The sequence below is a fragment of the Bacillus sp. HU-1818 genome (genome assembly GCF_022695965.1).
Lineage (GTDB): Bacteria > Bacillota > Bacilli > Bacillales > Bacillaceae > Bacillus > Bacillus atrophaeus.
The window spans coordinates 346029-402030 of sequence record NZ_JAAPBE010000003.1; the positions used below are offsets into that span (position 1 = coordinate 346029).

At 40.1% G+C, this 56002-nt stretch carries 61 protein-coding genes, 13 pseudogenes and 1 other annotated feature (2 of these 75 only partly in view); of the genes and pseudogenes, 48 read left to right on the forward strand and 26 right to left on the reverse strand.

Going from position 1 to position 56002, the window contains the following annotated elements:
- Positions 1-78, reverse strand: the start of a protein-coding gene (gene fdhF, locus GXP75_RS12165; RefSeq protein ID WP_242556899.1) for a formate dehydrogenase subunit alpha. The gene continues 2865 nt to the left of window position 1, outside the view; only the first 78 of its 2943 coding nucleotides appear in the window; its start codon is at positions 76-78; its stop codon lies off the left edge, out of view.
- Between the two features lie 303 nt (positions 79-381).
- On the opposite strand from fdhF, the gene GXP75_RS12170 reads away from it, so the two are divergent.
- From GXP75_RS12170 to GXP75_RS12200, 8 genes are all read left to right on the forward strand, one after another.
- Positions 382-750, forward strand: coding sequence for a Na-translocating system protein MpsC family protein (locus tag GXP75_RS12170; RefSeq protein ID WP_061572713.1), 369 nt, complete (start codon positions 382-384; stop codon positions 748-750).
- Positions 751-1015: 265 nt separating this feature from the next.
- Positions 1016-1816 carry a formate/nitrite transporter family protein gene (locus tag GXP75_RS12175; RefSeq protein ID WP_242556900.1) on the forward strand — a complete coding sequence of 267 codons (801 nt, stop codon included), beginning with the start codon at positions 1016-1018 and terminating at the stop codon, positions 1814-1816.
- A 159-nt stretch (positions 1817-1975) separates the two neighbouring features.
- Positions 1976-2101 (forward strand): hypothetical protein, encoded by a 126-nt coding sequence (locus GXP75_RS21425; protein ID WP_277990737.1) that lies wholly within the window; start codon positions 1976-1978, stop codon positions 2099-2101.
- 148 nt (positions 2102-2249) lie between these two features.
- On the forward strand, positions 2250-2399 hold the full coding sequence (locus GXP75_RS12180) for a YrzI family small protein (RefSeq protein WP_003325347.1): 150 nt from the start codon (positions 2250-2252) through the stop codon (positions 2397-2399).
- Between the two features lie 174 nt (positions 2400-2573).
- Positions 2574-2729 (forward strand): hypothetical protein, encoded by a 156-nt coding sequence (locus GXP75_RS12185; RefSeq protein ID WP_242556901.1) that lies wholly within the window; start codon positions 2574-2576, stop codon positions 2727-2729.
- A gap of 213 nt (positions 2730-2942) precedes the next feature.
- A complete protein-coding gene (locus tag GXP75_RS12190; protein WP_061572716.1) occupies positions 2943-3518 on the forward strand; it encodes a class I SAM-dependent methyltransferase in 576 nt (191 codons plus the stop codon).
- Between the two features lie 258 nt (positions 3519-3776).
- Positions 3777-4346, forward strand: a complete 570-nt coding sequence (gene fatR, locus GXP75_RS12195; protein WP_242556902.1) for a transcriptional regulator FatR — start codon at positions 3777-3779, stop codon at positions 4344-4346.
- A 37-nt stretch (positions 4347-4383) separates the two neighbouring features.
- On the forward strand, positions 4384-7551 hold the full coding sequence (locus GXP75_RS12200) for a bifunctional cytochrome P450/NADPH--P450 reductase (RefSeq protein WP_242556903.1): 3168 nt from the start codon (positions 4384-4386) through the stop codon (positions 7549-7551).
- Positions 7552-7744: 193 nt separating this feature from the next.
- Here GXP75_RS12200 and GXP75_RS12205 read toward each other — a convergent pair whose 3' ends face one another.
- Together GXP75_RS12205 and GXP75_RS12210 are read right to left on the reverse strand one after the other, a co-directional pair.
- Entirely contained in the window at positions 7745-8371 is a 627-nt protein-coding gene (locus GXP75_RS12205; protein ID WP_242556904.1) for a 3'-5' exonuclease, read from the reverse strand.
- A gap of 176 nt (positions 8372-8547) precedes the next feature.
- Complete coding sequence (locus tag GXP75_RS12210) at positions 8548-9744, reverse strand: MFS transporter (RefSeq protein WP_242556905.1); 1197 nt, start codon at positions 9742-9744, stop codon at positions 8548-8550.
- A gap of 119 nt (positions 9745-9863) precedes the next feature.
- Between GXP75_RS12210 and GXP75_RS12215 the strand changes: the two genes are divergently transcribed.
- Positions 9864-10763: a LysR family transcriptional regulator gene (locus tag GXP75_RS12215; RefSeq protein WP_242556906.1), complete on the forward strand. Its 900-nt coding sequence runs from the start codon at positions 9864-9866 to the stop codon at positions 10761-10763.
- A 34-nt stretch (positions 10764-10797) separates the two neighbouring features.
- Here the strand turns inward: GXP75_RS12215 and GXP75_RS12220 are convergent, their stop codons facing one another.
- Positions 10798-11106: a YrhK family protein gene (locus GXP75_RS12220; RefSeq protein ID WP_242556907.1), complete on the reverse strand. Its 309-nt coding sequence runs from the start codon at positions 11104-11106 to the stop codon at positions 10798-10800.
- A 260-nt stretch (positions 11107-11366) separates the two neighbouring features.
- Positions 11367-11609: a binding site (T-box leader), on the forward strand.
- Between the two features lie 77 nt (positions 11610-11686).
- Between GXP75_RS12220 and GXP75_RS12225 the strand changes: the two genes are divergently transcribed.
- Positions 11687-12916 (forward strand): MFS transporter, encoded by a 1230-nt coding sequence (locus GXP75_RS12225; protein ID WP_242556908.1) that lies wholly within the window; start codon positions 11687-11689, stop codon positions 12914-12916.
- Positions 12917-13249: 333 nt separating this feature from the next.
- Entirely contained in the window at positions 13250-14017 is a 768-nt protein-coding gene (locus GXP75_RS12230) for a metal-binding protein ZinT (protein ID WP_242556909.1), read from the forward strand.
- A gap of 244 nt (positions 14018-14261) precedes the next feature.
- Here GXP75_RS12230 and GXP75_RS12235 read toward each other — a convergent pair.
- Positions 14262-14729: pseudogene (locus GXP75_RS12235) on the reverse strand (ImmA/IrrE family metallo-endopeptidase); the annotation flags it as partial.
- 65 nt (positions 14730-14794) lie between these two features.
- Between GXP75_RS12235 and GXP75_RS12240 the strand changes: the two are divergent.
- Positions 14795-15238: a hypothetical protein gene (locus GXP75_RS12240; RefSeq protein ID WP_242556910.1), complete on the forward strand. Its 444-nt coding sequence runs from the start codon at positions 14795-14797 to the stop codon at positions 15236-15238.
- 389 nt (positions 15239-15627) lie between these two features.
- On the opposite strand, the gene GXP75_RS12245 is transcribed toward GXP75_RS12240, so the two are convergent.
- Both GXP75_RS12245 and GXP75_RS12250 read right to left on the reverse strand, forming a co-directional pair.
- Entirely contained in the window at positions 15628-16656 is a 1029-nt protein-coding gene (locus tag GXP75_RS12245; RefSeq protein WP_242556911.1) for a ketopantoate reductase family protein, read from the reverse strand.
- Positions 16657-16669: 13 nt separating this feature from the next.
- On the reverse strand, positions 16670-17416 hold the full coding sequence (locus tag GXP75_RS12250) for an acetoacetate decarboxylase (protein WP_003325362.1): 747 nt from the start codon (positions 17414-17416) through the stop codon (positions 16670-16672).
- Positions 17417-17559: 143 nt separating this feature from the next.
- Between GXP75_RS12250 and GXP75_RS12255 the strand changes: the two genes are divergently transcribed.
- Positions 17560-18444 carry a LysR family transcriptional regulator gene (locus GXP75_RS12255; RefSeq protein ID WP_242556912.1) on the forward strand — a complete coding sequence of 295 codons (885 nt, stop codon included), beginning with the start codon at positions 17560-17562 and terminating at the stop codon, positions 18442-18444.
- Between the two features lie 858 nt (positions 18445-19302).
- On the opposite strand, the gene GXP75_RS12260 is transcribed toward GXP75_RS12255, so the two are convergent.
- The gene (locus GXP75_RS12260; protein WP_396022465.1) at positions 19303-19512 is read right to left on the reverse strand and encodes a hypothetical protein; all 210 of its coding nucleotides are present in this window, start codon (positions 19510-19512) and stop codon (positions 19303-19305) included.
- A gap of 247 nt (positions 19513-19759) precedes the next feature.
- Here GXP75_RS12260 and GXP75_RS21505 point away from each other — a divergent pair.
- Positions 19760-20034, forward strand: a pseudogene (locus GXP75_RS21505) (ribonuclease domain-containing protein); the annotation flags it as partial.
- A gap of 18 nt (positions 20035-20052) precedes the next feature.
- Positions 20053-20328, forward strand: a complete 276-nt coding sequence (locus GXP75_RS12270; RefSeq protein WP_242556914.1) for a barstar family protein — start codon at positions 20053-20055, stop codon at positions 20326-20328.
- Between the two features lie 786 nt (positions 20329-21114).
- On the opposite strand, the gene GXP75_RS12275 is transcribed toward GXP75_RS12270, so the two are convergent.
- Positions 21115-21675: a TetR/AcrR family transcriptional regulator gene (locus GXP75_RS12275; RefSeq protein ID WP_242556915.1), complete on the reverse strand. Its 561-nt coding sequence runs from the start codon at positions 21673-21675 to the stop codon at positions 21115-21117.
- Positions 21676-21867: 192 nt separating this feature from the next.
- Here GXP75_RS12275 and GXP75_RS12280 point away from each other — a divergent pair, with 192 nt between their 5' ends.
- From GXP75_RS12280 to GXP75_RS12295, 4 genes and pseudogenes are all read left to right on the forward strand, one after another.
- Positions 21868-22158, forward strand: coding sequence for a hypothetical protein (locus tag GXP75_RS12280; RefSeq protein ID WP_242556916.1), 291 nt, complete (start codon positions 21868-21870; stop codon positions 22156-22158).
- Entirely contained in the window at positions 22142-22351 is a 210-nt protein-coding gene (locus GXP75_RS12285; protein WP_242557148.1) for a GNAT family N-acetyltransferase, read from the forward strand. The genes GXP75_RS12280 and GXP75_RS12285 overlap by 17 nt, the downstream gene beginning before the upstream one ends.
- A gap of 286 nt (positions 22352-22637) precedes the next feature.
- Positions 22638-23873 (forward strand): cytochrome P450 family protein, encoded by a 1236-nt coding sequence (locus tag GXP75_RS12290; protein ID WP_242556917.1) that lies wholly within the window; start codon positions 22638-22640, stop codon positions 23871-23873.
- Positions 23874-23969: 96 nt separating this feature from the next.
- A pseudogene (locus tag GXP75_RS12295) lies at positions 23970-24059 on the forward strand (DUF6262 family protein); the annotation flags it as partial.
- Between the two features lie 378 nt (positions 24060-24437).
- Here GXP75_RS12295 and GXP75_RS12300 read toward each other — a convergent pair.
- Together GXP75_RS12300 and GXP75_RS12305 are read right to left on the reverse strand one after the other, a co-directional pair.
- The gene (locus tag GXP75_RS12300; RefSeq protein WP_242556918.1) at positions 24438-24965 is read right to left on the reverse strand and encodes a PadR family transcriptional regulator; all 528 of its coding nucleotides are present in this window, start codon (positions 24963-24965) and stop codon (positions 24438-24440) included.
- Positions 24962-25804 (reverse strand): sialate O-acetylesterase, encoded by an 843-nt coding sequence (locus tag GXP75_RS12305; protein WP_242556919.1) that lies wholly within the window; start codon positions 25802-25804, stop codon positions 24962-24964. Before GXP75_RS12305 ends, GXP75_RS12300 begins: the two co-directional genes overlap by 4 nt.
- Before the next feature lie 457 nt (positions 25805-26261).
- On the opposite strand from GXP75_RS12305, the gene GXP75_RS12310 reads away from it, so the two are divergent.
- Positions 26262-26657: a hypothetical protein gene (locus tag GXP75_RS12310; RefSeq protein ID WP_242556920.1), complete on the forward strand. Its 396-nt coding sequence runs from the start codon at positions 26262-26264 to the stop codon at positions 26655-26657.
- On the opposite strand, the gene GXP75_RS12315 is transcribed toward GXP75_RS12310, so the two are convergent.
- From GXP75_RS12315 to GXP75_RS12330, 3 genes and pseudogenes are all read right to left on the reverse strand, one after another.
- Positions 26639-27034 carry an SMI1/KNR4 family protein gene (locus tag GXP75_RS12315; RefSeq protein ID WP_242556921.1) on the reverse strand — a complete coding sequence of 132 codons (396 nt, stop codon included), beginning with the start codon at positions 27032-27034 and terminating at the stop codon, positions 26639-26641. The genes GXP75_RS12310 and GXP75_RS12315 overlap by 19 nt on opposite strands.
- Positions 27035-27108: 74 nt before the next feature.
- Positions 27109-27548: pseudogene (locus GXP75_RS21510) on the reverse strand (SMI1/KNR4 family protein).
- A gap of 11 nt (positions 27549-27559) precedes the next feature.
- Positions 27560-27879, reverse strand: a pseudogene (locus GXP75_RS12330) (aspartate phosphatase); the annotation flags it as partial.
- Between GXP75_RS12330 and GXP75_RS12335 the strand changes: the two are divergent.
- The 3 genes and pseudogenes from GXP75_RS12335 to GXP75_RS21620 form a co-directional block, all read left to right on the forward strand.
- Positions 27876-28038, forward strand: a pseudogene (locus tag GXP75_RS12335) (aldehyde dehydrogenase family protein); the annotation flags it as partial. The pseudogenes GXP75_RS12330 and GXP75_RS12335 overlap by 4 nt on opposite strands.
- 72 nt (positions 28039-28110) lie before the next feature.
- Positions 28111-29178 carry an isocitrate/isopropylmalate dehydrogenase family protein gene (locus tag GXP75_RS12340; protein WP_242556923.1) on the forward strand — a complete coding sequence of 356 codons (1068 nt, stop codon included), beginning with the start codon at positions 28111-28113 and terminating at the stop codon, positions 29176-29178.
- A gap of 250 nt (positions 29179-29428) precedes the next feature.
- Positions 29429-29680 (forward strand): annotated as a pseudogene (locus GXP75_RS21620) (recombinase family protein); the annotation flags it as partial.
- A gap of 127 nt (positions 29681-29807) precedes the next feature.
- Here the strand turns inward: GXP75_RS21620 and GXP75_RS12350 are convergent.
- Positions 29808-30202 (reverse strand): annotated as a pseudogene (locus GXP75_RS12350) (sigma-70 family RNA polymerase sigma factor); the annotation flags it as partial.
- Positions 30198-30622 (reverse strand): annotated as a pseudogene (locus tag GXP75_RS12355) (ImmA/IrrE family metallo-endopeptidase); the annotation flags it as partial. The pseudogenes GXP75_RS12355 and GXP75_RS12350, both read right to left, overlap by 5 nt.
- Positions 30623-30689: 67 nt before the next feature.
- On the opposite strand from GXP75_RS12355, the pseudogene GXP75_RS12360 reads away from it, so the two are divergent.
- The 4 genes and pseudogenes from GXP75_RS12360 to GXP75_RS12375 all read left to right on the forward strand — a co-directional run.
- Positions 30690-30968, forward strand: a pseudogene (locus tag GXP75_RS12360) (phage holin family protein); the annotation flags it as partial.
- Positions 30969-31012: 44 nt separating this feature from the next.
- A pseudogene (locus GXP75_RS12365) lies at positions 31013-31628 on the forward strand (peptidoglycan recognition protein family protein); the annotation flags it as partial.
- A gap of 278 nt (positions 31629-31906) precedes the next feature.
- Complete coding sequence (locus GXP75_RS12370) at positions 31907-33403, forward strand: DUF7121 family protein (protein ID WP_239814412.1); 1497 nt, start codon at positions 31907-31909, stop codon at positions 33401-33403.
- 13 nt (positions 33404-33416) lie between these two features.
- Positions 33417-33704 (forward strand): hypothetical protein, encoded by a 288-nt coding sequence (locus GXP75_RS12375; RefSeq protein ID WP_239814413.1) that lies wholly within the window; start codon positions 33417-33419, stop codon positions 33702-33704.
- Between the two features lie 20 nt (positions 33705-33724).
- Here GXP75_RS12375 and GXP75_RS12380 read toward each other — a convergent pair whose 3' ends face one another.
- The 6 genes and pseudogenes from GXP75_RS12380 to GXP75_RS12400 form a co-directional block, all read right to left on the reverse strand.
- Positions 33725-34333: a hypothetical protein gene (locus GXP75_RS12380; RefSeq protein ID WP_242556925.1), complete on the reverse strand. Its 609-nt coding sequence runs from the start codon at positions 34331-34333 to the stop codon at positions 33725-33727.
- Positions 34334-34529: 196 nt separating this feature from the next.
- A pseudogene (locus tag GXP75_RS12385) lies at positions 34530-35363 on the reverse strand (ribonuclease YeeF family protein); the annotation flags it as partial.
- A gap of 2 nt (positions 35364-35365) precedes the next feature.
- Positions 35366-35668: a CDI toxin immunity protein gene (locus GXP75_RS21680; RefSeq protein WP_483861624.1), complete on the reverse strand. Its 303-nt coding sequence runs from the start codon at positions 35666-35668 to the stop codon at positions 35366-35368.
- Positions 35632-35756: pseudogene (locus GXP75_RS12390) on the reverse strand (hypothetical protein). Before GXP75_RS12390 ends, GXP75_RS21680 begins: the two are co-directional and overlap by 37 nt.
- A gap of 297 nt (positions 35757-36053) precedes the next feature.
- Positions 36054-36782: an RNA polymerase sporulation sigma factor SigK gene (gene sigK, locus GXP75_RS12395; RefSeq protein WP_239815818.1), complete on the reverse strand. Its 729-nt coding sequence runs from the start codon at positions 36780-36782 to the stop codon at positions 36054-36056.
- A gap of 133 nt (positions 36783-36915) precedes the next feature.
- Entirely contained in the window at positions 36916-37542 is a 627-nt protein-coding gene (locus GXP75_RS12400) for a TVP38/TMEM64 family protein (RefSeq protein WP_242556926.1), read from the reverse strand.
- A 157-nt stretch (positions 37543-37699) separates the two neighbouring features.
- Between GXP75_RS12400 and GXP75_RS12405 the strand changes: the two genes are divergently transcribed.
- From GXP75_RS12405 to GXP75_RS21430, 4 genes are all read left to right on the forward strand, one after another.
- Positions 37700-38095, forward strand: coding sequence for an SAM-dependent methyltransferase (locus GXP75_RS12405; RefSeq protein ID WP_242557150.1), 396 nt, complete (start codon positions 37700-37702; stop codon positions 38093-38095).
- A gap of 173 nt (positions 38096-38268) precedes the next feature.
- A complete protein-coding gene (locus tag GXP75_RS12410) occupies positions 38269-39006 on the forward strand; it encodes a polysaccharide deacetylase family protein (protein ID WP_106360510.1) in 738 nt (245 codons plus the stop codon).
- A gap of 77 nt (positions 39007-39083) precedes the next feature.
- Positions 39084-39815: an SGNH/GDSL hydrolase family protein gene (locus tag GXP75_RS12415; protein ID WP_242556927.1), complete on the forward strand. Its 732-nt coding sequence runs from the start codon at positions 39084-39086 to the stop codon at positions 39813-39815.
- Positions 39816-39889: 74 nt separating this feature from the next.
- Positions 39890-40021: a hypothetical protein gene (locus GXP75_RS21430; protein WP_255265360.1), complete on the forward strand. Its 132-nt coding sequence runs from the start codon at positions 39890-39892 to the stop codon at positions 40019-40021.
- A gap of 139 nt (positions 40022-40160) precedes the next feature.
- Here the strand turns inward: GXP75_RS21430 and sda are convergent, their stop codons facing one another.
- A complete protein-coding gene (gene sda / locus GXP75_RS12420; RefSeq protein WP_003325380.1) occupies positions 40161-40301 on the reverse strand; it encodes a sporulation histidine kinase inhibitor Sda in 141 nt (46 codons plus the stop codon).
- A 363-nt stretch (positions 40302-40664) separates the two neighbouring features.
- Here sda and GXP75_RS12425 point away from each other — a divergent pair, with 363 nt between their 5' ends.
- The 8 genes from GXP75_RS12425 to GXP75_RS12460 are packed head-to-tail and all read left to right on the forward strand — an operon-like array spanning position 40665 to position 45676.
- Positions 40665-41183 carry a YqeG family HAD IIIA-type phosphatase gene (locus GXP75_RS12425; protein WP_003325381.1) on the forward strand — a complete coding sequence of 173 codons (519 nt, stop codon included), beginning with the start codon at positions 40665-40667 and terminating at the stop codon, positions 41181-41183.
- A gap of 3 nt (positions 41184-41186) precedes the next feature.
- Positions 41187-42287: a ribosome biogenesis GTPase YqeH gene (gene yqeH / locus GXP75_RS12430; protein ID WP_242556928.1), complete on the forward strand. Its 1101-nt coding sequence runs from the start codon at positions 41187-41189 to the stop codon at positions 42285-42287.
- Between the two features lie 20 nt (positions 42288-42307).
- Positions 42308-43150 carry a shikimate dehydrogenase gene (gene aroE / locus GXP75_RS12435; protein ID WP_061572764.1) on the forward strand — a complete coding sequence of 281 codons (843 nt, stop codon included), beginning with the start codon at positions 42308-42310 and terminating at the stop codon, positions 43148-43150.
- On the forward strand, positions 43144-43434 hold the full coding sequence (gene yhbY / locus GXP75_RS12440) for a ribosome assembly RNA-binding protein YhbY (protein WP_003325384.1): 291 nt from the start codon (positions 43144-43146) through the stop codon (positions 43432-43434). Before aroE ends, yhbY begins: the two co-directional genes overlap by 7 nt.
- Positions 43435-43445: 11 nt before the next feature.
- Entirely contained in the window at positions 43446-44015 is a 570-nt protein-coding gene (locus GXP75_RS12445; RefSeq protein WP_242556929.1) for a nicotinate-nucleotide adenylyltransferase, read from the forward strand.
- A complete protein-coding gene (yqeK, locus tag GXP75_RS12450) occupies positions 44005-44586 on the forward strand; it encodes a bis(5'-nucleosyl)-tetraphosphatase (symmetrical) YqeK (protein WP_242556930.1) in 582 nt (193 codons plus the stop codon). Before GXP75_RS12445 ends, yqeK begins: the two co-directional genes overlap by 11 nt.
- Complete coding sequence (gene rsfS / locus GXP75_RS12455) at positions 44583-44939, forward strand: ribosome silencing factor (RefSeq protein WP_003325387.1); 357 nt, start codon at positions 44583-44585, stop codon at positions 44937-44939. The genes yqeK and rsfS overlap by 4 nt, the downstream gene beginning before the upstream one ends.
- Entirely contained in the window at positions 44936-45676 is a 741-nt protein-coding gene (locus tag GXP75_RS12460; RefSeq protein ID WP_003325388.1) for a class I SAM-dependent methyltransferase, read from the forward strand. Before rsfS ends, GXP75_RS12460 begins: the two co-directional genes overlap by 4 nt.
- A gap of 69 nt (positions 45677-45745) precedes the next feature.
- Here GXP75_RS12460 and comER read toward each other — a convergent pair whose 3' ends face one another.
- A complete protein-coding gene (gene comER, locus GXP75_RS12465) occupies positions 45746-46567 on the reverse strand; it encodes a late competence protein ComER (RefSeq protein WP_010789257.1) in 822 nt (273 codons plus the stop codon).
- An 83-nt stretch (positions 46568-46650) separates the two neighbouring features.
- On the opposite strand from comER, the gene GXP75_RS12470 reads away from it, so the two are divergent.
- The 3 genes from GXP75_RS12470 (at position 46651) to GXP75_RS12480 (ending at position 50251) form a co-directional block, all read left to right on the forward strand.
- Entirely contained in the window at positions 46651-47274 is a 624-nt protein-coding gene (locus GXP75_RS12470; protein ID WP_242556931.1) for a helix-hairpin-helix domain-containing protein, read from the forward strand.
- A gap of 67 nt (positions 47275-47341) precedes the next feature.
- Positions 47342-47911: a ComE operon protein 2 gene (locus tag GXP75_RS12475; RefSeq protein WP_003325392.1), complete on the forward strand. Its 570-nt coding sequence runs from the start codon at positions 47342-47344 to the stop codon at positions 47909-47911.
- Between the two features lie 6 nt (positions 47912-47917).
- On the forward strand, positions 47918-50251 hold the full coding sequence (locus GXP75_RS12480; protein WP_242556932.1) for a DNA internalization-related competence protein ComEC/Rec2: 2334 nt from the start codon (positions 47918-47920) through the stop codon (positions 50249-50251).
- A 40-nt stretch (positions 50252-50291) separates the two neighbouring features.
- Here GXP75_RS12480 and GXP75_RS12485 read toward each other — a convergent pair whose 3' ends face one another.
- Positions 50292-50426 carry a YqzM family protein gene (locus GXP75_RS12485; protein ID WP_064505211.1) on the reverse strand — a complete coding sequence of 45 codons (135 nt, stop codon included), beginning with the start codon at positions 50424-50426 and terminating at the stop codon, positions 50292-50294.
- Positions 50427-50466: 40 nt separating this feature from the next.
- Between GXP75_RS12485 and GXP75_RS12490 the strand changes: the two genes are divergently transcribed.
- Together GXP75_RS12490 and holA are read left to right on the forward strand one after the other, a co-directional pair.
- Positions 50467-50616 carry a hypothetical protein gene (locus GXP75_RS12490; RefSeq protein ID WP_181279838.1) on the forward strand — a complete coding sequence of 50 codons (150 nt, stop codon included), beginning with the start codon at positions 50467-50469 and terminating at the stop codon, positions 50614-50616.
- A gap of 39 nt (positions 50617-50655) precedes the next feature.
- Positions 50656-51699, forward strand: coding sequence for a DNA polymerase III subunit delta (gene holA / locus GXP75_RS12495; protein WP_242556933.1), 1044 nt, complete (start codon positions 50656-50658; stop codon positions 51697-51699).
- A 14-nt stretch (positions 51700-51713) separates the two neighbouring features.
- Here the strand turns inward: holA and rpsT are convergent, their stop codons facing one another.
- Positions 51714-51980 carry a 30S ribosomal protein S20 gene (gene rpsT / locus GXP75_RS12500; RefSeq protein WP_003325396.1) on the reverse strand — a complete coding sequence of 89 codons (267 nt, stop codon included), beginning with the start codon at positions 51978-51980 and terminating at the stop codon, positions 51714-51716.
- 204 nt (positions 51981-52184) lie between these two features.
- Here rpsT and gpr point away from each other — a divergent pair, with 204 nt between their 5' ends.
- The 4 genes from gpr to lepA form a co-directional block, all read left to right on the forward strand.
- A complete protein-coding gene (gpr, locus tag GXP75_RS12505; RefSeq protein ID WP_242556934.1) occupies positions 52185-53288 on the forward strand; it encodes a GPR endopeptidase in 1104 nt (367 codons plus the stop codon).
- A 66-nt stretch (positions 53289-53354) separates the two neighbouring features.
- Positions 53355-54563: a stage II sporulation protein P gene (gene spoIIP, locus GXP75_RS12510; RefSeq protein WP_061572772.1), complete on the forward strand. Its 1209-nt coding sequence runs from the start codon at positions 53355-53357 to the stop codon at positions 54561-54563.
- 18 nt (positions 54564-54581) lie between these two features.
- Positions 54582-54920: a YqxA family protein gene (locus tag GXP75_RS12515; protein ID WP_004429433.1), complete on the forward strand. Its 339-nt coding sequence runs from the start codon at positions 54582-54584 to the stop codon at positions 54918-54920.
- Positions 54921-55053: 133 nt separating this feature from the next.
- Positions 55054-56002 carry the 5' portion of a translation elongation factor 4 gene (lepA, locus tag GXP75_RS12520; RefSeq protein ID WP_004429435.1) on the forward strand. The gene runs 887 nt beyond the window's last position, so the window shows 949 of its 1836 coding nt (coding positions 1-949); its start codon is at positions 55054-55056; its stop codon lies off the right edge, out of view.

Here is a 56002-nt window from a genome sequence, read left to right on the forward strand (position 1 = left end):
GTCTAAAAGCTTAGTCCCCTCTGATGCTTGATATTCTGTGCCGTCTATATTGACGCTGATCGACTTTGCGTCCATCATATTCCCCTCCATCTTTCATAAGAAGTCAAAAAAGCCATGCATAGATACACCGGTCCTGATCAAAAGGCGGTATAAACACACATGGCGGAATAGTTCACTAGCAAGTCTTACTAACAGACCAATCCTGATTTTTATGAAACGATAGATTCATAACACTTTCCTATTACAAATCCATCAACTCTGCTTTTATTATAATGTGATATTTATTATAATACAATATGGCAGGAAAATTTTAACCTAGTGAAATGTAAACAGGGGACCGGGAATGCATAATCAAAAGGCTTGAATCGAAAGGGGTAAAGGATGTCTAAAAAAATTCATGAATTTAACGATATCATTCGTAAGCTTAGAAAAGAATTGTTCGGAAAAGGGCCTGAGCGGATTCATACTGTATTTGTGGAGAATATGGCAGTATCAACTCTTTATGGCAATTTGAGCGCCAGTGAACAGTTTATCGCCCGCACGCCGGAAGGAAAAGAAATGGTGCATGCGGCGCGCACGAGCCTTATTCAGGATCTTTATTCAAAACAAACGCCTGAGGGGATGGAGGAACTGATCGGCGCAAAACTTATCCATTTATTCTCAGACATTAAGATTGAGGAGAATATAGCAGTCTCTGTTTTTGTATTTGACCGAAAGATTGATGATCAAACAGAAGCGGTAAACAGCTGATTAAAATGTTATTGACACGAAATTGTCACATTTGATATGATAATCGTACTACAGTCATATAAGGAAAAAGCAATGGAATGTATGCACGTTCTGTATATGTTCTATGTCAGAAACTTAATTCTGCTTGATATTGTTGTATGGGTATGCATACAAGTTAGGCGGCATTCAAAACTCCTGTGTTACACAGGTTATTTGAGTGCCGCCTTTTTTATTGCGATTCTTTTGTGCACTGTCAAAAATGAAGAGATAATGGAGGCGTTTTAGTATGGCTTTTCGCAGACCGGATGAAATAGCAGATGCTGCGATCGAAGCAGGGGCAAAAAAAGTAAATCTTCCTATGCCGTCACTGCTTGTATTGGGATTTTTAGGAGGCGCATTTATCGCTCTCGGCTATTTGCTTGATATCAGAGTGATCGGGGATCTTCCAAAAGAATGGGGGAGCCTGTCAAGCTTTCTGGGAGCTGCGGTGTTTCCCGTTGGATTAATACTTGTTGTTCTTGCGGGGGCTGAATTGATTACAGGAAATATGATGTCTGTGGCAATGGCCTTATTTTCAAGGAAAATTTCTGTATCACAGCTCGTGATCAACTGGATAATCGTGACATTGATGAATTTGGTCGGCGCTCTGTTTGTCGCTTATGTTTTCGGACATCTGATCGGTTTAACAGAAACAGGACCTTATGCAGTTAAAACCATTGCGGCCGCACAAGGAAAACTGGATTTATCTTTCGGCCAAGTTCTCATTTCCGGAATAGGGTGTAACTGGCTCGTCTGTCTTGCTGTATGGCTTTCTTTCGGTGCTGACGATGCTGTAGGAAAAATAGCAGGAATCTGGTTTCCGATAATGGCCTTTGTTGCAATTGGATTCCAGCACGTAGTCGCCAATATGTTTATCATTCCGGCCGCTATTTTTGCAGGCTCCTTTACGTGGACGCAATTTATTGGCAATCTGATCCCCGCCTTTATCGGCAATGTTATCGGGGGAGCGCTTTTCGTCGGACTTATTTATTTTATTGCTTATCAAAAAAAGGACCGCTCAACAAAAGAAATGAAGAAAGTGTCTTAAGCATATAAGGAGCCTCGGCGGTCAAACATCTTGGCATAGGGACAAAGCCATTGAATGAATGGCACAAATAAAGTCCATTTATTGAAAAAATTGTTTACAAAAAGGAATTTGATGGATATACTTACAAAGTAAGAGAAAAAGCAAAGGAGGTTGAATCAAATGACAATGCTAAAAAGATGGGAACCTACGCAAGGCGCAAGACATATTTATGCAGTTGATCATGATACATTCAGCCTGTGGAAGAGTACGTGTCCTTCCTTAACCGATGCTTATTGCACGTTTTAAACTCGGATTAATCGGACCATACGCTACTCCCCGCAGGAGAAGAAGCTTTATTGCTTTCTTTCGTCTGCGGTTTTGTTTTGCCCGCAGCAGAAGGATAGATGCCGCGGGTTATTTCGCTTTGTGCGAACACTGAAAGGGGGTGAGCGATATGACCATTAACCTTTTCTTTTTAACATTAACGATTAAAAAGCGACGTAAAAGTCTGGAAGAGTATGAACAGGAACAGCAGATTGAACGATTTTACAACGAAACGAAAGAAACGCAGCTGAAACACCTTTACTTGACGAATTGGCGCTAGGCGGGTAAGAAAAAAACAAAAGGAGGAGATGGCATATGTTTAGAATTGAATTATTGGTTCATTACACGATGGAGAAGGACCAGGTTTAGCTGGTGATAAAAAGAGCCGCGGTCATATCTTGCCATCCCGCATATGATAAAAAAGCAGTATTATTTTATCTAAGCAGGTGATGGCATGAACAACAATCAAAAGAGAATGCCTTCGATTGGGCATGGCTATACTTCCATACCGCACTCCTTTAAGCACGGTTATGGCAACCCGTACCGCCGGCAAAGGTTAGCGGCAATGCAGCAGCAGAGAATGTATATATCCCCATATTATTGGTATTAGAAAAGCGCGGAAAACTTCTGTTTTCTGCGCTTTTTTTGTATCTGGACTTCTTTTCTAAAACATGAATGTTCACTTAGATCGAAACATTTCCATAAAAGTGACCGTCTAGTTGTTATCTTCATCAATGCTCAATCAAAAGTGATGAGGTAAGGAGAAGTTTTTATTATATAAAAATAGTAAATAGACCAATGAAACCAAAAGCGGGTGTTGCAAATGCTGCAAAATAGAATGAGAAAGCCTACTGCTGCTTTAAAGACGATTATGGCAAAATGCTTTGCACGTGAAAATACACGTAAAAAAATCATTCAATATATGATGTTTGATTCTATAGATATACAGGAAAATGACCGAATTTTAGAAATTGGCACCGGAAGCGGTGAGGTTTTTAAAAAAATAACTGATAAATTAGAAAAAGGAAGCCTGAAAAGCATTGAGCCTTCTAAAAGAAGAGTAAGGCGGGCGACTCGGAGGAATTCAGATAATCGCAAAAATGGGCGCGGGGAAATCGTATATGGAAAGCCGGAAAGCATTCCATTTGCAGACCGTACTTTTAATAAAGTGTTTTCTTTACATACGGTTCAATCGTGTACAGATGTAAAGCTGGCATTAAAAGAAATTTACCGGGTGCTGCAGGTTGACGGCCGCTTTTATATCAGCATAAGTGCGGCAGACAAACCAGCAGCAGGATTAGACGAAAAGAAGATCATAACGTTATTGAATGAACAATATTTTAGAGACATTTCTGTTACACGGCGTGATGATTGTCTTTGCATTATCGCAGTTAAATAGAAAAAATTTCTTGGGAAATATTCCGAACTGCACTTCAGCATTCAGCTCTTTCTTCTGGGAGTATTGAGGGAGTGACCAGCAGGCATCAGTTTGGGTATATTTCCTTAATTTGATAATATCTGTCCGACATTTATATTAAAAAAAGTTTTTTTCATATAGACTATAAGCAGAAGCAGACTTGATAGTGATCCAGATAAAACAATTTGTGAACAAGAGGAATGAATATTCATTCCGTAAATGGCGGATACGGAGGTTTCAATGACAACTGCACTTAATAAGTATGACATGATCTTGAAGGCGTCACTCTCTCTATTTACTGAAAGAGGCTTTGACGCCGCCACGATTCCTATGATAGCCAACAGGGCTGATGTAGGAGCAGGCACTATTTATCGTTATTTTGACAGTAAAGAAACGCTTGTAAATGTATTGTATCAAGAGAGCGTGCAGCGCTTCACAAAGAAAGTGAGGAAGGATTTTTCAAGCATCCCGGTACGGGAAGGTTTTGAACACATTTTTTATTGCTTAATCGATTTTACAAAAGAAAGCGAGTATGCGTTATTCTTTCTGGAAACAAAGAAGAATTCACATTATTTAAATCAAACAAGCAGGCAGCTTCTTGATCAGCTGCTTCATATGCTGGATGACTTTTTTAATCGTGGAAAAAGTGAAGGTGTGATTCGTTCCTTGCCGTCGAATGTTTTGATAGCGATTGTTCTCGGGGCTTTTCTTAATATATATCAGTTAGTGCAAGCGGGTGATGTAGAGATAAGCGCTGAACTGATCACTGAGTTGGAGCAATGCTGCTGGGATGCTATTAAACTTCATTGATTTTCTGCGAAGAGCATAAATGGAAAGGAAGATGGTTATGAAACAAGCAAGCTTAATTCCGCAGCCGAAAACATACGGACCTTTGAAAAATTTGCCGCAGTTAGATAAAGAAAAGACCTCGCAATCCCTTTGGCGGATAGCTGATGAATACGGACCGATTTTCCGGTTTGAATTTCCGGGAGCCGTCGGCGTTTTCGTTTCCGGCCATGAACTGGTTGCCGAGGTGTGTGATGAATCTCGTTTCGATAAAAACCTGAGCAATAGTTTGCAGAAAGTCCGTGAATTTTCCGGAGACGGCCTATTTACAAGCTGGACTCATGAACACAATTGGCAAAAAGCCCACCGTATCCTTTTGCCGAGCTTCAGCCAAAAAGCGATGAAAGGCTACCATTCGATGATGCTTGATATTGCTGAACAGCTGATACAAAAATGGAGCAGGCTCAACCCGAATGAAGAAATTGATGTTGCCGAAGATATGACTCGGCTGACGCTTGACACAATCGGGTTATGCGGATTTAACTACCGTTTCAACAGCTTTTATCGGGATACGCAGCATCCTTTTATTACAAGTATGCTTCGCGCTTTGAAGGAGGCCATGCGCCAAACGCAAAGGCTCAGTCTGCAGGATAAATTGATGGTCAAAGCAAAGCAGCAGTTTCAGCATGATATTGAAGTCATGAACGCGCTTGTGGACAGAATTATCGCCGAACGAAAAGAAAACCCGGATGAAAATGTGAACGACCTTCTATCTTTGATGCTTCATGCCGAAGATCCGGTAACAGGAGAAAGGCTTGATGACGAAAATATCCGGCATCAAATTATTACGTTTCTGATTGCGGGACACGAAACAACGAGCGGCCTGCTTTCCTTCGCTATATATTGTCTGCTCAAAAATCGAGATAAACTGGAAAAAGCCTGCCAAGAAGCAGAGCAGGTATTAACTGGAGATACGCCGACATATAAACAAATTCAACATTTAAAATATATCCGGATGGTTTTAAATGAAGCCCTGCGTCTATATCCGACAGCTCCTGCATTTTCAGTCTATGCAAAGGAAGATACGGTTTTAGGAGGACGATATCAAATCAGCAAAGGACAGCCCGTTTCTGTGCTGATCCCGAAGTTGCATCGTGATCAAAGTGTCTGGGGAGAAGATGCCGAAGATTTTCGCCCTGAACGGTTTGAGAACCCGTCCGACATACCGAATCACGCCTATAAACCGTTTGGTAACGGGCAGCGCGCCTGTATCGGGATGCAGTTTGCGCTTCAGGAAGCGACAATGGTTCTCGGGCTTGTTCTCAAGCATTTTGAATTGATCGATCACACCGATTATGAGCTGAAAATAAAAGAAGCATTAACAATTAAGCCGGACAATTTCAAAATCAGGGTAAAACCAAAGAAAAACGCACCGAAGTCGTTCTCAAAACAAACGGCAGACCAAACAGAACAAACAAATAAACGGGCGGAGACAGCAGCCAAACCATCTCATGGCACGCCTCTCCTCGTGCTGTATGGGTCAAATCTTGGCACGGCGGAAGGACTGGCGGAGGAGCTTGCAGATATCGGACGCTATCAAGGCTTTCAGACTGAGACGGCACCGCTGGATGATTATATTGGAAATCTGCCCGATAAAGGTGCTGTGGTAATTGTGACCGCCTCTTACAATGGTGCTCCGCCAGATAATGCGGCAGGCTTTGTGAAATGGATTGAAACCCTTGAAGCGGGTGAATTGAAGGGGGTCAACTACGCCGTGTTTGGCTGCGGAAACCGTAACTGGGCCGGTACATATCAGCGAATTCCCCGGCTCATTGATGAAACGCTGGCTGAAAAAGGAGCAAATCGTCTGATACCGATCGGTGAAGGCGATGGAGCGGATGACTTTGAAAGCAGCCAAGAAGAGTGGGAGCAAAGGTTTTGGGAAGATACGCTGAAGGCCTTCCATCTTCAAGCGTCATCTGCAAAAGAAGAGAGACCGGCTCTGTCGATTGAGTTTATGGGTGAAACGATAGGTACCCCGCTCGCTAAAACATATGACGCTTTTGAAGCAATTGTCGAGGAAAATCGGAAGCTTCAAACGAATACCAGTCCTCGCGACACGCGGCATATCGAATTACAAGTGCCTGTTGCCGAAGACTATAAAGAAGGCGATCATATCGGGATCCTTCCGAAAAACAGCAAGGAGCTTGTCGGCAGAGTTATCAAGCGTTTCGGCCTGGCGACGCACAGCCTTGTTAAAATCAGCGGCGGCCGGAATGTATCCCACCTTCCTTTAGAACAGCCGATCAATGTAGCTGACCTTTTATCGTCAAATGTAGAACTGCAGGAGCCGGCTACACGGGCGCAGCTTCGAGAGCTTGCCGCATATACAGTGTGCCCTCCGCATAAGAAAGAACTTGAGATGCTTCTTTCTGATCAGGCATATAAAGATCAAGTGCTGAAAAAACGTGTTACAATGATTGACCTATTAGAGGACTATCCGGCATGTGAAATGCCGTTTGAACGATTTTTGGAGCTGCTGCCATCATTAAAGGCGCGCTACTATTCTATATCAAGCTCGCCCAGAGTTTATCAACATAAAGTCAGTATCACAGTGGGAGTTGTTGCATCTCCGGCCTGGAGCGGCCGCGGAGAATATCGGGGAGTAGCCTCAAATTATTTAGCCGGGCTAAAAGCCGGGGACCGTGTGGCCTGCTTTATCAGAACGCCTCAATCAGGCTTTCGTCTGCCTGAAAACTTTGAGACACCTCTTATCATGGTCGGTCCCGGAACTGGAATTGCGCCATACAGAGGGTTCATTCAAGCGAGAGGTGTATGGAAAGAGAAGGGGAATAAACTTGGCGAAGCCCATCTGTACTTCGGCTGCCGCCATCCGGAACAAGATGATCTTTACAGAGAAGAACTTGATCAAGCAGAAGAGGCCGGCTTAGTAAATGTGCACCGCGGCTATTCACGCAGAGAAACGGAACCAAAAGTGTATGTTCAGCATCTGTTAAAACAAGATGCTGAACAAGTCATTGCATTGCTTGATCAAGGCGCTTATTTTTACGTGTGCGGAGATGGCAGCCGAATGGCTCCTGAAGTAGAAGAAACGCTCCGTGAAGCTTTTGAAGCTGTAAAAGGAGAAAGCCGTAAAGCCTCAGCAGAATGGATCAGCAAACTGCAAGAAGAGGAGCGATATGTGAAAGATGTCTGGACAGGTGTATAATTAGGTAATTTGTAATATAAAACCCGCCGATCTGATGAAGATGGCGGGATTTTTTATCATATAAAAGTATAAAAAACCGGCGCGATATTTGAAATCTACTGATTAAAAGGATAGTTATAGGGAGTATCGCGCCGGCCTTAGTATTATTATCGTACAAAAGATACAAAAGTTTAATATTTTTTGTGCTTTTTACTTAACTATTCTGTTTGGATGGTTTTCTAGTCTTTGATTTTGGCTTGATCAGACGGGAAGGTGTATAACCACCCGCATACAGTGTGCCTTTTTTGATGTCCAGATGATTCAATAGTTCTGTAAAATGAAGGGCTTTATACTGTTCTTGAATATGTAAAAAGATAAGCATGGCAGCCTTCGAGTCTTCCCGGGCATTATGGTGGTTAAACCGGAAGTTGATTCGATCGGCGAGAAAGGAAAGTTTATAGCTTTCAAGTTCCTTCCAGTGTCTTTTGGCCATTTGCAGAGTGCAAGTATATTCAAATTCCGGGTAATCTAAACCATAGTCATCAAGTGTGCTTCGCAAAACACTGATATCAAAGCTCGCATTATGGGCAATGACAAGACCGTTTGTCAAATACGGCTCTATTTCAGGCCAAAGCTCATCAAAACGCGGCTCATTCGCCACCATGTTTTCATCAATGCCATGCAGAGCGGTATTAAACGAATGAAATCTATTCTGTTTGGGCTGAATCAGCCATTCATGATTCATAACAATGCTGTTATTTTCAAATATGGTCATTCCTAAAGAACAAGCACTGTTTCTGGAAGAATTGGCCGTTTCAAAATCAATGGATACAACTCTCATTTTAATCCTCCTGAATAAGCTATCTATTTCATAATCTATCATTTGAGCGGTTAAAGCAGAAAAACTGCCTGAGCCATAAGTATACAGGCTGCTGCTGCTTTTAAACAGCAAATTGCACAATATCTGAGTGCAACAAAAGAAAAAGGGTTCATAGAAACAGAAAAGCAGCCATATTGTTATGCCTGCTTTTCTTTGTGATGTGCAGATTCAGCGAGTAAAATAACCGGATATGAGAGAAGAAGCAAACCAGTGATAAATGCAATGATTCCAAGCCAATGAAAATGGGTCCAAAAGAATCCGCCGATTGATCCGGCTAAACTGGAGCCGAGATAATATGCCAGCAAATAAAGAGAAGATGCTTGAGCGCGATATTCAGCCGCGGCACGTCCGACCCACGAGCTTGCGATAGAGTGAGAGCCAAAGAATCCGAAAGTAAAGACTGCGATTCCGGCGATCTTCAGAGTAAGCTGGGGGAAAAGTGTCATCAATGCGCCCCCTCCCATTAGGGCGATTGAGACTTTAATTGTTTCAGAGCTGCCATAACGGTCCGCTTTTTTTCCCATGTAAACAGAACTGAAGGTTCCGGCGAGATAGACAACAAAAATGAATCCTACTATTGTTTGCGACAGATGATAAGGAGCGCCCATTAATTGAAAGCCGATGTAATTATATAACGTGACGAAGCTGCCCATTAAAATAAACCCAAGCGAGATTAAAAGCAGCAGACGCTTATAGGCAAAGACAGCGCAGTATTCCTTAAATGCCATTTTCAGACTGACATGCCTTTTAACCGAATGTCGGGGAGCAGGAAGCAAAACCCAGAACAGATAGCTTAATATAATTGATAATATGCCGATGATCCCGAGCGCTTGCCGCCAGCCGAAAAGGTCTGTCAGCAGCCCCGTTAACAGCCGTCCGCTCATACCGCCTATACTCGTGCCGCTAATATAAAGACCCATCATTTTTCCGAGCCCTTTAGGATCAAATTCTTCCCCTACATATGTCATGGCGATAGCGGGCACGCCTGCGAGAAAGACGCCAAGCAGCCCTCTCATCGCCAACAATGCTGAAAAAGTGGGACTGAAGGCGGTCAGCAGGCCGAGAATCGATGTGGCTGACATCGAAATCACCATCAGTTTTTTTCTGCCCAGCCCGTCTGATAAAGACGCGGCCGCCAATAAAGAGAACGCTAAAACACCGGTTGAAATTGACAACGTGAGACTTGCTGCGGCCGCAGATATATGAAATTCCTTTGCAAACAAAGGCAAAAGCGGCTGCGTCGTATACAGCGTGGCAAATGTGACAAAACCGCTGATAAATAGAGCCCAACTCGCTCTCCGATAATCGTTCGTATGAGGCTGAATGAAACCCATGATGTCCCTCATTTCTTAGATTTGGTTATACCATCCATCCTACGCTTCACATTGTTATGTGTCTAATTTATAATTGCTATCAATATGATGTGTTTTTGTTATGATTGGGGGATTCAAAAATGGAGCTTCATCAGATAGATAACTTTATCGCTGTAGCCAAACATCAGCACTTTACAAACGCCGCACGGGAGCAAAGAATTTCCCAGCCGGCTCTTAGCAGATCCATTCTGAAACTTGAAGAAGAGCTGGGTGTTCCTTTACTCACCAGAACATCGAAAGCTGTCAGGCTCACAAGGCACGGCGAGCAGTTTCTGATAAAAGCAAGACAGGCGCGGCGCGCGCTTAATGAAGGGATTGAACAAATTGAAAAAAGCATGAGCCTTGAATATGGAGAAATATCGGTTTCTTTTTTACATACACTCGGCTCTCGGCTCATGCCGCAGCTCATTGCGGAATTTAAGAAGCATTATCCGCACGTCACTTTCAGGCTTTACCAGGGGGCAAACGAAACGCTTCATCAAATGGTAGAAACGGGAGAGACGGATATTTGCCTGAGCTCACCGCCTCTTCCAAACGATTTGCTGGAATGGACGATTTTAGATAAAGAACCTTTATATTTGGTTCTTCCCGAAGCTCATCCGCTGGCAAAGCAAAAGGAAATTGAGATTCAAAGCTTACAGCATGAAGACTTTGTAGGCTTTAAACACGGATATGGACTGAGATATATGTTCGATCTCATGTGCAACGAGCTGCAAATCAGCCCGCAGCTTGCCTTTGAAGGGGAAGAGGTCTCAACTATACTCGGCCTGGCAGCCTCAGGATTAGGCGCGGCTGTATTGCCGAAAACCCCGGAACACCAGCACTTTCCTGTTGTGTTTTGTCATGTTGCTGATTATAAATGCGAGCGCACCATCGCCTTAGCCCAGCTGAAGGACCGGGATTTGCCCCCGGCGGCCCAGTGTTTTAAAAGCTTTGTCATTGATTTTTATCGACGGCACAAAGACCAGAGCTCCATGTAGGTTCTGGTCTTTGACTTTCCATACAAACAGCCAATCAATCAAAAGACTGGCTGTGATCAGCTGCTGATGTATGTGGCTTATACCGTTTTTTAAGATGTTTCCGATAATGAAAATCGTGGATCAGACGGATCGTAGGCCTGATCAAAAGCAGGAAGCTTCCGATTACAAACAGCCATATTCCCGCAGACTTCATTTTTTCAGAAAAGAAAAAAAAGCTTCCGACAAGAAATAATACGCCAATCATAAAATCATTTACAGTATAAAGGACCTTATATCTTTTTTTGAAAAATATCTCATATCGTTCCATACGAGCCTTCATGTCACGCTCTTCTTTGTGTTCCATTGACCTTCCTCCAATCTGTTTTTTTGTTTCCCAGTTTTAAATGGCTGCTAAACATGTATGTTTGTAATGTATTGATCATTCTGAATATTTACCTTGAACAATATATTAAAGAGTGTCTGTTACTGATCAAAACAAAGTGACACAGTCTCCTGCGGATAAGCAGCAGTGGGGATGTAAACGCATTTGTTAGAAATTTGTATTGACGTATAAAGGAAAGTAAGGTAATTTATAATGAATTAAAAATATAAATATTTCCATATATATAAGCGATGAAGAGAAGAGTAAATACATTTATTCTTTACAGAGAGCTCCGGAAGCTGGAAAGGAGCATGAGTGAATGTATTGAACCAAGCCTCTCAGCTTCACATCGGAATCCTTACAAGGAAGATGGTGTGACAGGTACTCCTGTTATCGAGAAGGGTAATCTTAGTTACCTGCTAAGGTTTGTATGGTGACATATAAACAAACTGAGGTGGCACCACGGGAAAAATCTCGTCCTCAAGACATGACGTCTTGGGACGGGATTTTTTTTATTTTGTATAAAGGGCGAAAGCTTTCGTAAGGGGGAAGGAAGATGCGTATGAAAAGATTAATAAAATCTTGGAAATATCCCGCGTTTCTCTTGGGGGCAATTGGAATTTCAACTATTGGTGAATGGATTTATTTTATATCCCTCAATCTCATTGTCCTTAAAGAAACCGGTTCGGCTTTGGCGGTGTCAATCCTTTATATCTTAAAACCGCTGGCTGCTCTGTTCACAAATGTCTGGTCCGGAAGTTTAATAGATCGTTTACAGCAACGAAACCTCATGATTGCATTAGATTTCATAAGAGCTGTATGTATTGCGGTGATTCCGCTCCTTCTCTCCATATGGCCTGTCTATTCAATTTATTTCATTGTCTTTTTCATCAATATGGCAAATTCTATGTTCAGACCGGCCTCTATGGCTTATATCACCAAATTAATTCCCCCTGATCACAGAAAGCGATTTAACTCCCTTCGCGCCTTGCTTGATTCCGGAGGCTTTCTGCTTGGTCCGTCTATTGCGGGAATGCTCTTTTTAATAGGCACCCCGATATTTGCCATCTATATCAATGCGTTTGCTTTATTGATATCAGGAGTCATAACTTCGTTTATGCCCAAGCTCGAAAAAAGGGCTGCAATAACAGAAAAGCTTTCTGTTAATCTGATAAGAAAAGATTGGAATGTTGTGATCCGATTCAGCCGCAAAAATAGCTATATCATGTGTATCTATTTTTTATTCACTTATGTGTTAACAGTCATGATGACAGCTATAGATTCGCTTGAAGCCGCTTTTTGTAAAGAAATTCTTCAATTATCTGACACAGACTATGGATTTCTTGTCAGTGTGGCAGGAGCTGGAATTATCGTCGGGGCTTGTGTGAATTCTGTTTTTGTAAAAAAACTGCCCACTTCTTTATTAATGGGGCTGGGTTCATTATTTGTCTCAGCCGGCTATATCATCTACGCCTTTTCAAATGTCTTTCTCATGGCGGCATGCGGCTTTTTTGTTCTCGCTTTTTTCTTAGCCTTTGCTAACACAGGTTTTATGACCTTTTATCAAAAAAACATACCGGCGGAAGTGATGGGAAGGGTAGGCAGTATATATGCGTTGAGTGAGGCCGCATTAATAATCATTGCCACACTCTGTTTTGCCATCGGTGCCCAGCTTAAATCTATTCAGTTTGTTGTCATTCTCGGAGCTGTCATCATGTTTTTATTTTCAATCATATTATGTATATTTCTGTTTCAGCCGAAAAGGGCAGGGACGCATGAGACATCCATTTAGAAAGAGCAAAAAGCAGCAGATAATGTAATTAATCTGCCGCAAGTTTTTTGAAGGATGACTGACATGAGGCGAAGTCGCTTTTATCATTTCCCCTTCGCAATTTCCCTTATTTCAAAATAGAGATTGGAAAATTATCAGATTCTATATATACACCAAAAGATCCGCCAGTTTTGGTTCTTTTGTTTTCTAAGAAAAATGAAGGCTGTCGAAATTTTCTCGACAGCCTGAAGTTCTTAAAGGGCTATTAGGGTCATTTTCCCTTTGATGTTTGCACAAGATATATGTATAATATAAATCGTAATGTTTTCGATTTGAAATAAAAGGAGTGTTGTAATGAAGATTTTATTGGCAAAGAGGTTAGGTATATTAACAATTGGTTCGTTACTAGTATTGGCAGGATGTCAGACTTCAGGTTCATCCGAAGGTGAGTCTAATAAAACAACATCATCCTCGTCAGCGACGGAAGACTCTTCTAAAACGCAAGAGCCAACATCTGAAAGTCACACACACGAACATGCTCATAATCATGCTCACGATCATAGTCATGCACATGATGAGGAAACAGAAAAAATTTATGAGGGCTATTTTAAAAACAGTCAAGTAAAGGATCGTTCACTTTCTGATTGGAAAGGAGACTGGCAATCTGTTTATCCATTCCTGCAAGATGGTACTCTTGACGAAGTATTTTCTTATAAAGCAGAACATGAAGATGATATGACAGCCGAAGAATATAAAGAGTATTACAAAAAAGGGTATAAAACAGATATTGAACGTATCTTAATTCAACAAGATACTGTAACATTCTTCAAAAATGGAAAAGAATATTCTGGTGAGTATACTTATGACGGGTACGAAATTCTAACATATGATGCGGGCAATAGAGGGGTAAGATACATATTCAAACGAGCTAAAGAAGCTGAAGGACTTCCTCAGTATATTCAGTTTAGTGATCATAGTATCTATCCGACTAAAGCTAGTCATTACCATCTGTATTGGGGTGACGATCGTGAAGCTTTACTTGATGAAGTCAAAAACTGGCCTACATTCTATCCGTCAGAAATGGATGGACACGATATTGCCCACGAGATGATGGCGCATTAAATGGGGAGTGAGGAAAGGGCACGCCTAGATCTTTATGAAGATTGAACTCTGTGATTCACTGAATGTATGACTTGATCGTCTTCTCATCACCCGTGGCCTTTCTAAAGATTGGTCAAAGTTTTTTCCCCCTGAACGTTGGAAATACTGGGCGGAATATTGAATACATCATTCGCGAACTACTAATACACACTATTTATATGGATCCCTACAGTTAGATGCCCCTGTGTTAGCTGCTGACTCCTCGTCAGCAGCTTTTTGCCCTCTTCACATTTCTTCCGTTTCTCCCTCTCCGCCCGGTAGAACTCAGGGGGGCGCTTAGATTTCCCATAACTGTTTGATTAAATAAATATTGAGTCAGCTTCCTGTATTAAAGATTCAAACGTTTCTTAGCAAATGAAGGTGATACTTTAAATAGCCAAGCCACATTTTCAATTGCATGTGATTGTATGTACGGAAGATTGATATTACGCAACATGAAAGTTGGAATGCAAAAGTGATATGTAAAATAATTCGACTGCTACTCTAAATAATCAGTCCAAGTTGCCGGCATTGTTTTTTTTCACTTTCGTATATATATGGAAAAATTCACGAGCGAAGTCATCCCATTGTTCACTTCGACTTATTCGACTGTCCTAAGCTAATATTATAAATCCCGGTGTTTTAGTGCGAAGCTTGTAACAGGTTTAAACGAAAGCCTGATATCTAATGACTCATCTTGGATACTTTAAATTATTATAGGGAAGATACAACTTTTTTTATAGAAAAAACGTCCAAATGATGGGGGAATATCCTGTTAAATGGATTTTTGCAACAATGGTTTGTGCGGAGGGGTTTAATATCGCCAAAAAAACTTTTAAAAGGTTAATGATTATACCAATTATATTGTTTTTTTATGTTTTATTCTTAAATCCAGAAATTGTTCTTGAAGAGCAATGTCCTAATAAGCCTTACAGTTTAACAATCGTAAAACACGGATCAGGTACTTTCGATAAGAAAATTGTTTTCATATATTACAAGATTAACGGAAAAACAGTAGCAATTGCGGATTTGGCGTTTTTTGAGAATTTTGGCAGGGATATAGATGTTACTTGGGATACCACTACTGATGATGGAACTTGGTGGATAGATAAAAGCGTACATTTAACTATGACCTATGCTGAAAATTTTAAGGGGAATTTAGATAAGAAAGAAATTGTTTTTGATTATAGTACTGTACAATAAATAACGAATTTCCTCCTGCATTTGATACGGCTGCTACCATGTTCGCATCCGTGATCCAGCGCATGGCTGCTTGAACGATGGGTTATGTTCTCTTAAAACCTTTGCAAAATGAAAAGCAGACAATTAAATTGTCTGCATCAACAAGGTATTTTGACTGGTTGAATTTCAAGAATGGAATAAGAATAACTTACTCAAAATCATTTAATTAACTAAGTAACGTATTACGTTGTTTTACTGATGTATACTTCCCTTCGCAATCCGTTCATTCTGTAGGGTGGAAATAAATTTAAATAATCGTATGTCTATTCATCATAAGTTTCTAACAAAACCCCTTTGAAGGCGAAGTTGTACTAAGATAAATAGCAATTTTAAAATTTCACTGGGGAAATTTAAGCACAAATGAAGTCTTTAAAGAACTTAATATTGACATCAAAATTTGGAACAGATTGATATTGTTCAGCTGTTTTGACTAATTTAACAACCATATCATTATAAGGAGTTGAAATGCCTGTCCCTTCAGCTAATCTTGGAATAACTCCATTAATGTAATCAATCTCAGTTTTGCGTTTCTTTTCAATATCCTGAAGCATACTCGCTTTTAACAATCTTGATGATTCCATTGCTGCCCTAAACGTTTGGATACGATCAGGAAGGTCATTTTCGCTTGTTAATTCCAATGATTCTATATCAAGGCCCCCCATTTTAGCAAATGTGACACCATTTGCGTGTCCAACCTTGATTGTCTCATCTGCAATATGAACTGCACTAACAATGCCAATTTCATTGTCAAGAATGTCTCCGTATTTTCCGTTTAATGCTGCCGATAAACCACTGAACGCATTATTAATAAGTAGTTTTGACCACTTCGTTCCAACTAAATTGTCGGAAATATGCGTTCCGCCCACAAGGTCTAAAATAGATTTAATTCGCTGGATTCTTTCTGTTATTTCACCGTTTAACTCTCCAATTTGAAAAGCGTACTTCTTAAAGTGAGTATATTCGGTTGTAAGACGAGACACGCCTGGTTCAATAAACGTAGCACCAAATTCAACAGAACCTGCAATTGTACGTTCACGACCGACAATGGATGCTACTTTTTCTTCTGGTATACCGTTTTGTAAGGAGCATACAATGCTATCGGCCCCTAAAAACGGAAGCAACTCTTGCAGCACTGAATCGTTATATAATTGTTTCGTTAGAAGTAAGACTAAATCATATTTTCCTGACTTGTTTTCAGGGGTAATGGCTTTCACCTTTGCTTGAAAATCCGTTGTACCGATCACTTTTGCACCTTTATGATTTAAAGCATCTACATGTGCCTGATAAGTATCGATTAATTCAACATTCATTCCGCCGGCAGCAAGATACGCTCCAACTATGGTTCCTAAAGAACCTGCTCCTAACACTGCAATTCTCATTAGAAAATCCTCCTTATTTTTCCTCTAAATAATTATAAACAGGTCGTACATTATTTAAGGTCAAATCCGTTAAGATGTGTGATGCCGAAACGACTTCTAATACGGGTAAATCAGCTAAAGGTGCTAAAGCATGTTCGAACAATTGAAGTCGTGCGGGACCTGTCCATGCCCCTTTAATTTCAATATCTGTAATTTGTGTTCTTACCAAGTCACAAACCCTTAACTTACCACTATAATCTGTTACGATTTTAACCATGAAATTAGGCCGGCAAATTTCACTTTTAGCTTGGTCTTTATCCATTTCAACGTGTTTATATCCCATCGTAGCCGTTGCCACACGAAGTGAACCGTAATCAAGCGTACCAACAAGGGTATCGGAATCTACATATAGCTTGGGATTTCCCAATTTCTTTGGATAAGCACTAAGCTCTCTTCCACTGGCGATCGCGGGGAAGTTGTCCACGTACATTGAATGCACATAATCACCTTCCTCACCATTAAATGAAACAGGAATGACTTGTCCAGCCTCAGTATAAGCACCTAGCCCAGAAACATCGGGCATCCACATCACTTCAAATTTAACCAAAGGTTCATTGATTTCAAGAGGTTCTGGCACTGCCGCTCGTAAAGCTTTTTCATCTGTTCGGTAAATGATATTAAGGTACTCACGGTTAACAAATTTATAGGTTGGTACGGGATATGATGGAGCTGTTAATGGTGTATTGAAGTTTTTTGCTATGTTATTTACATCAATTTTCATGTCATGACACCTTCCTTTTTTCACTCAAAAGCGATTCTTTTTTCATATGTCTTACGTAATTAGATTACATCTATATTTACATTTAATCTAATACATAATAATGTATATATATATTTATTATAATAAATAAGGGGTCTAGATAGATGGAATTACTTCAGCTAAAATACTTTCAGACAGTTGCCTTTACAGAACACATGTCTAAAGCAGCCAAACTATTAAATATCGCCCAGCCTTCTTTAAGCCTGACGATTAAAAGACTTGAGGATGAATTGGGAACTAAATTATTTGAGAGGAAAGGAAGGAATATCCAATTGAGTTCGTCAGGAAAAATTCTGTTGAAGCATGTAAACAGGATTTTTACTGAGATTGAAAACGCACAAATGGAAATTCAATCAGAGGAACATCAAATTGCTAATGTCATTAGAATATCGATTTCAAATGCTAGATTCCTTAGCAAGCTAATCAGTGAATATATTAACCGCTTTCCTGAATCAAAAATTCAGCAAGGAATCGGAGTAAAAAGCGGAATAATGACGAGTTTAAAAAAAGGGGATATCGATTTAGGAATAGCAAGTCATCCTATTCAAGATGAAGAGATAGAGAGTTGTGTGCTGATAAATGAAGATATTGTTCTGGTTTTACCCTCGAACCACAGGTATGCAGATAAAACTGAAATTTCGTTAAGCCAAGTCGCCGATGAGCCATTTATTTCACTTGCCAATAATGACGAGTATAGTGGTTTTACAACTTCACTTTGTGAGAAAGCAGGCTTTAGGCCAAATCATGCATTTGAGGTCGATTCTAATTTACTGGTCGAAATTATAAAGCTTGATCAGGGTGTTGCTTTACTTCCTATTTCAGTTTGTAGAACATTGGGGTTACATTATATAAAAATTGATGATAATTCTGCTACATATCCAGTCGGCTTATCTTGGATAAGGCATAAAGTATTATCTTCTTCGGTAAGAAACTTTCGTGATTTTATTATTTCATACTATAAAGATAACTATGGGATGTTCAAGGTTTAATAAAGGTTTCAATTAGTAGTTCAGAAAATTTTTAACCTAAACATTCATTTCATCACCGACACGTTCTGGTTCATCATATTGGAAATCCAAATGAGAGAATGTGTTCGAATATTATTATCATTGCAAAATCTTAATGTTTATTTGTTAATTCTGTTTTCGGTTATGATTCTATATGTTTGTTCTTGGCTTCTATCGATACGTATTTATAGAAATAAAGTATTTTAAAGGAAGGGTGTAGAATTTTACAGAAAGAGATTTTTACTGATTGGTTTAATCATCCCTATTCTCATATGTTGTAGAAGGAAGGGTATCTTAAATCAATGTCTGTGGTGTATTTTGAAGTTAGGTGTTACTCATACATTGGATTACCTGATAGAATTTACGGTCCAAAAAAGTGAAATCCAAAAACAATATTGAAGTGAAAAAGAGCCCATCTCCTTCTATGAGAAGGGCTATCCACATATTTAACATGAGTTTCTGAGTGATACATAGCTTTTTCGAATGCAGCTATTCATTTTTATCTCCGTAATCAATATCCTGCCCGATCGGATCATGAAGGGACACTTCTTTTTTGTTGTTTTCATTTCGCGTTAATGCATGATGAGGATTTCATTATTAATTACAAAAGGGGGGAGCATAGATTTTCCGTCACTGATTGTTAAATAAATGTTGGGTCAGCTTCCTGTAATACATGTTCAAACGGGGTCTGTGTATGTCTTAGAAGCTCCTGAGCATGCAGAACAGTGATTAAAACTGTAAAGGGCAGCCTTGCGCAGGTTTAATAATAAGATAGATTTTAAGGTTATGTAAATGTGAATAATTGAAAAAGCCCACTAAAATGTGGGTTCTTTATATGCGCTAACGGGGTAATAACAATTCTTCATCTTCAAAGAAACCGAATAGTTTTTCTTCATCATATTCATATTTACGTCCTAGATTATTTGTATCTCTTTCGTGCTGTAAAAGAACTTTATAGTTTTTTCCCTTTGAAGATTCGTTTTCAGTAACACTTAGGACGGTTACTTTATCGTTCTCATATGTCTTTGCAAAAAAGTCTAATCTCCTCAATTGTATCCTTTAAATCTGTTTCATCACCATTAAAAAAGTCTAAAGAAACTTCAGTTGTGTATTTTTCAATCATGGCTAGCTCCCTGCTAATATGTATTAGTTCTTAAAGGATAACGGAAATCTAATCAACAGCTATCACTGGATGGTGAAAGAGGTTCAATAGTTGCAGAGAGTACTCTATGGTTCAGCAACTCTAATGTAAAATCGGGGTGTTGCTCAGTATGGATGAGATGGCGATCAATGGCCAGTGCCGGAAAATTACATAAATAAAGGAGAAGCAAGAAAATTAGGATGGGAAAGCAAAAAAGGTAATTTATCAAAAGTAGCACCGGGGAAAAGTATCGGGGGAGATATATACAAAAACAGAGAAAAACGTCTTCCTGACGCTAAAAATAGAGTGTGGCGCGAAGCTGATATAAACTATACCACAGGTTACAGAGGGAATGACAGATTACTCTATTCGAATATGGATTAATATATAAAACAACAGATCATTATAAAACGTTTGTTAAGTTAAAATAATGGAGGACATAGTTTTTAATGAAAAAAATAGTTGTAGATGGAAAAGACTTTGAAAATAAAGAAGGGTTACATGATGTATTAAAAGATAAATTAGACTTCCCAGACTACTATGGGGAAAATTTAGACGCTTTATGGGATTGCCTTACAGGGTGGATAGAGTTGCCGCAAACTTTAGTTTGGAGAAATTTTGAGTCTAGTAAAAAGTTTTTAGGTTCATACGCTGATAATACATTAGAAGTTTTACAAAGGGCTCAAAAGGAATTAGAAGATGAGTTTAAAATAATAGTAGAGTAGACTTTTTTTGTGAATTTGAAAAGAGTACCTTAGCGGCTTTACTTGAGTTCAAGAATGCTGCTGAGGTATTTTATTTTCAAGAAAGCTTGTCCTCATAAGTATACTTTTTACTTTGAAATAATGTATTGGCGCACTATGGCCTATCACTACAGCCTTTCTTAACGAGCCCTAAGCAAGCAGCAATTTTTACGATCGTTGTCGTTTCCGCTTGGCAGGGAGGGGGTTAGATGCTCATTTTTTTAGCTTTGGTAGTACTGTTATTCTTGCAATAGTTGAATAAAAGGCATCGACAAAATATCTACTATTGCAAAAGCTGATTCAAAAGTTACTGCCTTAAAAACATTAAAAGTATCCGAAGTCAGTGCTAATAAAATTGGTAAATATGTTAAACTCCAAATGTTTTTGAACTGCAATATGCAATTGCTGATTGTGGATCATTTTCTTTTAACACAATCGATGAAGAAAGTTATAGGAAATCTGTATTTCACCTATTTAAGCAGTCTTCCGAAACAAATAGCACATGCGTGTAGCTACCCGAGCTAGCTATATAGAATATCGAGAACAGGTTTCGCGATTCGCTTTTTCATTGTCTTTATGCAGCAGTTGAAAGAAACAGGTCATACACGTTCGGTACCACCAGCATATCCGCAGGTACTCGACCATTTCAGCAAACAATTCTTCTTCCCCCAAGGAGACCAAATTCATTAGGTTATATGCATGTGGAATAACACAGGGCTTCTTCGCGAAAAATCTATTGGATTTACAGAAAGTCTCCTTCTCTTCATGTTAATCTTCAAATTTTAATAACAATTGATGAATGATATTAGAGATACAAGTAGGTGTTTTTATCATCCCATTGTTAATCCATTCCTCTATAATTCCTACTACACCTGAAACGATAAATGTTGTTTCGAATTTCTCAGTTTCCGTAATTGAATTTGCTGATTGTCGTATCATGCTCAATTCCTCAATTACTTTCCTTTTAAAAAACTCTTTCAGTTTGTTGGTTGAAAGGACATTCATTTTTGGTTTTGTTAACAATGTAAAAATTTCGACGTTTTGATATATGTATTCTGTAGTTTTTTCTATAAAGGTCAGCATGCTTAGTGGATCCTCACTTGGAAATGATGAATCATAAAAGCTTCCTAGCTGTTCAAATATCTCGTCTTCGATCTGCTCATACAAGTCAAAAACATCTTTGTAGTGAAGATAAAAGGTGCCTCGGCCTATATCGGCTTTTTTAGATAAATCGGAAACAGTTATTTTGTTGATTTCTTTTTCATGAAGCAACTTTAAAAAGGCATGTTTTATAGCACTTTTTGTTTTGATTGATCGTCTGTCCCCCATAGCATCCTCCGTTAATATACAATTTATCATGTATTGTTCATTAATGAACATATACAGCTAAATTGCAGATTGATACTCAAATTTTCTTACCATTATAATGAACATGTGTTCATGAGTCAAAAAATGGTTATTGGAAAAGGAGGTGTATCAATGTTTCTTTATCGACAAGCAAGAGCTGATGAATGAAGTAAAGTGGCAAAGCTATTCCATGAATCTTTCAATCAATATCCTTTTATGGATTTACTCGTAGAACGCGGAAAAAAAGATCGTTCATTTATTTTTGAAATGCATAAAGTACTAACAAAAGCATATTTTAAAAAGCATTTCTGTTTTTTAGGCATTCAGAATGGTGAAATTGTTGTTGCAGCTCTATTAAAACATCGTGATAAACATGACATTAGCTTGATCGATTATATAGCAGCAGGGGGGATAAAATTAATCAAAAGGGGGATTTTTAGTATTGAACATGTTGACGGTGACTAATGAGGCTAAAAAATCTTACAAATCCTTAAAAGAGCCGGCATGGTATTTAGAAGTATTAGGAGTTTCGCCATCTTATCAGGGAAAGAGTTTGGGCAGCAAAATGATTAATGACTGTCTAGTACCTTTTATCTCACAAAGCGGGGGCGGCATTTTGGCCCTTATCACCAATACTGATCTAAATAGATCATTTTAGCAAAAAGAACGGCTTTGAAGAATTTAGTGAATCCCGTATCAGGCGATTTGATCATGAAATTTGCAATTGGGGTTTTAAAAGAAAAGTCCTTCAAACATATAATTAGAATTTTTTTAGTGATAGATAATGAATCAAAAATTTATGTTTTTCAATTATGGGTGAGATTGATTGATCGAAGCCTTTATGAAATGAAGGCATTCAGATCAATAGAAGTAGTTTTTACAAATCATTCTGATTTTATATTTAAAGATTCTCATAATTCTTAATAAAGATGGAGGTTGAATGAATGTCTTCAAAACAAAAAAAGAGTTTAACCATTTTGACGGAAAGTCAATTGTCTTCCAGAGCATTTAAAGATGAAGCGTACAATTTTTATAAAGAATTGCGACAATCACACCCTCTCTACCCATTAGCTTTAGGAACTCTGGGGGATGGCTGGCTCATAACAAGATATGATGATGCAATACATTTATTAAAGAATGAAAAATTAAAGAAAAACTATGAAAATGTAATTACCGCAAAAGAAGAGAAACGTCCTGTTCTATTGAAGAATGAAGAGCCTTTAACAAAGCATATGCTTAATTCAGATCCCCCCGATCACAATCGTTTGCGAACTCTTGTTCAGAAAGCATTTACTCATCGAATGATTTTGCAGTTGGAAGACAAAATCCAACATATAGCAGATTCTTTATTGGATAAAGTACAGCCCAACAAATCCATGAACCTAGTAGATGATTATGCGTTTCCTTTGCCGATTATCGTGATAAGTGAAATGCTTGGCATTCCCCTAGAAGATCGTCAAAAATTCAGAGTTTGGTCGCAAGCAATTATTGATTTTTCAGATGCCCCTGAAAGACTTCAGGAGAATGACCATTTGTTAGGAGAGTTTGTTAAATATCTGGAATACTTAGTTCGTAAAAAAAGGAGCGAACCTGCAGGAGATTTAATCAGTGCATTAATTCAAGCGGAAAGTGAAGGCACACAATTAAGTACAGAAGAATTGTACTCGATGATTATGCTGCTTATCGTTGCAGGTCATGAAACAACCGTAAACTTAATCACCAATATGACATATGCTCTGATGTGCCACCATGATCAACTAGAAAAGCTCCGCCAGCAGCCGGACTTGATGAATTCAGCCATAGAAGAAGCATTGAGGTTTCACAGCCCTGTTGAGTTAACGACTATTCGCTGGACGGCTGAACCGTTTATACTGCATGGGCAGGAGATTAAACGGAAAGATGTGATCATCATTTCCTTAGCATCAGCAAACCGTGATGAAAAGATATTTTCAAATGCCGACATATTTGATATTGAAAGAAAGAACAACCGCCATATTGCTTTTGGCCATGGCAGCCATTTTTGCCTTGGTGCACAGCTTGCCCGCTTAGAATCAAAGATTGCTATTTCCACTTTATTACGCCGCTGTCCAAATATACAGATAAAAGGCGAAAAGGAACAAATTAAATGGAAAGGGAATTTTCTGATGAGAACACTTGAAGAACTGCCGCTCGGTTTTTAATTTTTTGGGGGATATGTAATTTTCAAACATTTCTTATTTTTTAGAATTTGGGCAGAGATATAGATGTTACTTGGGATACAAATACTGATTGATGGAACACTGAACCGTAAGATTAAGAAATTAGAAGATAATAACAAGCAACTTAGGGATCCATTGAAAGTTGCTTACGCAGAGGTATATAAAAAATTTATGTCAAGAACGATGTTCACCTTCACTGCTTGTTCAATTAGAGGAAGTGATTCTTCCTTAAGGGAGATCACTTTTTCTTATTCGACTAAAGCAGCAGTTTAGCGGAAGAAGGAGAAAAATCAGTTGACTTACTTCAATACTAAATAGGTGTAAAAAGTGGTTATTAATACGAAGGATTGAAAAAGAAGAACACGCAGCAGATTCATGTGCTCTTGTTGGGGGGCAAGTGTTGACAACTCTATTAGCTGGTTTAATTAAAGAAGGAGTATAAAACCTGTATCAATGGTGTTACTAGATATCTACGACACAGGTTTTATATTAAGGTAACTAATATTCTTATATATTTAACATTACATTTTTTTATTATGCAATAGTTCACTCTATTTCTGCTTTCAATTTTTCGAACCACTCTAAATTAACCAAGTGATGTGAACGGGAATTTTCGTTCATACGGCGAAAGTAATTGATTGTGCCGGGAATTTCTTGAGCGATGGACAGGTATTCATCAAGGAGCTCGATTCGAGTTTTAGTCTGGTCGATTTGTGATTTGATCAGATCCAGTAATTTATTTTTGTCGAAATCATCGGCAAAGAGTAACGCCCCATAAAATTGCAGGTTCACATATTCCGATTTGGTGCCGTATTTGATCATTAATTTCTCGAATTCTGCTCTTCCTGATTCTGTGACTTTAAAGTTACGGATTTCACGCCCACTGGTTGAGGGTTTCTGCTGAATCTGTTCAATAAAACACCTTTCTTCAAGTTGCTGCAGATTGTAATAAAATGAACCTTTCGTGAAGTTAACAATGTATTTGTAATGACGTTTTTCCATTAAGGCCAGAAGTTCATAGCCGTGAGCTCCGGGATTTTGGATAAGCAAGCCAAGGATAAGTAAGGGAATCATGGTTTCATCACCTTCGCCATCCGCGCCTCAAATTCCGCGTACGTGATTTTACCCGAAGCCAAATCCATACTATGAAGGTAAATCTGCTCTGTTTTAGAATAGTCACCATTCACTTTCAGTGATTGCTCCTCTCCCGAAATGGGTTTCAGGATATGGTACTTTTTCGAAAAAGCCTCGAAATAGCGGTAACCGAATTTGCGTTGTGAAGCTGCGTCTAAATGAATGCCATCAGGATTCGCAGTCAAACCTGCTGCAGTAACAAAATAACAATTCTGTTGTTCATTAGCAAAACGCAGCAATTGTTCATTAACCTGTCGAAATTCGGTCGCGTGCTGTCCAAAACCGGTCTTCCCAAGAAAGTCACCAAGCCCTCCAATAATCATCGGTACCTCATCAAGTTTCAACTCGTTTCTTAGCGTCTCGTTGATAAGAGTTAATTTCTCGTAATAAGTTTCATGTAGCGAACGATAACTGTCACTCTCACCCTGGTGCCAAAGGATTCCACAAATCTGACTGGACCGGAGGGCGAAGCGGGCTTCGGACAAAGCATGCTGAAAAAGGATGCCTTCCGGATGCCAGTCATTCAATGAACTGCCACCTTCCGCACAAGGGATCAAGCCAATTTCTTCATTGGGATGAGCTTTCGACCATGCATCTGCAAAAGATGCCGCCAGGCCAACGCCGGAAACCGGACGGTCGTAATTAATCGGCTCTGTCATCATCTGCCACTGTCCATTGCGCAGCATTTTTATTTTTTCATTATAGATAGGGTCTACTTCATTCAAAAATCCACGGCCCGCCATATTCGACTGCCCCAACATTAAAAAAGACTTTATCATCTCACTTTTCACTTCTTTACATCAATATTTTAGTCTAATTAGACTATAGTCAATTCAGTTTGTCTTGTAAAGTTTTATCAAGGTCTTATTTTTTTATTAGTATGTATGAAAAACAAACTAACATTGAAAATTTGGTGGATGTATTTGAGAAATAGCAAGTTCTTTTGCTTTTTCTTATCCAACTATCGGGGGCTTTCGTTCAATAACGATCTTCCACAATCGGGCATGATTATTGAACAAGAACTAAAGGAGTGATACATATTAGTCATGTATAATATGTATTACTCCTTATTTTTTATGGATTTTTTGATTTAGATCTTGATAAACAATGAAAAAACAACAAAAATCCTGTCATGTAAGGGTTTCTATGAGGTTCAAAATCAATTTTTTTCATAGGAAATACGTTCAATGATGGGGGTGTATCCCAAATGAAATGGATTGTTAAAAAGGGAGGGCTATGTTGAAGGGGATCAATAAAAAATTTTTAAAAAGGTTAACGATTGTACCAATTCTATTCATTTGTTATGTTTTATTTTTAAATCCTGAAGTTATACTTGAAGAGCAATGTCCTAATAAGCCTTATAGTGTAACAATCGTAAAGCACGGGACAGGTATATTTGATAAAAAAATTGTTTTAATATATTACAAGATCAACGGAAAAACAGTAGCTGTTGGGGATTTGGTGTTTTTTGAGAATTTTGACAGAGATATAGATGTTACTTGGGATACGAATACTGATGATGGAACTTGGTGGATAGATAAAAGCGTACATTTAACCATGACCTATGCTAAAAATTTTAAGGGGGATTTAGACAAGAAAGATATTGATTTTGATTATGGTACTGTCCAATAATAATGAAGCAGTTTATTTAAAATAGGAATATACACTAAAAGAACCGCCAGTCGCGGTTCTTTTGTGTTATACTCTGCTCTAAATTCTGTAGCAAAAGGTATGATATTATCAACTAACCGGTCTTTAACATTATCAATTGTACTAAGGAGATCAGTTGGTCGAGTAGGGTCTCCAATGCTCAGTAAATTGTTGATTGATTCTCGAGAGTCTTGAAATAAAACGACCTTTCTATCTATAGGGGAACATCCATTATGGTCTTTAATGAACTCTCTGTAATCTGTCGGAAACTTGATTTTTAATTTCTCTTCTACATATTCAATTTGACTGTTTGTAGCTTCTTGAAAAGTGCTTCGTTTTCTCCATTTAATACTTTGCATTTGTTAACCTCCTACTAGTCATATACCGGGCAAGAGCCTTTCTTCTCAAAAAGAAGGGGAAAGGCTTTATTCGTTTATTCCTCGTATAGTTTATTAACCAACTCTGTAAATGAATCACATATATGACTCAAAGCTTTATCAGGATCTTCATATGCAATCTCGTGATCCCGGAAAACTACGGACGGATTCTCTTTATTCAGACGATAATCGAAACAGATTTCGTTACCGAAAGGATCACAAGCAAAAGGAACTATCCCAGGAAGAATTCTTCCATCCTGGTAATCTTCTAAGACCTCTAAAATAAAACTTGAACTATCCTCAGTTAGACCATGTAATCGATTAAAAACAGCACCTTTTGTATTTTTAAAGTCAAATATCTTTTACTTGGGCGCGCCCCATTGTTGTTTAATATAGTTGTAACGTAGTCGCTAGGGAACTTAATATCTAATGCCTTTTCGATTTTTTTAACAGTTGTTTCCCCAATAGGTTTTTCGGCAAATCTCCACTCTGTCATATTGTCCAACTCCTATCTGTTCTTACTTCCTCCACCCCAAAGGCGTCTAATGTGTTAAATAAGTTCATAAAAAAGCTCATCTTTAAAATCCACAGCACATCTGATTCCTTTGCGGAAGCACTCCATTGCCTGTTCTTTTTTACCTTGCTTAAAATAAATCAAAGCGGTCATGATAATCCTTTGGCAGTACGTCAAAGTTTATTTTTCTGTATTGAACCAAGACTTGTTCGATGTAACGTACAGCCTTATTTAAATTCTCAATTTTGTGATAGCGATTGCCGAGATTGAAAAATGCAGTGGCATAGATGTGAGTATTTTTACTTTTAAGCAGATTTCTTGGAAGTGGGTGGAGTAATCATTAATGATATCCCTTCTTTTAGAGTGGATAATATGCCTTACGACGGAGTTGAAATAGTGGAATGGGAAAGAGGGAATCAAGTTTTCCGTTGATGAAATGTCTGAATTAAAATATGTTACATTTAAATTGTAAAAAGGCCGATGAACTGGTTACAACTTTTCAGTTCGCATTTTGTAGATAAATTAGTATCTGGGAGATGGTTATATGACAGTATATCGCATTGGGGTTTTAAATGGAGACGGAATTGGGCCGGAAATTGTAACAGCGACAACTTTGATTTTGAAAGTTGCAGCCCAAAAAGCAGCTGTATCATTGAAGTTGGTTGATTTACCGATGGGGTGGGATGCAATAAAAAAATATAATGATCCAATGCCAGATGTAACTAAAGAAGAATTAGAGAAGTGTCATGGATGGATTTTAGGTCCGCATGATTCTGCTGCATATCCAGAGGAGCACAAAGATAAGCGCAATCCAAGCGGAGAACTTCGTCACCATTTTGACCTTTATGCAAACATTAGGCCCGCAAAGACAATACCTGGAACTAAGAGTGTAGTAGGAGAAGCAGATTTGGTCATTTACCGTGAAAATACTGAAGGCTTCTATGCTGATCGAAATATGTATATCGGTTTAGGGGAATGGCAAATTACCCCGGAGGTGGCTGTATCAACAGGGGTTTTTACTAAAAAAGCGATTACACGTATCGCCCATTCAGCATTTCAAAGTGCGATGGAGCGCCGTAAGAAGGTTACCATTGTCCATAAAGCCAATGTAATAAGACTTGGATCGGGACTCTTTTTGAATACGTGCCGTGAGGTGGCCGAACAATACCCGGAAGTAGAAGTGGATGATTATCATATTGATGCTATGACGGCACATTTAGTTCGTCGTGCAAAAGACTTTGATGTCATAGTCACGGAAAATATGTTTGGAGACATTCTTTCAGACTTAACAGGTGAGTTAGTTGGCAGCTTAGGGCTTGCACCGTCAATTAATTCAAATGCAAAACAGGCAATGGCACAAGCTGCTCACGGTTCGGCACCTGACATTGCAGGGAAAAACATTGCAAACCCTATTGGAATTATTCTTTCAACCGCTATGTTGTTTGAATGGCTCAATACACAGCACCGTGATAAAAAACTGAAAGAAGTGGCGGAATTAATAGAAAATTCACTTTTTGAAACCGTTAAGGCAGGAATCAAAACAGGAGATATTGGTGGTGAATCATCAACATCAGAGTTTGCAGAAGCAATTGCAGAGCGGATCAGTCTTTAAGGTGAAAAAACTGAGAGTTTAGTGGGGATGTAGTAAGTTCTTATCAAAACACCAATGGTTTCAGACTATTGGTGTTTTTTTAATCATATTCATTAAACAATTTAACATCATGGTTATCTAAATCATTAGGACAAACAGCAATTACATAACATTACCCAAGGGGTGATGCATTTTATGAAGGTGATAATCATCGAAGGACCGCAAGCTGACAAATGCATTAACGATTGCTATCATTATTTAATAAAAATTTATAGGAAGGCGATCCAGGGCAATATATGTAAGGGTATCGACAGAGGAAACAAGCGATCAAGGGATCGAGCATCGACAGCCAGATCGAGGCCTGTATAAAGAAAGCAGGGACTAAGGATGAGCTGAAGTATGCCGATGAAGGATTTTCTGGGGAGTTTTGGGCAAGTAAAGGACTTATAAGTAAAGTTTGCTAAGATCCTGACCGTCTTTCTCGAAAATGATAATTGAGCTTATCAGTGCTGACGAGTTGAGATAGTGAGACAAGCGGTTAGTTGGAAACATTTTCATAACTCTTTCATATATTCTGTCTCCGAAAAGTTTTAAAAGAAGCAAGTAAATGAACTAGAGAAAGCCGGAATATTAATCCGGCCTCTTCTGCATCATTTCCCCTTCGCTTTCTTCCGCTTCTCCTTTTCCGCCCTGTAAAACTCATGAAACATCTTCATCAGCGCCCGTTCTCAATCCGTGACACATAACTGCGGGAAATCCCCAGCTCCTTCGCGATTTCCCGCTGCGTCTTTTCTTTTTTTACCAGACCGAACCGGCCGACGATGACTTCTTTTTCACGATCATCTAAAATGTCGATGTATTTTTTTACTTTCTCAAGTTCCATATTAAGCTGAATCGTATCAATCACATCTTCGCTCTCTGATTTGAGGACGTCTATCAGGCTTATTTCATTCCCTTCTTTATCCTGGCCGATTGCATCATGAAGGGACACGTCTTTTTTTGTTTTTTTCAATGCGCGTAAATGCATGAGGATTTCATTATTAATTACAAAAGGGGGGTGCACAGATTTCCTGTGTTTGATTAAATAAATGTTGAGTCAGTTTCCTGTAATAAATGCTTAAACGTTTCTTAGCGAATGAAGAGGATAGATTAAATAACCAAGCTACATTTTCAATTGTATGTGATTGTATGTACAAAAGATTAATATTACGCAACATGAAAGTTGGAATGCAAAAGTGATATGTAAAATAATTGGACTGCCACTCTTAATAATCAGTCCAGGTTGCAGGCATTGTTTTTTTATCGCCTTCATGTCTATATATATGGCAAAATTCATGAGCGAAATCATACCATTGTTCAACTCGGCTTTTTCGGCTGTCCAAGCATATATAGTATAAATTCCACTGTGTTTAAGCGCAAAGCTTGTAACAGGTTTAAATGAAAGCCTGATATCTAAAGCCTTGGCTCCTTAAAGATGACAATCTAAAAATTGGATTCGTTAAATATTATAGGAAAACCAAGACTATTTACATAGGAAACTACGAAGCCGGAGCGCATGGTTTGGCTATGTCCGCAAGCTACTCAATTTCTTTGCGGTCATTTTAGCAAACGTTATTGATACAGCCCTCAATTTAAACGGTGTCCTAACTTTTGATACCGTTCTTTTTTATATCGCTAATGAAGGCTTGTCAATAACTGAAAACTTAGCACAGATCGGTGTTAAAATCCCTTCAACGATAACAGATCGATTACAAACAATTGAGAACGAAAAAGAACAGAGTAAGAATAACGCAGACAAAGCTGCTGGCTAAGCCAGTGGCTTTTTTTATTATATAGTCAGAAGGAGAGAGGGTATATGGCCATTAAAGTTGTAAAGAATCTAGTCTCCAAATTAAAGTATGGATTGAAATGTCCTAACCCGATGAAAGCTGAATATATCACTATTCATAACACTGCGAATGATGCTTCAGCAGCCAATGAAATTTCATATATGAAGAATAACTCTAGCTCAATGAGTTTTCACTTTGCAGTAGACGATAAACAAGTCATTCAAGGGATTCCAACTAATCGAAATGCATGGCACACAGGAGATGGAACTAATGGTACGGGGAACCGTAAGTCGATTGGTGTCGAAATTTGTTATATTAGTCAGGAGGGGCACGATATAAATCAGCGGAAAAGCTTGCTATTAAGTTTGTGGCGCAGCTGCTTAAAGAACGTGGATGGGGTACTGATCGAGTCCGCAAACATCAAGACTGGAATGGTAAGTATTGCCGCACCGCATTTTGTCAGAGGGTAGATGGAATCAAGTTAAGGATGCCATTGAAAAAGAATTAAAGGCGCTAGGTGGAAAAACAAGCTCAAGCAAAACAAGTGCCACTAAAAAGAAAACAACAAACTCAAACAGTAAAAAATCGTCCTACCAGCTCCCGTCCGGTATTTTCAAAGTGAAGAGCCCAATGATGAGAGGGGTTCAACCTTGGCTTAAATTCATTGATGTAATGAAATGTTGAGTTATTCTGGTAATAAAGTCATTCTCAAAATTTTGCTGATTTATAAAGAGCCAATCTTATTTTATAAAAGCTTATATTTTTAGTAAATTAAGGTTTTTTTAAGGTTTTAATACCTGTATTTATGTTATAACTATTAAGTACTTTATGGGGATTTAGATATATAAAGGTTATGGAGGGCTGTTGTGGAAATTTAATCTCACATTAAGTTAGTTTTGTATGAATTTGGAGGATCTATTATGAAAAAGTTTTTAAGCGCTATACTAATTATTTTTGTTTTTTCAATGATTAATTTACCGAACTATGTTAAGCCGGAGAAAGCCTACGCTGTATCAAACGAAATTACAAAAAAAGATTTTGCTGATTTAGATACAGCTTTAAATACTCTTACGAAGCTTCAGCAAGAGTATAATAAATTAGATAAGTCTAAAAAAACAATATGGGTAGAGACCAAGAAAAAAGCAGTAAAGAAGCTAATAGACAATGAAATTATTAAGATCGAAAAATTAATAAAAACTAAGGTTATACCTACTGTACAGAAAACAGTTAATGATATCAAAACTTTTATAGACCTTTTGAAAGGCATCCATGAAGATATTAAAGGTATGATTGAAGCTATAGACCAGTGTAATAAAGCGATGGATGAAATTAATAAAACTCTAAATGAACAAGTTAAAACGGTTGATGAAATAAATGACATCATGGTTGATATGAATAAAACATATGATGAGATGAATAAAGAAGTAGACAAAATGAATAAAGATGTATTAGAAATGCAAAGAGGCATTGATGAGGCAAATCGTGGTTTTAACCAAATGAATGGCGCACTTACTGGTTTAAATAAAGCAATGGATAAAACGAATTCTAATCTTAAAGCTGCCAATTCTAATATGAAGCAGATGACTAAATCTGTTGATAAGATTAATTCTGGAGTTACACATGTATCCAAAAGTATGAACAATGTAAATAATTCACTTGATAAGCTGAATAAAAACTTGGATACTGTTAATAAAACTAAAATAAATTATAATTATCATTATTACTCATCTGATGGATCAACAACAAAGAAGTTAAACACACTTAATCAAAAGAGAAAGAAAGTAGAGGATTCTCAAAAAAATATTAAGAAAATAGATGTTGAGATTAATAATGTTTCTCATTACGATACAGATAGCTTGAGAAAAACACAACGCTTTTTGTCATTTACTGCTGATCTAATTCCTATTTTGTCGAATTTGAAAAGTGGAAGCGAAGCTATAACAGGTAAAGATTTAATATCTCAAAAAGAACTTTCTTCATTTGACAGGACCGTAGCTGTTTTAAGTGTTGTTGGCGGCGACGTTACAAAGGTTTCAGGAAAATTAGCAGGAACTGTATCAAAAACTAACAAAAGCGCAAAATATGTAGAGAGTAGCGTTAAGGCAAAGAAAGTACTTACCAGTGAAGCTAAATCAGTATCGAATATGAAAGAATTTTTTAATGATGGATTTGGAAAAAGTATAAAAAACAATGTTACAAAAACAAAAAATCAATTCCAAGGCCAATCAATCTATGAAGTTAATAAAAAATTGGATAATCCATATCTGAAAAAAGGAGATAAATTTTATTTAGATAATTTGCACAAGGATCATTTAGAAGTTTTCGATAAAAGAGGAAATTTAAGAGTAGTGTTGAATTTGGATGGAACATTGAACGAAGTTAAGACTAAGAATGCAATTGGAAGAAAATTGAAATAGGTGGTTGTGATAGATGAAAAATATTGATAAGATCTTTAGTGCTTTAAAAGAATTAAATGAAAAATATAATAGTACATTAATTTCAACAGAAGAACTTTTAGAAGAAGAGGAAAATATTAAAGAATTTCCGCAAATAGATGAAAGAATAAATAAAATTTTAGCTAACTTAAGTCAAATTGAAGATAAAGAAAAACTAACTGCTGAATTACTACAGTTACATTTAGTAATAGGTGATATAGAATGGCAATTTGACCAAATACATGAGATGGTTAGACAGGTAATAGAAAATATTGAGGATTAATATTATAAAAAGCCCTCTTTTCAAGAGGGCCTTACCTTACTACTATTAGCATTCCCTTTAGAACCATGATCAACATCAAAAGACTTTTTAATTTGTTGAATTGTATCTTGTCCAGATTTTTGTAAGTTTAGCACATTTATAGGAACATCACTAGCTAACAGAAGTTCTTTAGCAAAAGGATTTGGTATTGACTCTAAACCTTTTTTCAAAAGTTTCCCAAAGTCTTTGGTGTCTTTTACTACTTTTTTTGATGCAGACTTACCAACATTTCCAGCGCTGTTTACCCCTTTTTTACCCGACTTGCTGATTCCCTTCTCTGCGACTCTCTCGACCTTTGAAACGACGGATCCACTTTTTGTAACAGCACCACCGCCGCCTGATATGAATAAGCTGGCTACATTTAAAGTGAAATATGTGGTGTAGTGCGATTGTGAATACATATCTCCGTGTACAAAGTTTTTGTCCCAGCTTTCTTTTACCTCATCCCAAGTAGAATCCCAGGCTTTTTTATTGTCGAATTCAAAAACGGACTTTATCGTTCCTTTTGGATCTAAACCGAGATCGATCCCGAATTTTGCAATTCCTAAGAGTCCTTCACCAGTTTCTTTCGAAAAATCATAATATGCCATTTGTTTGCCTTTATAGTATTTATATACTGGACCTAGATATTTTTTACCCGCCGCATTATAGGGACTAAATATTCTTTAACTGTCTTCTCTGTATCATCTATACCGGCTAATAAACCTTCATATACACCGTCAATCTGTTCTTTCAAAATATCCTTGGTCGCTCGAAGAGGATTATCCCAAAACTCGAGGGATTTAACATACTCCTGTTGTTCAGTGGTGAGGTTGTCGTATCCAATCTCTTTAGCAACTTTTAGATACTCGTCAGGATCATCAACCAACGTATTGAGCTTTTTCTGTAATTCTTTGATTTCTCGCTCTTTAGCTTCCTCTTTCTTAATCGTCAAATAAGCCTCTGTACGCTTCTCAATATCCCGCCTTTTTTCTTATGTATATCACTCTCACGGTACGCCTTGGCGTTGTAGTGAATGGGTGTAGCGTTTTTGCCTTTGCCCGTTGCTTCTTGGAGCTTTTGGAAATCTGACTTGATGAATTGTTCATTTGGTTCTGACATAGCATATTCTGTCAGTAAATCTTCGTCAAGGTCACCTAGTTTTTCAATTGTTTTTTTGCGTTTGTCATTGGCATCCGCAAGCTCATCCTTGAAGGTTTCTGTTGAAAACAAGTCGAGCGGGAGGATGTCGTCAATGTCATTTAGGATATCTTTCATGGCTTTTTTCTGTTCAGACATGATTGATTTTGATTTTTTATGGGCGTTAGCCAGTTCATGTTCTAAAAAAGATTCTTCAATATAAGCATCAGAGAGACCTTTGTCTTCGGCAGCTCCGGCAATGCTGTTAAAAAATGCGATTTTCATATCAATGTAGTCGATCCATTGATCGGTGACACCAACATGATCGTGATAGAATGCTTTAATGTTGTTAGCACCTTTACCTGAGAATTCGCTGTCGTCCAGTTCAGCGACACTTTGTAAAGCTTTTCTCAAGTTGACCATTTGCGTCCTTAGTTCTTTATATTCTTTGGCCCGGTCTGTAGCTTCAGACATAAGGGTTTTAGCTTCAAAGACTTTCATAATCATATCCTCTCATTTTGGTGAATCGTTTCACTGAAAGAGGACTTTCCAGTAGTAACATCGCCATCATGGAAAAATTCTATAACGTAGCCAGATTCACTAAACATAAAAGTATCTGAACCAACGGCAGTTACATCATCAATTACGTTTAATGCATGCTCAAGACTGGTTCTTAATGCTGGCTGCTCTACGTAACCCCAAAGAATGATAATGTCTCTATCTTTAAAATGATGTACAGCTAGCCACTCGTCAATCTCTTCCTCATAATCTATAGATTGGTGACAACAAACTTCTTCCCACTTGATTCGTCCCCAAGATGTAAGCCGTTAATTCTTCTGATAAGATTTCTTTGTTTTTTCCTAGAGCTTCTATGCATTCATCAAATAAGTCCAAAATTCTCACCTCAAAAGCTTGTTATGTATGATGTATTTTCCAGTATTAGAGATAAGAAAAAGCCGTTATGGGCTAATGGGGATTAGAACTAATTTGTTTATCGAATCAAACAAGGAATTCATGATTAATCCTGTCTGCCCTACTCGGAAATTGTTCATTGAGCTTATCAATGATGCCGGACTGCGGTTGGAGTTGAAAAATGCTTTTCATAACTTCATATATTCTGTCTCTACGAAAAATTAAAAAGAAATTTTAGAACTAGAGAAAGCCGGAATATTAGATCCGGCTTCTTCTACATTATTTCCCCTTTGCTTTCTTCCGCTTCTCCTTCTCCGCCCTGTAAAACTCATGAAACATCTTCATCAGTGCCCGTTTCTCAATCCGTGACACATAACTGCGGGAAATCCCCAGCTCCTTGGCGATTTCACGCTGTGTCTTTTCTTTTTTTAAATCCAGACCGAACCGGCCGACGATGACTTCTTTTTCACGGACATCTAAAATGTCGATGTATTTTTTTACTTTCTCAAGTTCCATATTAAGCTGAATCGTATCAATCACATCTTCGCTTTCTGATTTGAGGACGTCTATCAGGCTTATTTCATTCCCTTCTTTATCCTGGCCGATTGGATCATGAAGAGAAACATCTTTTTTCGTTTTTTTCAATGCTCGCAAGTGCATGAGGATTTCATTTTCGATACATCGCGCGGCATATGTTGCAAGCTTTGTGCCTTTTCCGGCGGAATAGCTTTCAATCCCTTTAATGAGCCCGATCGTTCCGATGGAAATGAGATCCTCAGCGTCTTCTCCTGTATTTTCGAACTTTTTCACAATATGGGCAACCAAGCGAAGGTTATGCTCAATCAGCATGTTCCTTGCGTGTTCATCCCCTTTGGCCATCAGTTCTAAGTATTTTTTCTCCTCACTGCTTGAGAGCGGTTGTGGAAAGGCATTGTTTTTCACGTAAGATACTAAAAAGACAAGCTCTTTAACGACAAAACCGAGCGCTGTAAAAACACCTGTCACCATCGACACCTCCACAAAAGTATGTAGGCAAAAGCCTATATGTAAATGTATGTGGGTGGCGGGTTGTTTGTGTCTGTACAGGGAAATTTATAAGCGGACCGCAAAAAACGGTAATCTGGGAGGCGGCTGTATCATTTTATTTTTTTGACATTTTCAAAAGATGAGGGAACTTTTTATAAATGATGAACATAAGAATCAGAATGTACGCCCCGTAAATGCCGAAAGACATAAATTTGTTGCTGGTGAAATTGGCACCGGCTATAGTGACAACGAGAATGTTCGGGATTTTTCCTAGTAATGAAGCGGTGAAAAAGACGCCCCATCGCACTTCACTCAGCCCGCAGACAATGTTCATGATAAGAGAAGGGATAACAGGAATGAGCCTTCCTAATAACACGGCGGTAAAGGCATTTTTATTAAAGGAAGCTTCATATCCTTGAATTACCGGATAGGCATTTACTTTTTTTCTTGCCCAATCTCTAAAGCTGTATCTGGCTAGAAAAAACAACATCACGGTGCCTAGCATCGATCCTGACAGTGTGATCCATACGCCATTTGCGATTCCGAACACAGCGCCATTTAAAGCGGCAATCAATGCAAACGGCACGATAGGGAAAAAAACATCCGCCGCAATAAGCATCACACTAAATAGAATGGAAACCATTCCGCCTTCTTTTATGACATCCAACCAAGCTTCTTTATGAAAAAAGCCGATCGCAATTATTCCGATAATCACTAAAATGCTAAAAGTCTTTTTGAGCATATCAATATTCACTCCTACCACTTGTGCTGATGTCAGGAGCAAGCAATCTCCGGCATCTATAGCATCTAGGATAGTATAACTTGACTGCTTTTTGCCGTCCAACGTAAACCAAAGAATAATAGGAAACGGTGAAACAAGGGAAATAAAATGAAATCCTATAGCGTATGTCCAAAACAGTATTCATAATGTAACCGATGACCATTGGGGTTCCGTTATATCAGTAATAGAGCTAATTAATGGAACTGACACAGCGTGGCAGGGAATAGAAGAGTTTTCACATGTGGATATTATCTTTTATTTCCATGGTGTATCAGATGAAAAAATGACATATAAAGCGAGGCATCCGAGAAACAACAAAGCCTTCCCGGAGATCGGGATATTTGCACAAAGAGGGAAAAACAGACCGAATAAATTAGGAGTTACAACTGTCGAACTGGTGGAGCTTAGCGGAAAGACTATTACAGTAAAGGGGCTGGACGCGATAAATGGAACGCCGGTTCTTGACGTGAAGCCTGTAATGAAGGAATTTCTCCCCATTCACTTAAGAAACTGACTCCATCTGTCAGAGGGAGTATTGTGCTTACTCCCAATAATGTTTCATTAAAGAGACAGACCACTCCGGCTGCTTTACTTCACCTCTGGGGAGAGGCTTTTTACTCTGAATATAACCGAATGTTTTTTGAAAAAGGGGACAGGTTAACAATAGAGTTTTTTGGAGGTGGGAATTTGAAACGATTACACCTGTTCGCTCTATTATGTTGCGTGTTTTTCCTTTTGGCACCTGATTCAAGTGAAGCAAAAATGCTGAAGAGACTGGACATTGAAAAGAGCGGAAATGCTTTTTGGGATATGAGATCAGAAAAAAAGAAGCTTTCATTAACATTTGACGACGGGCCTCATCCTGTATATACAGAGGCAATTTTAGATGTATTAGAAGAGAACGGAGTAAAGGCGACGTTTTTTTGTATCGGAAGCCGGTTAGACAAATACCCCTCGATAGCTAAACGGATCATACAACAAGGGCATGAAATCGGCAGTCATACAATGAATCATGTGTTTTTTGACCATTTAGATAAAGAGGAAATAAAAAAGGAGTTGGACAGTGCATCGGCAGAAATTGATGCGCTGCAGCCGAATCAGCATAAACTGTTTCGCCCGCCGGGAGGATCACTTAATGAAACCGCGTTTCAGACTCTTTTAGAAGAAGGCTATCAAATTGTTATGTGGTCATGGAACCAAGATCCAAAGGATTGGGCTAAACCCGGAAAAACGAAAATTGTAAACCATGTCGTCAGCAACGCCAAGGGAGGCGATATCATCCTTCTCCATGATGGCGGCGGCAACAGGGGCCAGACGGTTAAAGCCATTAAAGAAATCATACCCCAGCTCAAAAATAAGGGGTATGAATTTGTGAAAGTGTCCGACTTGTTAGGGAAGAGTTTTAACCCGGTACATATCCAATAACAGTATAAAGAGTTCTTGCGTTGAAAGCAGAATGAGAGAGGTGTACCATATGAAGTGTGGCTTTTGGGGGTGAAGATATGAAGCAAATTTGCATCCTTTTCCTTTTGGTCCTAGTAACAGCGGGATGTGAAGGAAGAGGGTACGAAGATGTTGTGGCATTTGGAGATAGTAATACACGCGGCTCTAATTGGAATTATCGTGATTATCCAAAAGCGCAGCAATGGGTGGATATACTGAAAACAGCTGAACGGGGAAACCTTGACATTCTGAATGCGGGAATAGGCGGACAAACGACCGAAGATGCGCGTTTGCGATTTGAAAGTGACGTGTTAGATCAAAAACCCGAATATGTGTTTATTATGTTCGGCACGAACGATGCTGCGATTTTGGCACAGGGAAAGCCAAGAGTATCAAAAACACGCTTTAAAGAAAACCTTACTTATTTTATAGAGGAAAGCAGAAAACATAAAATAAAACCTATTTTGATGACGTGTATACCGATTATTGAAGGCAACGGAAAACATCATCTCTTTTATTATTCCCGTTATAAATCTTCTGTCTTTCAATCCAAAGGCGGTGCGAGAAAATGGCACAACTCATACAATGACATCACAAGAGAAGTCGCTAAAAATCTGAATGTGCCGCTGGTAGACAACTGGAAAAACTTTATAAAGGCCGAGGGCGGTAATGAGACGGATGAGGCGCTTATTCAATCAGGCTTGATCGATCCTTCCGGGAATCATATGACGCCTAAAGGTGCAAGAATCATTTTTGAAGGCATAAAAGATGGGCGGGTATTGCATCAGTAAGACGGACAGCTGCCTAAACCAATCTGGTTCTTTTTCATAGGCTGTTATTGAATCTCTTGAAGGAGGCGGTTCAAATGTGCTGCGGTTTTCCGTATCCTGTTTACGGTCCGCCGCATAACGTAAGTGGGGGATACGGTTATGCTTTTTTCGTTGTTTTGCTTGTCGTACTTTTGGTGCTGGGCAGCCGGTATTGGATAACAATATGACTGTGAGCCCGCTTAAACACCTCTTCATTAGGGGTGTTTTTTGCTGAAAGTAGTAGTAAAGCGCGTAAATGTAGTGATATAATATCAGTCATCTGAGTAAAAAAAGGAAACACGCCCGGATTAAATAGAATAATTTCCATTAAGAAGATACGGAAATAATATGTCCGAGCGATCTTCTTTTTATTTCGTTTTCAATTAACTCGATAAAGTCACGGTTTAAATTCATTTCATTTGCTTTGAAATAGGATTCTATTAGTAATTCATCAGACAGCTTTCTCATGCTTGGCACCCAATTAATGGGATCGGCACCTCCTTAAAAGTTGGAATTATTTATTTGCAAGGAGCATAAAATAGCAGGTTGCGTTCATCTTAGGTTGAGGTTATCTTTAATCTACCATGAAATATAAATAAGAACAATCGTTCTGTTATCCACACCAAAAAGTGGATAACTTGTGAGTATCATGTTTATAATCTGTCTAAAGAGTGATGTTACAAGAGTGGATAGTGTGTGTAATTTTATCCACACCTGGTGAAGAAACCCAATTTTTGTCGAAATTTTTTTGCTCAGCTTGTCTTTACATACAAGTTTCGATCATTTTTGACAACGATGATGGAGATAGAAAGAAAAGGAAGGGTGCGGGTTTTGTTAAAAAAGTTTTTTTTACCTGACGAATTTGTGAAAAATATTTTTCATATTACGCCTGAAAAATTAAAAGAACGCAATGTTAAAGGAATTATCACGGACCTTGATAATACGCTCGTTGAATGGGACAGACCCAATGCGACGCCGCGCTTGATAGAATGGTTTGAGGAAATGAAGGAGCACGGCATTAAAGTGACGATTGTCTCCAATAATAATGAAAGAAGAGTAAAACTTTTCTCGGAACCGCTTGGAATTCCATTTATCTATAAGGCGAGAAAACCCATGGGAAAAGCTTTTAACAGAGCCGTCCGCAACATGGAGCTTAAAAAAGAGGATTGTGTCGTTATCGGCGATCAGCTTCTTACGGATGTGCTCGGCGGGAACAGAAACGGCTATCATACGATTCTGGTTGTGCCTGTCGCCTCTTCTGACGGAATGGTTACACGCTTTAACCGCCAGGTCGAACGCAGAATACTGAGTGCCTTAAAACGAAAAGGGCACATTCAGTGGGAGGAGTAAGGAATGGAAAAGGTTGTTTGTATCGGCTGCGGAGTAACGATCCAAACCGAGGACAATAATGGTCTGGGCTACGCGCCGCCGGCATCGCTCACTAAAGAAAATGTGATCTGCCAGCGCTGCTTCAGACTGAAAAATTATAATGAAATTCAAGATGTTTCATTAACGGATGATGATTTTTTAAACATCCTGCACGGAATAGGAGAAACCGACTCTCTCATTGTGAAGATTGTCGATATCTTTGATTTTAACGGCAGTTGGATTAACGGATTGAACCGGTTCGTCGGAGGAAACCCGATTTTATTAGTCGGAAACAAAGCTGATATTCTCCCTAAATCATTAAAAAGAGAACGGCTGATTCAGTGGATGAAACGGGAAGCGAAGGAATACGGCCTGAAACCGCTGGATGTTTTTTTAGTCAGCGCAAGCCGCGGCCAAGGCATCAAAGAAGTCATTGATGCTATTGAGCATTACCGCCAAGGAAGAGACGTTTATGTTGTCGGCTGTACAAATGTGGGGAAATCAACGTTTATCAACCGCATCATTAAAGAAGTTTCTGGAGAAGAGAATATTATCACCACATCTCAATTCCCTGGCACAACGCTTGACGCCATTGAGATTCCGCTTGATGACGGATCAGCGCTTTATGATACGCCGGGAATTATCAACCGCCATCAAATGGCGCATTACGTGAATAAAAGGGACTTAAAAGTGCTTACGCCAAAAAAAGAATTGAAGCCGCGCACCTTCCAGCTAAATGATCAGCAAACGCTGTATTTCGGCGGACTTGCCAGATTCGATTATGTGTCAGGCGCGAGGTCTGCATTTGTCTGCTACATGCCGAATGATCTACTGATTCACAGAACAAAGCTGGAGAATGCGGATGCTCTTTATGAAAAGCACGCCGGGGAATTACTTACCCCGCCCGGAAAGGATGATATGGACGAGTTTCCGGAACTAACGGCCCATACATTTACGATCAAGGAACCGAAAACCGATATCGTTTTCTCGGGATTAGGCTGGGTAACGGTGCAGGAAGCAGAGAAAAAAATTACGGCTTACGCACCAAAAGGCGTTCACGTATTTGTTCGCCGCTCGTTAATTTAATAAAAAGGGGGAGAGGGAGAATGAAGCAGCTATACGGAGTAATCGGAAACCCAATCGGACATTCCATGTCGCCTGATATTCATAACGCAGCGTTGAAGGACCTGGGGTTAGACGGACATTATCACGCATTCCAGGTGGAAAACGACAATCTGAAAGACGCGGTCAAAGGAATGAAGGCGCTTGGCATGATCGGAATAAACGTGACGGTCCCTCATAAGGTTGCAATCATGGAGCATCTGGATCATATTGATGAGAGCGCAAAGGTGCTTGGAGCCGTGAACACCGTCAGAACAGAAGGTGACATGCTTGTCGGTTATAATACTGACGGAGAAGGCTTTGTTAAGTCTTTGAGGAAAATATTAGACAAGCCTGTCCGAGATCTCTCTATATTGATGATCGGTGCCGGCGGAGCGGCGAGAGCGATTTTTACCACCATTGTCCGTGAGAATCCGAAACGGTTCGACATCTGCAACCGGACATTGGAGAAAGCGGAACAGCTTATCCAATCCAGTCCCTCTTTTCAAAATAAGCAAGTGCTGACAATAAAGGAAGCAGAAGAGAATCTTGAGCGATATGATGTCATAATCCATACTACATCTATTGGCATGTATCCGGACATAGATGCAGTGCCGATTTCTTTACAGCATGCCGCAAACAGCGCTATTGTATGTGATATCGTCTACAATCCGATCCGGACTGCTCTCTTAAAACAAGCAGAGCAAAAAGGTCTGAGAACGCTGGATGGTGTCGGTATGTTTGTTGAACAGGCTGCCCTCTCATTCCAGTTATGGACGGGACAAGAACCGGATATCGATAAAATGAGAGCGATAGTAGAAGCAAAATTAGGAGGAAAAGAATGTTAACAGGAAAACAAAAACGAGTATTGCGCTCTAAAGCGCACCATTTAACGCCAATCTTTCAAGTAGGAAAAGGCGGAGTTAATGACAACATGATTAAACAAATTTCTGAAGCGCTTGAAGCGAGAGAGCTGATTAAAGTCAGTGTGCTTCAAAATTGCGAGCAAGATAAAGACGAGGTAGCAAAAGCGCTTGTTAAAGGAAGCCGCGCGCATTTGGTTCAAACGATCGGCAATACCATTGTCTTATATAAAGAATCAAAGGAAAATAAACAAATCGAGCTTCCGTAAAGGTGGTTGAGATGAAGAAAATTGGAATCTTCGGAGGAACGTTCGACCCTCCTCATAACGGTCATCTATTGATGGCAAACGAGGTACTGCATCAGGCGGAACTGGACGAAATATGGTTCATGCCGAATCAAATTCCGCCCCACAAACAGGATGAAAACTATACAGCCAGCATCCATCGGGTTGAAATGCTGAAGCTCGCAATCAGGTCAAATCCCTGCTTTAAACTGCAGCTGGCTGAAATGGAAAGGGAAGGCCCTTCTTATACCATCGATACCGTTCGCTTATTAAAAGACCGTTATCCGAATGAGCAGCTCTACTTCATTATTGGCGCCGACATGATAGAGTTTTTGCCAAAATGGTATAAGCTGGACGAGCTCCTGAAGCTCATTCAATTTATCGGAGTGAAGCGTCCCGGTTTTCATATCGAAACCCCATATCCGCTTCTCTTTGCAGACGTTCCGGAATTTGAGGTATCATCAACTATGATTAGGGAACGGTGTAAAAGCAAGAAGCCCACTGACTACTTAATCCCTGATGAAGTGAAGAAGTATGTAGAGGAGAATGGTTTATATGAATCGTGAGGAGGCGCTCGCCTGCGTCAAGCAGCAGTTGACCGAACATAGATATATACACACGATCGGCGTCATGAATACAGCGATTGAACTTGCTGAGCGCTTCGGGGCGGATAGCAAAAAGGCAGAGACGGCGGCTATCTTTCATGATTATGCGAAATTTCGTCCAAAAGAAGAAATGAAGCAGATCATCATAAGAGAAAATATGCCTGAGCACCTGTTATCGTATAATGCTGAGCTATGGCATGCTCCGGTCGGGGCCTATTTGGCGGAGAAAGAAGCCGGTATCACAGACGGGGAAGTTCTTGATGCGATCAGGTTTCATACCTCAGGCCGTCCAGACATGACGCTTCTGGATAAAGTCATCTATGTAGCAGATTATATAGAACCCGGACGGAAATTTCCCGGAGTCGATGACGTCCGGGAGCTTGCCGAAACAGATTTGAATCAGGCGCTGATTCAGTCTCTTAAAAATACAATGATATTTCTTATGAAAAAAAATCAACCGGTTTTCCCAGACACGTTTGCGACGTATAACTCGCTGGTGTCTGCAAAATTGATAGGAGGAATGTGTAGATGAATCAAGCTTCCATTTTAAAAATTGCAGCAACTGCCTGTGATGATAAACGAGCAGAAGATATTTTAGCATTAGATATGGAGGGAATCTCGCTTGTAGCGGATTATTTCCTTATCTGCCACGGTAATTCAGATAAACAGGTTCAGGCTATTGCGCGCGAAATTAAAGATCAGGCCGAAGAAAACGGAATAGACGTGAAAAAAATGGAAGGGTTCGACGAGGCAAGATGGATTTTAGTTGACCTTGGAGATGTCATTGTCCATGTCTTCCATAAAGAAGAAAGAGGCTATTACAATTTAGAAAAGCTCTGGGGAGACGCGCCTCTTGCAGACCTTGAATTCGGAATGAACTCATGATTTATCAAGGCTTCGCCAGCGTGTATGACGAATTAATGTCACACGCACCGTACGATGAGTGGACAGACTGGATTGAAGCTTCTCTCCCTCAAAAAGGGCGGGTCCTTGATCTTGCGTGCGGCACCGGAGAAATCTCAATCCGGCTTGCCGAAAAAGGCTGGGAAGTCACTGGAATTGATATCAGTGAAGAAATGCTGTCATATGCCCAGCAAAAAGCGGCAGGCAAACAGCCGATTCTTTTTCTTCAGCAGGACATGAGAGAACTTGAGGGATATGATGGGCAGTTTGATGCTGTTGTGATCTGCTGTGATTCCCTGAATTATTTAAAAAACAAAAATGATGTCATAAAAACGTTTAAAAGCGTTTTTCGAGTACTGAAGCCTGACGGCATTTTGCTGTTTGATGTTCATTCGCCTTATAAAATGGCTGAAATCTTCCCGGACAGCACATATGCGGATCAAGACGAAGAAATCAGCTGTATTTGGCAAAGCTTTGCCGGCGGCGAAGAGCTGTCTGTCGTTCATGACATGTCGTTTTTTGTGTGGAACGGAGAGGCTTACGACCGGTTTGATGAGACTCATGAGCAAAGAACCTTCCACATCAATGAATATGAGCAAATGTTAGAAGATACAGGCTTCAAACTGGAAAAGGTGACGGCTGATTTTTCAAACCTGCCGCCTTCATCGCAGTCTGAACGGTTATTCTTCTCCGCGCAGAAACTAAAAACCATCGTTTAATCAAAACGATGGTTTTTAAAATGCCATTTTCTGAAGTTGCGGACTGCTGCATGCTATGGCATACTCCCATTACACGAGAAATTGATCCTTCACCGCAGAAATATCCTCTTCATACTTAATATGTGTATTTTGAAACACTCGGTTGAACATATCCTGCACACCGCTTTCCAGCGCTTTGATCCCTTCTCCCGTAACGCCGCCTTTTACGCAAACTTTTTCCTGTAATGCAGGAAGAGTATACAATTCGCTTTCCAGCAGCTTTCCGAGTCCCACCAGCATTTCTTTTGACATAAGAATAGCGTCCTGTTTAGAAACGGACGTCTCTGAGACTGCCGCTTCAATAAATTGCTGTATAAGATAACTCATAAATGCAGGCCCGCAGCTTACGATATCAGAAGCTACCCTTGTAATGTCACTTTCAATTTCCAGCGGCTTAGAAATACATCTCATAAGCCCGTTGATTTTTGTTTTCGCATCTTCTTGGCAGCTTTTTCCGAAAGTGACCAGTGAAACCCCCGCTAAAGCCCTGTTTGTAATACTCGGAATAACCCGCGCCACTTGACATGATACCACCTGCTCAAGCTGTTCGGTTTGAACGGGACTCGTAATCGAAATCAGAATCTGGTCTTTTCTTATATAAGGTGCAAGCCGGGCAAGTAAAGGGTATATATCCAGCGGTTTTACACAAATGAAAATCATTTCATTTTCCGTCACAATCTTTTCAAGACTTTCAGTTACCTGGATATTGCTGTAGCGGTTTTTTATCTTTAACGCTTTTTCAATCGTTCTGTTTGTAATTGTAATAGTTGAGGGATTGGCAGCTTTTGATTCGATGAACGACTCGATAAGGATTGTGCCCATATTTCCGGTGCCGATAAAGCCAATTTTCAATATTCTCCCCTCCTTCAGCCTTTATCCTCTAAACGATATTCAGTGAGAAATAAAAATATGACGAAAGCGGTGACCTTGAAAAAATGAATTGGTTTTACCAGCACAAAAAAATAATATTAACGGCAGGTGCTGCTGTCATCTTCATCGTCATCCTGCTTATTTTTCCCGGCGCAAAGAAGCAGGAGCCTGTTGAGCAAATCACAGCGTCGCCTGACACGGCGGGTACACAAGTTCAGCAGCAAGAATCGAAAGGTGATGCTAACGGAGAAAAAATTATCATTGATATTAAAGGCGCTGTCAAACATCCGGGTGTTTACGAATTGAAAACGGGAGACAGAGTTTCACAGGCTATCGAAAAAGCGGGAGGCATTAATTCAGAGGCTGATGAAAAACAAGTAAATTTAGCTGAACTCCTGCAGGACGGCACTGTCGTGTACATTCCAAGTGAGGGGGAAGAGTCAACACAAAGCGCTAGCGCAAATGCTTCTGTGCAAAACGGAGCAGGAAAAGAGGCTCTGATTAATATCAATACAGCGTCATTAGAGGAACTGCAGGCTATTTCCGGGGTCGGTCCATCAAAAGCAGAAGCTATAATAGCTTATCGTGAAGAAAACGGAAAATTTCAAGCCGTCGAAGACATTACAAATGTCTCGGGAATCGGCGAAAAATCATTTGAGAAAATAAAAACAGCCATCACAGTTAAGTGAATTGACGGCTGGAAGCAATCATATGTAAACTAAAGGACAGGCAACACAACTTTTGGGGGGAACCAACGTGGAACGAATATCATGGAATCAATATTTTATGGCGCAAAGCCACTTGCTCGCGCTTCGCAGCACATGTCCGAGGCTCTCTGTAGGGGCTACGATCGTGAGAGATAAAAGAATGATCGCGGGAGGATACAACGGATCAATAGCAGGCGGCGTACATTGCGCGGATGAAGGATGTTTCCTAATAGATGATCATTGTGCAAGAACAATCCATGCAGAGATGAATGCCATACTGCAATGCTCTAAGTTTGGGGTGCCGACCGAAGGGGCCGAGATTTATGTCACTCATTACCCTTGCATCCAGTGCTGCAAATCCATCATACAAGCCGGGATTAAAACGGTTTATTTTGCAGAGGATTATAAAACACACCCTTATGCGAAGGAGTTATTCGAACAGGCCGGCGTAAAAGTTGAGCAGGTTGAGCTAGAAGAGATGATCATTGATCTGAAAAACCGCGAAAAGCTCTCATTTGTAGCGGGGCTTCTCCAGCAGCTGGCTGATTCAGGCCTTGAAGAGGACGAGCTGAAAAAAATACATGAACATGCCAACCAGCTGTTCACAAGCTACGTGTGATAATGAATGAAGAACACACGCCTTCTTTTGCCTCTGGCGGCAGCATCAGCAACGGCTGGCATAGCTGCTGCCTCCTTTTTCTCCGCACTTCTCATATTCGTTTTATCACTCTTCTTTGTTTATATCAAAACAAAACAGCTCTCACTCGTTTTTGTTAGTTTATCGGCTTTTACGATCTATTTTTTCTTAACCTCTGTTATCGATTCTCAGAATGTATCGTCCTATGACATCGGCACCTATAAGCTTCGGGCGGTGATTCAGGAAATTCCAAAGATTGACGGAGACCGTATGTCCATGGTAGTTCGAACGCCTGATGGGGAAAAGTGGGCTTCATCATATAAAATGGAGTCGCTTGCTGAAAAGGAAAAACTTTCACAGATAGAGCCAGGGACGGCTTGTACGTTTACCGGTTCTTTAGAAAAGCCGAAAAATGCAACGGTTCCCGGCACTTTCGATTATAAACAGTATCTGTACAGCCAGCATATTCACTGGAATTACTCGATAACGGCAATCCAAAATTGCAGCACGGACGAGGGAATACAGTATAGGCTTTTAAGCGTGAGAAAGTCTCTTATTTCATTTATGAATGACCATGTTTCGGAATCCTCAGCAGGCATCGTGCAGGCGCTCATCCTGGGTGACAGATTTTATCTTATGGACGATGTGCTGGAAGCGTATCAAAAGCTCGGGGTTGTCCATCTGCTTGCAATTTCAGGGCTTCATGTAGGTATTGTGACGGCTGGTATATTCTATGTGCTCATTCGTATCGGGATAACGAGAGAGAAGGCTGCCATTCTGCTGCTGTTGTTTTTGCCTGTTTATACGATTTTAACCGGAGCGGCTCCGTCTGTGATGCGCGCAGCTCTTATGTCAGGGCTTTATTTTATCGGCAGTTTGTGGGGAAAGCGTATGAATCCTTCAATAGTGATCTGTCTTTCTTATTTAATTCTCCTTCTGTTTAATCCGTATCATCTTTTTCAAATAGGGTTTCAGCTCTCTTTTGCCGTAAGTTTCTCTTTAATACTTTCTTCCTCTATTTTCAAGAAACTTCAAAGCGGGGGACTCGTGCAGCTCGCCATGGTGTCACTCATCGCTCAGCTTGGATCGCTTCCCATCCTTATCTATTATTTTCAGCAGTTTTCTCTTATCAGTATACCGATGAATATCATTATGGTGCCTTTTTATACGATGTTTGTCATGCCGTTTTCTATGATAGGTTTTCTTTTGTTAAGTTTGTCTGAGCCGGTCGGTGAGTACCTGTTTTATTGGTTTGATTACATCATGCGCTGGAGCGACAAGCTGATAAAGTATGCTGCAGATATTGAGCAATTTACAGTGATTGCAGCCCGTCCAAATGCGCTTGTCTTGTTTGGGCTGATTGGATCTATCGTTGTTTTGCTGACAGCCATGGAGAAATCCGTCCTTTACCAAAGACTTCTGTCTGTGCTGCTCTTTATCGCAACGCTTTTTCTGGTGGTTATTTTTCCTCGACTGGACCCCGAGGGAGAAGTGGATATGCTTGATATCGGTCAGGGAGACAGCATGTTTATCAGCGCTCCGTATCAGCGCGGCCATGTGATGATAGACACTGGAGGAATCCTTTCATACTTAACAGAGCCATGGAGGGAAAAACGGCATCCTTTTTCGCTTAGCGAAAAGGTGCTCATTCCTTTCTTAACAGCAAAAGGCATTAAACAGCTTGATGCCTTAATTTTGACTCATGCGGACCAAGACCATATAGGGGAAGCAAAGGTTCTGATCAAGCGGCATAAAGTCAAACAGCTCATTGTGCCGAAAGGATTTGTTTCTGAACCGAATGATGAAAAAGTGCTGCGGACCGCACAGCAAGAGGGAATTCGCATTACAGAGGTTAAACGAGGCGACACCTTTCAGATAAAGGATTTACAGTTTCGCGTACTGTCGCCTGAGACTCCCGACCCGAACAGCAAAAATAACTCTTCTCTCGTGCTATGGATGAAAACAGGTCATCTCAGCTGGGTGCTGACAGGCGATCTCGAAAAGGAAGGGGAACAGGAGATCATGAAAGCTTTTCCGGATCTAAAAGCGGATATTTTAAAGGCGGGGCATCATGGCAGTAAAGGATCTACCGGAGAAGAGTTTGTCCGCCAGCTGAAGCCAAAAGCGGCAATTATTTCTGCCGGTGAGAATAATCGGTATCACCATCCCCATCAGGAAGTCCTTGATATATTAAAAGCTCATTCTGTCCGCATTTTCCGCACTGATCAAAGCGGGACGATCCAATACAGATTTAAAAGCGGGTTTGGAACCTTTTCTGTCTATCCTCCATATGATACAACAGGTATGACGGAGACGAACTAAAAAAGACTGCCGATAATATCAGCAGCCCGGGCAATCGCTGTTAGGAACCGACAAGGTGAATAACTGTTGCCATAACAAACAAGAAGGCGAAAAATCCAAAGGACACAACAAAACCAACACCTGAGTCTACAGCATCATTTCGTTTGCTTTGAACGTTTTTTTCAAAATCATTCAATTTTACCCCTCCTGACTAACTTAAGTATAAGGGAATCATTTTGAAAAATCTAGAAGTGAAGGTAACGTTTTCTGTTCTTGTGATTATCGCCTTTTTACAAGTTGACCCGGGAGCTTGCGATCAGGCGTTTACTATAAATGAGGAAGCTGTTCTTTGGCTTCCTCTTTACTATTTGCTGATCACAATTTAGGATAGAAGGGGATGAAGAAAGAGAGGAAGTCGTACAACAATGGTATTTGATGTGTGGAAAAGCCTGCAAAAAGGAGATGTCCATCCTGTTTATTGTTTATACGGAAAAGAGACATACTTGCTCCAAGAGACCATCGGCCGGATCAGACAGGCTGTGATTGATCAGGAGACAAAGGATTTTAACCTGTCTGTTTTTGATCTTGAAGAGGATCCCCTGGACCTTGCTGTAGCGGACGCTGAAACATTTCCGTTTATGGGAGAGCGCCGTCTTGTGATCGTGAAAAATCCGTACTTTCTGACAGGAGAAAAAAAGAAAGAAAAAGTTGAGCACAATGTCAGTGCGCTGGAGGCATACATACAAGAACCGGCCCCTTACACAGTTTTTGTGCTGCTGGCGCCTTATGAGAAGCTCGATGAACGGAAAAAGCTGACGAAAGCGCTGAAAAAGAAGGCGTTTATGGTGGAAGCAAAAGAGTTGAATGCGAAGGAAACGACGGATTTTACAATGAATCTGGCGAAAACAGAACATAAAATAATCCGTGAGGAAGCGGCGGAGCATTTGGTGCTGCTCGTTAACGGGCATTTGTCATCCATTTATCAAGAAATTCAAAAGCTTTGCACTTATATCGGCGGGCGTGAAGAAATTATGCTTGATGATGTCAAGGCGCTTGTGGCGAGGAGCTTAGAGCAGAATATTTTTGAGCTGATCAATAAAATCGTTAATCGAAAACGGACGGAAAGCCTGCAGATTTTCTATGATTTGCTTAAGCAAAATGAAGAGCCCATTAAGATTATGGCTCTTATCTCAAACCAATTCCGGCTGATTTTACAGACAAAGTATTTTGCCGAACAAGGCTACGGTCAAAAACAGATTGCTGCTAATTTAAAAGTCCATCCTTTCCGGGTGAAACTTGCAATGGACCAAGCAAGGCTTTTTTCAGAAGCGGAGTTGAGGCATATCATTGAAAGTCTCGCCGTAATGGACTATGAAATGAAAACAGGAAAAAAGGACAAGCAGCTGCTGCTTGAATTATTTCTTTTGCAGCTTTTAAAGGTAAACGAAAAAAACGATCCTCAATATTGAGGATCGTTGCTTTTTTATGCAGAAAGTCCGTTCACTTTTTTAGCTAAGCTTGATTTGTATCGAGCTGCGGCGTTTTTGTGTACAAGACCTGTTTTCACTGCTTTATCAATACGTTTAGCTGCTTCAGAAAGAGCAGTTTTCGCTTTGTCAGCTTCGTTGTTAGCAACTGAAGCTTCCACTTGTTTGATTGCAGTACGCATAGCAGATTTGATTGTCGCGTTATGAGCGCGGCGTTCGTTATTAGTTTTTGTACGTTTAATCGCTGATTTAATGTTTGGCATGTGTTTCACCTCCTAAGATACAACCTGTAGCACAGTGTCTTAAGGTTAAATCTTCTTCACAATAGAACAAATTGTATTCTATCAAACACACCTGTAGATTGCAATATAAATGTAAAGTATTTTTCGTTGAAGGCCCTCCAGCCGAATGTTTTGTTTTACAAATGGCAACAATACTTGTAATGAAAATTGGAGGAGGTCCTGACAGTGAAAAAGAGTGAGCTGGATGTGAATCAGTTTTTGATACGTACGGATTTGGCAGTGGAAACAAAGGAAGCCATGGCCGGCCAGGCTGCTCCGAAAAAAGAGATTCAAGGTTTCATCGAAAAGGAACGCGATAAAGGCGGCATCAAAATCAGAACCGTTGATATTACAGAGGAAGGCGCAAAGCTTTCTGGGAAAAAACAGGGACGGTATTTAACCATTGAAGCCCAAGGAATCAGAGAGCACGATTCGGAAATGCAGGAGAAGGTGGTAGAGGTATTTGCGGAAGAATTCTCCTCATTCCTGAAAAATTTAAAGATCCCGAAGGATGCGAGCTGTTTAATCGTCGGCCTTGGAAACTGGAACGTTACCCCTGATGCTCTCGGTCCGAATGTCGTTGAAAATCTGTTAGTAACAAGGCATCTGTTTAAGCTTCAGCCGGAAAACGTGCAGGAAGGGTACAGGCCTGTCAGCGCGCTTGCACCCGGTGTAATGGGTTTAACGGGCATTGAAACAAGCGATATTATTCAAGGTGTTATCGAGCAGTCCAAGCCTGATTTTGTCATTGCCATTGATGCGCTTGCGGCTCGGGCGGTCGAAAGAGTCAATACGACGATTCAAATATCAGACACAGGCATCCATCCGGGTTCCGGAGTCGGCAATAAACGCAAGGAATTGAGTGATGACACACTCGGGATTCCGGTTATCGCGATCGGCGTTCCGACAGTGGTAGACGCGGTAACGATTGCGAGTGATACGGTAGATTACATATTGAAGCATTTTGGCAGAGAAATGAAAGATGACAGTCCGTCAAGATCTCTTGTGCCGGCAGGGATGAGTTTTGGGAAAAAGAAAGTCCTCACTGAAGAGGACCTGCCCGATCCGGAACAGCGAAAATCTTTCCTCGGCATTGTCGGATCACTTGAAGAACAGGAGAAACGCCAGCTGATTCATGAAGTTCTTTCGCCTCTCGGCCATAACTTAATGGTGACGCCAAAAGAAGTGGATACCTTTATTGATGATATGGCGAATGTTTTGGCTAACGGTTTAAACACCGCGCTCCATGAAAAAATTTCTCAAGATAACAAGGGGTCCTACAATCACTAAATTGTTCTACTTCCTCTAGCTTGTTCATAGAGTAATTACTAGACAAGCGTTGGAGGGATTCGAACAATGAGAAAAAAACGCAGAAACCGTCAAATTGTTGTAGCGGTGAACGGTGCGAATGCGGTTAAAGGCATTTTTTTGTTTATCGCAAGTCTATTAGTGATATTTATCTTATCTGGTGTGCTGACGTCACTCCGTCCGGAACTCAGGCCCTCATCCAATTCCCTCTACGGATTTGCGGATGAATTGCCGGGAGACGTATTTGCACACTTGCTTCGGATGGAGAACCATTACTTCGCATCTGATCTATCTGATACAGAGAGCAGCTCATTCCATCTTTCACGGCTTTCTTTAAAATTGGCCACAAGCATCAATCTCGAAGATCCGCGGAGTTTTCTTGGCCGCGAGCTGCCGGGTTTTTCTCAATTCGATACTGAAATCCTCGTTGCAGGACAAGGGACAGACTATACAAACATGCCGTCAGAATCTCCTCCGCCATCCGAAGTCATGCAGGAAGAGAAGGAAGCTAATCTTGCAGAGATTGAAAACCAGCAAACGAAAAAAGAAAATACAGAACAAGAACCTCCGAAACAGACAACGGGTGATCGAAAGGTTGTTTATATTTACCACACTCACAATACGGAATCCTATCTCCCTCTGCTGAAAGGAGAAACAAATCCCGACATGGCACGTCATTCTAAAGCCAATGTGACGCTTGTCGGAGGGATGTTCGGCAAAGCGCTGGAAGCACAAGGGGTCGGCGCAACTGTGGATAAAACCGATATTCAGGCCAAGCTGAATAAAAAGGGCTTAAATTACGCGAGATCCTATGATGAATCAAGACCGGTCGTCAAAGAAGCGCTGGCGAAAAATAAGAATCTGCAGTATATCATTGATATCCATAGAGACTCCAAACGAAAGAAAAACACTACGACAACGATCAAAGGGAAGAGCTATGCCCGATTGGCGTTTGTCGTCGGCAAAAAAACCGCAAATTTTGAAGAAAACTACAAGCTTGCAAGTGAACTTCATAAACTGATGGAGAAAAAATATCCCGGTCTTAGCACGGGTGTTTTCTCAAAAGGCTCACCTGGCGATAATGGCGTATACAACCAAGACCTGAACGACAGAGCCCTGCTGCTCGAATTTGGCGGCGTTGATAATAATTTAGAAGAGCTGCAGCATACGGCGGATGCAACAGCCGATGTCTTCAGCGAACTATACTGGGATGCGGAGAAAGTAAATGCTGATTCTGGCGGCAAGAAAAAACAATAAGAAATCAGGTGGTTCAAATTGATTGGATATGCCGGCAAGTGTCTGCTGATTGTCATCGTTATGTTTTTAGGCGTTTTGTTTGGCATGCAGCAGGCCAATAACGGAATGCTTGATATGAAAGGTTATCATGACCCGTCTTTAAAAGGCGCATTTACGCTTACAGATGGAGAAAACAATGAAAAAGAAGCATCCATTCTCGGCCAAACAGTGACAACGAAAGATTTGGAAGAGAAGCAAAAAGAACTGGAGCAGGTGGAATCGTTTAATGTTTTCTCAAAGACGGGAAAAGCACTTTCAGATACAGTGACAAACACAGCGCAAGCCGTTTATAACTGGATGCTTGAGTTAAGAGAGTAGAGTGAGAAAAAGAGAAAAGCGGCCCGGATAGGCAGGGAGCTTTTCTCTTTCTCGTTTTACATTGAATCTTTACAATCCTATTGATATAATCTAAGCTAGTGTATTTTGCGTTTAATAGTAGGAGTGATAGATTGTGACAGATAAAGAAAAGCGTTTAGAGAGGCAGTCGAGAATTCGGAATTTCTCCATTATCGCCCATATTGACCACGGTAAATCCACCTTAGCGGATCGGATTTTAGAAAAAACGTCGGCAATCACTCAACGAGAAATGAAAGAACAATTGCTTGATTCCATGGATCTTGAACGTGAACGGGGCATTACCATTAAATTAAACTCCGTTCAGCTGAAATACAAAGCAAAAGACGGTGAAGAATATATTTTTCACCTGATTGATACGCCGGGGCACGTCGATTTCACATATGAAGTGTCGCGAAGCCTTGCAGCCTGTGAGGGAGCGATACTTGTCGTTGACGCGGCTCAGGGAATCGAAGCCCAGACGCTGGCTAACGTATACTTGGCGCTTGATAACGACCTTGAAATCCTTCCGGTCATCAATAAAATCGACCTTCCGAGCGCAGAGCCGGAACGCGTGCGGCAAGAAGTGGAAGATGTTATCGGCCTTGACGCCTCAGAAGCTGTTCTCGCTTCTGCGAAAGCCGGAATCGGGATAGAGGAGATTTTAGAGCAGATCGTTGAAAAAGTGCCTGCTCCGACAGGCGATCCGGAAGCGCCGCTTAAAGCTCTTATTTTCGACTCTCTTTATGACGCTTACCGCGGTGTCGTGGCTTATATCAGAGTCGTTGAAGGAACGGTAAAGCCAGGGCAAAAAATTAGAATGATGGCAACGGGAAAAGAATTTGAAGTAACAGAAGTCGGCGTGTTCACCCCGAAAGCGACTCCGACCGATGAACTGACAGTCGGTGACGTAGGCTTTTTGACTGCGGCTATTAAAAACGTCGGAGACACCCGCGTCGGTGACACGATAACAAGCGCGGCCAATCAAGCTGCTGAAGCATTGCCTGGATATCGCAAGCTGAACCCGATGGTGTATTGCGGTTTGTATCCGATCGATACGGCCAAAT

Bases quoted from the DNA above. Each gene is read 5' to 3' on its own strand.
- GXP75_RS12300 (WP_242556918.1), bottom strand. From the start codon at position 24,965: ATGATTCCCTTACTTATCCTTGGCTTGCTTATCCAAAATCCCGGAGCT.
- GXP75_RS12400 (WP_242556926.1), bottom strand. From the start codon at position 37,542: ATGCTCAAAAAGACTTTTAGCATTTTAGTGATTATCGGAATAATTGCG.
- GXP75_RS12290 (WP_242556917.1), top strand. From the start codon at position 22,638: ATGTCTTCAAAACAAAAAAAGAGTTTAACCATTTTGACGGAAAGTCAA.
- GXP75_RS12180 (WP_003325347.1), top strand. From the start codon at position 2,250: ATGACCATTAACCTTTTCTTTTTAACATTAACGATTAAAAAGCGACGT.
- GXP75_RS12305 (WP_242556919.1), bottom strand. From the start codon at position 25,804: ATGATAAAGTCTTTTTTAATGTTGGGGCAGTCGAATATGGCGGGCCGT.
- GXP75_RS12470 (WP_242556931.1), top strand. From the start codon at position 46,651: ATGAATTGGTTTTACCAGCACAAAAAAATAATATTAACGGCAGGTGCT.
- yqeK (WP_242556930.1), top strand. From the start codon at position 44,005: ATGAATCGTGAGGAGGCGCTCGCCTGCGTCAAGCAGCAGTTGACCGAA.
- fatR (WP_242556902.1), top strand. From the start codon at position 3,777: ATGACAACTGCACTTAATAAGTATGACATGATCTTGAAGGCGTCACTC.
- yhbY (WP_003325384.1), top strand. From the start codon at position 43,144: ATGTTAACAGGAAAACAAAAACGAGTATTGCGCTCTAAAGCGCACCAT.
- GXP75_RS12415 (WP_242556927.1), top strand. From the start codon at position 39,084: ATGAAGCAAATTTGCATCCTTTTCCTTTTGGTCCTAGTAACAGCGGGA.
- GXP75_RS12230 (WP_242556909.1), top strand. From the start codon at position 13,250: ATGAAGATTTTATTGGCAAAGAGGTTAGGTATATTAACAATTGGTTCG.
- GXP75_RS12370 (WP_239814412.1), top strand. From the start codon at position 31,907: ATGAAAAAGTTTTTAAGCGCTATACTAATTATTTTTGTTTTTTCAATG.
- GXP75_RS12315 (WP_242556921.1), bottom strand. From the start codon at position 27,034: ATGCAAAGTATTAAATGGAGAAAACGAAGCACTTTTCAAGAAGCTACA.
- GXP75_RS12310 (WP_242556920.1), top strand. From the start codon at position 26,262: ATGTTGAAGGGGATCAATAAAAAATTTTTAAAAAGGTTAACGATTGTA.
- GXP75_RS12175 (WP_242556900.1), top strand. From the start codon at position 1,016: ATGGCTTTTCGCAGACCGGATGAAATAGCAGATGCTGCGATCGAAGCA.
- GXP75_RS12185 (WP_242556901.1), top strand. From the start codon at position 2,574: ATGAACAACAATCAAAAGAGAATGCCTTCGATTGGGCATGGCTATACT.
- GXP75_RS12375 (WP_239814413.1), top strand. From the start codon at position 33,417: ATGAAAAATATTGATAAGATCTTTAGTGCTTTAAAAGAATTAAATGAA.
- GXP75_RS21430 (WP_255265360.1), top strand. From the start codon at position 39,890: ATGTGCTGCGGTTTTCCGTATCCTGTTTACGGTCCGCCGCATAACGTA.
- GXP75_RS12200 (WP_242556903.1), top strand. From the start codon at position 4,384: ATGAAACAAGCAAGCTTAATTCCGCAGCCGAAAACATACGGACCTTTG.
- GXP75_RS12340 (WP_242556923.1), top strand. From the start codon at position 28,111: ATGACAGTATATCGCATTGGGGTTTTAAATGGAGACGGAATTGGGCCG.
- sda (WP_003325380.1), bottom strand. From the start codon at position 40,301: ATGAGAAAGCTGTCTGATGAATTACTAATAGAATCCTATTTCAAAGCA.
- GXP75_RS12190 (WP_061572716.1), top strand. From the start codon at position 2,943: ATGCTGCAAAATAGAATGAGAAAGCCTACTGCTGCTTTAAAGACGATT.
- GXP75_RS12445 (WP_242556929.1), top strand. From the start codon at position 43,446: ATGAAGAAAATTGGAATCTTCGGAGGAACGTTCGACCCTCCTCATAAC.
- GXP75_RS12210 (WP_242556905.1), bottom strand. From the start codon at position 9,744: ATGGGTTTCATTCAGCCTCATACGAACGATTATCGGAGAGCGAGTTGG.
- GXP75_RS12270 (WP_242556914.1), top strand. From the start codon at position 20,053: ATGAAAAAAATAGTTGTAGATGGAAAAGACTTTGAAAATAAAGAAGGG.
- rsfS (WP_003325387.1), top strand. From the start codon at position 44,583: ATGAATCAAGCTTCCATTTTAAAAATTGCAGCAACTGCCTGTGATGAT.
- GXP75_RS12220 (WP_242556907.1), bottom strand. From the start codon at position 11,106: ATGGAACACAAAGAAGAGCGTGACATGAAGGCTCGTATGGAACGATAT.
- GXP75_RS12480 (WP_242556932.1), top strand. From the start codon at position 47,918: ATGAAGAACACACGCCTTCTTTTGCCTCTGGCGGCAGCATCAGCAACG.
- yqeH (WP_242556928.1), top strand. From the start codon at position 41,187: ATGGAAAAGGTTGTTTGTATCGGCTGCGGAGTAACGATCCAAACCGAG.
- holA (WP_242556933.1), top strand. From the start codon at position 50,656: ATGGTATTTGATGTGTGGAAAAGCCTGCAAAAAGGAGATGTCCATCCT.
- GXP75_RS21425 (WP_277990737.1), top strand. From the start codon at position 1,976: ATGACAATGCTAAAAAGATGGGAACCTACGCAAGGCGCAAGACATATT.
- aroE (WP_061572764.1), top strand. From the start codon at position 42,308: ATGAAGCAGCTATACGGAGTAATCGGAAACCCAATCGGACATTCCATG.
- GXP75_RS12250 (WP_003325362.1), bottom strand. From the start codon at position 17,416: ATGAAAATTGATGTAAATAACATAGCAAAAAACTTCAATACACCATTA.
- GXP75_RS12285 (WP_242557148.1), top strand. From the start codon at position 22,142: ATGTTGACGGTGACTAATGAGGCTAAAAAATCTTACAAATCCTTAAAA.
- GXP75_RS12215 (WP_242556906.1), top strand. From the start codon at position 9,864: ATGGAGCTTCATCAGATAGATAACTTTATCGCTGTAGCCAAACATCAG.
- GXP75_RS12255 (WP_242556912.1), top strand. From the start codon at position 17,560: ATGGAATTACTTCAGCTAAAATACTTTCAGACAGTTGCCTTTACAGAA.
- GXP75_RS12170 (WP_061572713.1), top strand. From the start codon at position 382: ATGTCTAAAAAAATTCATGAATTTAACGATATCATTCGTAAGCTTAGA.
- GXP75_RS12205 (WP_242556904.1), bottom strand. From the start codon at position 8,371: ATGAGAGTTGTATCCATTGATTTTGAAACGGCCAATTCTTCCAGAAAC.
- GXP75_RS12225 (WP_242556908.1), top strand. From the start codon at position 11,687: ATGAAAAGATTAATAAAATCTTGGAAATATCCCGCGTTTCTCTTGGGG.
- spoIIP (WP_061572772.1), top strand. From the start codon at position 53,355: ATGAGAAAAAAACGCAGAAACCGTCAAATTGTTGTAGCGGTGAACGGT.
- GXP75_RS12245 (WP_242556911.1), bottom strand. From the start codon at position 16,656: ATGAGAATTGCAGTGTTAGGAGCAGGTTCTTTAGGAACCATAGTTGGA.
- GXP75_RS12275 (WP_242556915.1), bottom strand. From the start codon at position 21,675: ATGGGGGACAGACGATCAATCAAAACAAAAAGTGCTATAAAACATGCC.
- GXP75_RS12460 (WP_003325388.1), top strand. From the start codon at position 44,936: ATGATTTATCAAGGCTTCGCCAGCGTGTATGACGAATTAATGTCACAC.
- GXP75_RS12240 (WP_242556910.1), top strand. From the start codon at position 14,795: ATGGGGGAATATCCTGTTAAATGGATTTTTGCAACAATGGTTTGTGCG.
- sigK (WP_239815818.1), bottom strand. From the start codon at position 36,782: ATGGTGACAGGTGTTTTTACAGCGCTCGGTTTTGTCGTTAAAGAGCTT.
- GXP75_RS12380 (WP_242556925.1), bottom strand. From the start codon at position 34,333: ATGGCATATTATGATTTTTCGAAAGAAACTGGTGAAGGACTCTTAGGA.
- rpsT (WP_003325396.1), bottom strand. From the start codon at position 51,980: ATGCCAAACATTAAATCAGCGATTAAACGTACAAAAACTAATAACGAA.